Raw genomic sequence first — 43194 nt, 5'->3', positions numbered from 1 at the left:
GTTTCGTTTTTTTGGTTTTTCAGCATGATTATTTTCGTATTTGTTTCTTGATGAAAAAACAGGTAAACTACATATAGAATGTTTTCTGTCCTTAGGAGAACGGTCCTAAGGATTTTTTATACTATTAGAACTTATAGTAAACAGACGATAGTGCATAGGAAGGGACATCGATTTTTACCATGATTGACGGTAAGTCGTGTTTTTCTAATCTTATTTAAATAATTAGTTACATAAAGGTGATTAAGATATGGAGCAATTTGAATGGGTTTCACGAGGTGAAGAAGAGACTGCTCGTTTTGCAGGTCGGTTAGCAGAACATCTTAAAGGTGGAGATGTATTAGCTTTAGAGGGTGATTTAGGAGCAGGCAAGACCGCTTTTACAAAAGGGTTAGCGAAGGGGCTAGGGGTCACGCGAACTGTAAATAGCCCTACTTTTACGATTATTAAAGAATATCATGGGCGTTTACCGCTATATCATATGGATGTGTATCGTGTAAGTGAGGCGGAAGAAGATTTAGGATTTGATGAGTATTTTGAAGGTGAAGGTGTTACGGTTGTTGAATGGGCTCATTTAATTAAAAATCAACTTCCAGAGAATCTTTTAGTTATTTATATTTATCGTGTAGACGAATATAGTCGCCGATTTGTCATAGAAGCTCATGGAGATCGTTACGTCCAGTTGTGTAAGGAGATTATAGAATGAAAGTGTTAGCTATTGATACGTCTAATTTTACGCTAGGTATTGCTTTAATCGATGGCAATCAAGTCATTGGCGAGTACATTACTAATTTAAAGAAAAATCATTCTGTTCGGGTTATGCCGGCTATTGAGACGTTGTTAAAAGATTGTGACACTCTGCCAAAAGAGTTAGATAAAATCGTTGTAGCGAAAGGACCTGGATCTTATACAGGTGTTCGAATTGGTGTAACCATTGCGAAGACATTAGCTTGGACATTAAATATTCCATTATCAGCGATTTCAAGCTTAGAAGCTTTAGCTGCTAACGGTCGCTACTTTAACGGATTGATTTCACCATTATTTGATGCAAGGCGGGGACAAGTGTATACCGGTTTATATGAGTATGATGAGAATGAGCAATTGAAAGAAATTGTAGCAGATTGCAATATCTTATCGTCAGAATGGGCTGCCCGTCTTAAAGAGTGGAATCGTCCTATTTTATTTATAGGACAAGATATAGAAATTCATCGTGAAGCGCTTAGTGAGGTGCTTGGGGAGCTAGCAGTGTTTGTTCCGCATTCTTTGTATAATCCAAGACCAAGTGAGCTAGCTCTTCTTGGAAAAGATAAAGAGGAAGAAGACATTCACTTGTTTGTTCCAAATTATGTACGTATGGCTGAAGCTGAAGCAAAGTGGCTTGAACAGCAGGAGAACCAAAAAATGATGAAAGCGAACGATAACAATGAGTAAAACGATGACGTTTCGGCTGATGAATCGAGAAGATATTGATCAAGTATTAGAAGTAGAACGACAGTCTTTTACTTTGCCGTGGAGTAGAGAAGCTTTTTATAATGAGCTAGATCATAATCAGTATGCAGTGTATTTAGTTATTGAGGATAACGGTAAAGTTGTAGGGTACTGCGGTGCTTGGATTGTATTAGATGAGTCACATATCACGAATATTGCGATTTTACCTGAATATCGAGGGCAAAAATTAGGTGAAGCTCTACTCCTGAAGATGATTGAAATATCGATTAGTAAAGGTGTGGTTCGGATGACATTAGAAGTTCGAGTGAGTAATGAAGTTGCAATTTCTTTATATGAAAAATTAGGTTTTCAAAAAGGTGGTATCCGTAAAGGATATTATACTGATAATCGTGAAGATGCATATGTAATGTGGGTGAATTTCTCGTGAAACAAGAGCAAATTATATTAGGTATTGAGACAAGTTGTGATGAAACGGCTGCAGCCGTGATAAAAAACGGAACGGATATATTAAGCAATGTTGTGGCTTCTCAAATTGAAAGTCATAAGCGATTTGGTGGGGTCGTGCCGGAAATTGCTTCTCGCCACCATGTTGAACAAATTACAATAGTAATTGAAGAAGCATTACAACAAGCGAATATTACGTATGAAGATATTGATGCCATTGCAGTGACTGAAGGGCCAGGATTAGTTGGAGCCTTATTAATTGGTGTAAATGCAGCTAAGGCGATTGCGTTTGCACATGGAATACCATTAGTTGGTGTGCATCATATTGCAGGACATATTTATGCAAACCGTTTGATTCAAGAGATTCAATATCCAGCGCTTTCACTTGTTGTCTCAGGAGGGCATACAGAATTAGTGTTATTGAAGGAGTCCGGCTCATTTCAAGTCATTGGTGAGACTCGTGATGATGCTGCGGGCGAGGCCTATGATAAAGTAGCGCGAACATTGAATTTACCTTATCCAGGCGGTCCACATATTGACAGATTAGCACATGAAGGAACACCGTCCATTAAGTTACCTCGTGCGTGGCTAGAAGGAAGTTACGATTTTAGTTTTAGCGGATTAAAATCGGCTGTTATTAACACACTTCATAACGCAGAGCAGCGCGGCGAGGAGATTAAACCCGAAGATCTTGCCGCAAGCTTTCAACAAAGTGTAATTGAAGTATTAGTGACAAAAACGATTTCTGCAGCAAAAGAATACGGTGTAAAGCAATTGTTACTAGCAGGGGGAGTAGCAGCTAATAAAGGGCTGCGTGCTACGCTCACTGAGGCTTTTAAGGAAGTGCCGGAAGTAGAATTAATTATTCCCCCGCTTAGTCTTTGTACAGATAATGCGGCAATGATTGGAGCAGCAGGAAGTATTTTATTCGAAAAAGGAAAACGCTCTAATTTAGCGTTAAATGGAAACCCAGGATTAGATATTGAGGCTTTTTAAGAATGTGCACATATATTGATAAGGGTTGATACGGCGGAGCTATGTATATAGCTCTGCTTTATTTATTCATAAAAGTGATTTTGATTGTATCTGTGGATAAAAAAGTCTGATAATTAAAAATTGAATGTGAATAACTTGCGTTTTTGTTGATAAGTAGCATAATTTTTGTGGATAATGTGGAAAAGTTCGAATAAAGCTTGAATGAAAAGGAGAAGGTTGTGTATATTTTTGTGGATAAAGTTTATTTTAGTAAGAAACGAATACTTTAGGATGCGGATATAGAAAAAGGCCGACTTAAATAAAAGGTCGACCTTCTTAACATCTATATTTATCTCATACTTAATGGGTAGTAAGAGCCCCCATTGATGGAAGTTTCACTTTATATATCCAGCTCTGCCCACTCTTCTAATAGAAGATCAAGGGCTGCTTGTGCCTGCTCTAGCTTTGTTTGAATTTCTATCACTTTTTCGTGATTTTGAAATACTTCAGAATCACAAAGAAGCTGATTACACTCTTCAATATCTGCCTCTAATTTTTCTATTTCTCCTTCAATCTCTTCAATGCGGCGCTTGCGTTGGCGCTCTGCTTTTTTCGCTTCTTTATCAATGATGTAGCTGTTTTTATCCGTTACTTGCTCTGGTTGTTTACTTTGTGTTTGTTGTTGTTCGAGTGCTTCATGTTCCGCTTGTTCTTGTTTTTTCTGAACATAGTAGTCATAATCTCCAAGGAACTCTGCATTGCCATCTTTAGAGAGTTCAATGACCTTCGTTGCAATTCGGTTAATGAAGTATCGATCATGTGAAACGAAAAGCAATGTTCCTGGATAATCGATTAAAGCATTTTCAAGGACGAGTTTACTATCGAGATCTAAGTGGTTTGTTGGCTCATCGAGTATTAAAAAATTACCTTTTTCCATCATCATTTTTGCTAAAGCAAGTCGTGCTTTTTCACCGCCGCTAAGAGTAGAGACTGTTTTTAAAACGTCATCCCCGCTAAATAGGAAGTTTCCAAGTACAGTGCGTATCTCTTTTTCCGGCTTCAAAGGGTGTTCATCCCATAATTCGTTAAGTACTCGTTTGTTGGAAACGAGGTTCGCTTGCTCTTGATCATAATAGCTGACCTGAACGTTTGTGCCAAAGTGAATGTCACCTGAAAGAGCAGGCATCTTATCAATAATTGTTTTTAATAGTGTTGATTTGCCGACCCCGTTCGGACCGACGAGTGCAATGCTTTCGCCTTTTGTGATTCGAACGTTAATGTGTTGGGCAACCTTTTCGTTTTGATAGCCAATTGCCAGCTCGTTTAGCTGCAGCACTTCATTTCCACTTTGCTTCTCAATTTGAAAAGAGAAAGAAGCGGATTTTTGATCGCCTTGGGGTCTATCTAAGATTTCCATTTTCTCAAGCTGTTTTCGTCTGCTTTGTGCTCGTTTGGTAGTAGAAGCTCGTGTAATATTTCGTTGGACAAAGTCACGCAGCTTTTCAATTTCTTCTTGCTGCTTTTCAAATTGCTTCATATCTCGTTCGAAATCTTCCGCTTTTCTGACTAAATAAGAGCTGTAATTGCCGTGATATTTTTTCATTGAGTGTCGTGAGATTTCATATACTTGATTAACAACTTTATCAAGGAAGTATCGGTCATGAGAAACAATGAGTACAGCGCCTTGATAGCCTTGTAAATATTGTTCAAGCCAAGAAAGTGTTTCAATATCTAGATGGTTTGTCGGTTCATCCAGTATTAAAATATCTGGTTTTGTTAAAAGTAATTTACCAAGGGCCAGTCTTGTTTTTTGACCCCCGCTTAAGGTAGAGATAGGTGTAGAAGTGTCAAAGCTGCCAAATTGAAGCCCATGCAAAACAGAGCGAATATCTGCTTCATATTGATAGCCGCCGGACTCCTTAAATTGAACTTGCAGGGCATCATATTCACTCAGTACTTTTTGATAAACGGCTTCATTAGAGAAAATATCTGGATTTGCCATCTTTGCTTCTAATTGGCGTAAGGTTTGCTCTTGTGAAATGAGATGGTTAAATACGGTTAACATTTCATCCCAGATGGATAGTTCTGATTCAAGGCCTGTATCTTGGGCCATATAGCCGATTGTGACCCCTTTTGGTTGAATAATTTCTCCACCATCATAAGACAACTGTCCAGCAATAATTTTTAGTAGTGTAGATTTTCCAGCACCATTACGACCTACTAGAGCAATTCGGTCTTTATGTTGAACTTCGAGCTTCATATTCGATAGAATGAGTTCCGCTCCGTAATATTTAGATACTTGATTAACTTGTAATAAAATCATGAATTTCACCTCAGGTAGCATTATCCCGAACAAATTGTTATAGAACGTCTATCAGTTTTCAGATATACTGTTTTTTGACTCTAGACGTTTAAGCTTTTCTTCTTAGTGTACCGTATCATTGAACTTATCGGCAATAGAATGGTTATTTCGTTTCAAAACAAGCTGTTACATTATGTGGAATAATGGTGTATGATTTATAATAGGGATATTATAACGTAAGATTGTACACTTTCGAACATAGTGCAGTTTATTAAGAGTAAGATGACAGAATCCCCATTGTTTTTAGAAGAACGAGCAAGTTGGGAATGGAAGCGTTATCAGTGATATTTTGAATGCACCTCATGCTTCTATGGAATATAGGCAGAAGAATAGATTGAAAAGCGCGTGTGAAAGCGAGGGAGAATAATGAATCAAGGACAATTAAAAATACCGCAGGCTACGGCCAAAAGACTACCCTTGTATTATCGATTTTTACAAAACCTACATTCCTCTGGGAAACAAAGGGTTTCTTCAGCAGAGTTGAGTGAAGCTGTTAAGGTAGATTCAGCAACGATACGTCGTGACTTTTCGTACTTTGGCGCACTTGGAAAAAAAGGATATGGATATAATGTTAATTATTTATTATCATTTTTTAGAAAAACATTGGATCAAGATGAAGTGACGAAAGTAGCGTTAATTGGTGTAGGGAATCTAGGTACTGCTTTTTTAAATTATAATTTCTTGAAAAATAATAATACAAAAATTAGTATGGCTTTTGATGTGGACGAAAGAAAAGTCGGTACGAATATAGCCGATGTTCCGATTTATCATATGGATGAAATTGAGAGCCGTCTGCAAGGAGAGCAGGTTACAGCTGCAATCTTAACCATTCCAGCACATGTGGCTCAGCCCGTCACAGATCGTTTAATTGCTGCTCAAGTAAAAGGAATTTTAAACTTTACCCCAGCACGATTAAATGTACCTTCTTCTATTAGAATTCATCATATTGACTTGGCTGTTGAATTACAGTCATTGATTTACTTCCTGAAACATTATCCAGTATTAGAAGAAATCGTTGATATAGAGGATGGAATACCATTAAATAAATAAATTAAATAAATATATTGTTAAGGCTAATGAAACGATTTGATTCATGCGTATGAAACCGTATACATGAGTGAAAGATGAACAATGTCTAACATAGCCAAAGAAATAAAGCAGCTGATGACAGCTGCTTATTTCTTCTTTTGAATCGATTTTATTTTTACATGTAGTAAAAGCATTCGGATACCAGAGCCGAAGTCTAATGTAGCAATAAAGATAAGGAAATAAGCAAAGAATCCCCAACCTGATGATGTGACAGTTTGGACAGCGAAAGCAGTGAATACGATACCTAAACATATATAAATAATGCTTAATTTTAAAGGTGATTGATGTCTCATAAAAATCCTCCGATGAAAGCTTGCATATTTTGCATGAAATTTTGGATGTCTTCATAATACATTTGCACAATGACAACGAATGTATTCATAGATACATGAGCAATAATTGGGACTAGGATTCGTTTCGTCTGTATATAAAGGAAAGCGAAGGTAAAGCCCATTGCCGAATATAATAACAAATGCTCTAGTTCCATATGTGCTAAACCAAAAATGATGGAGCTAATCAAAGCTGCAATAAAGAAATTAAATCGCTTATATAAGGAACCGAAAATAATTTTTCGGAAAATAATTTCTTCTAATATGGGACCAATAATAGAACTCACTACTATCATTAATGGAATCTTATCAATGACAGATAAAATTTCTTGCGTATTGGCTGATTGAGTTTGAATGCCAATCCACTGTTCAATTGTAATCGCGATACTTTGTGCAAATAAAGCCAGAAAGACTCCACATATTGCCCAAAAGGTAGAAAGGGAGATGGACGCGGACGCTTTATCGCGAGTGAGTGCTGATTCTTTCATATCATGTCGCATGAAAAAGAGAGTAAGCAGAAGAGCTAATAAAAAACTAAAAATGGACCAGTAAGCAAAAGCTGTTAATTTCAATTCTCCACTAGGTATTCCTAACGTTTTTCCAATGAACATAAAGAGCGGCAGTCCAATAAATCCAGAGAACTGCATGGCAAGATACGTAATAATGACATACCAGTATTCTTTTCTCAAAAATAATTCTCCTTTAAGTGAAATCATTCATGCATAGGTACAGTGAAAATGGTATCAAAAAATATTGAATAACTCCACTTTTATAGGTGCTATTCAATCATATTTGTTGTAGCGATTTAATAGAATGGGTAGGGCTGCTTTTGATAAGAATCTATTATTAAAAATTAATATGAAAATTTTTGATGAAGATACTTGCAAAACAGGAATGATTTATTTAATATAATAATTGTGTTAGCACTCATAGGTGTTGAGTGCTAATAATTCAAAACAATTAATCATAAGAATTTGAGGAGGTTGTTTCACTTGTTAAAACCATTAGGTGATCGCGTTATTATTGAACTAGTTGAGTCAGAAGAAAAAACAGCTAGCGGTATCGTACTTCCAGATACAGCAAAAGAAAAGCCACAAGAAGGTAAGGTCGTAGCAGTTGGTACGGGCCGTGTTCTTGAAAATGGCGAACGTGTTACTTTAGAGGTTGCCCAAGGCGATCGTATTATCTTCTCAAAATACGCTGGTACGGAAGTCAAGTACGAGGGTACTGAATACTTAATTTTACGCGAAAGCGATATTTTAGCAATTATTGGATAATTATACAACAATACTTAACTGAACGAAAATTTTAATGAAAAATGATTAGGGAGGTACTTATACATGGCTAAAGAAATTAAATTTAGTGAAGAAGCTCGCCGCGCAATGCTTCGTGGTGTAGATGCGCTTGCAGATGCAGTAAAAGTAACATTAGGACCAAAAGGACGCAACGTCGTTCTTGAGAAAAAATTCGGTTCACCGCTTATTACAAATGACGGTGTAACAATCGCAAAAGAAATCGAGCTTGAAGATGCATTCGAAAATATGGGTGCAAAATTGGTTGCTGAAGTAGCAAGCAAAACAAATGACGTAGCTGGTGACGGTACAACAACAGCAACAGTTCTTGCTCAAGCAATGATTCGTGAAGGATTGAAAAACGTAACAGCTGGTGCGAACCCAATGGGTATCCGTAAAGGAATCGAAAAAGCGGTTAACGCTGCAATCGAAGAGTTAAAAGCGATTTCTAAACCAGTTGAAAACAAAGAATCTATCGCACAAGTTGCGGCGATTTCTGCTGCTGACGAAGAAGTTGGTAAACTAATCGCTGAAGCAATGGAACGCGTTGGTAACGACGGTGTTATCACAATTGAAGAATCTAAAGGTTTCACAACTGAGTTAGACGTTGTAGAAGGTATGCAATTCGACCGTGGATATGCATCTCCATACATGGTAACTGATTCAGATAAAATGGAAGCAGTTCTTGATAACCCGTACATCTTAATTACTGATAAGAAAATCGGTAACATTCAAGAAATCCTTCCTGTACTTGAGCAAGTTGTACAACAAGGTAAACCACTATTAATCATTGCAGAAGACGTTGAAGGTGAAGCACTTGCAACACTTGTTGTGAACAAACTTCGCGGAACATTCAATGCAGTAGCAGTTAAAGCTCCTGGATTCGGTGATCGTCGTAAAGCAATGCTTGAAGATATCGCAGCTCTTACTGGTGGAGAAGTAATTACAGAAGAAGTAGGTCTTGACCTGAAATCTGCTACAATCCAATCACTAGGACGCGCTTCTAAAATTGTTGTAACAAAAGAAAATACAACAATCGTTGAAGGTGCTGGAAATGCAGAAGCAATTCAAGCTCGCGTAAACCAAATCCGCGTTCAATTAGAAGAAACAACTTCTGAATTTGATCGTGAGAAATTACAAGAACGCCTTGCTAAATTAGCTGGTGGTGTAGCGGTTATCAAAGTTGGTGCGGCTACTGAAACAGAATTAAAAGAACGCAAACTTCGTATTGAAGATGCATTGAACTCTACTCGTGCTGCGGTTGAAGAAGGTATCGTAGCTGGTGGTGGTACAGCGCTTCTTAACGTATACAATAAAGTGGCTGAGCTTCAAGCTGAAGGCGACGAAGCAACAGGTGTGAAAATCGTTCTTCGCGCGATTGAAGAGCCTGTACGTCAAATCGCTCACAACGCTGGTCTTGAAGGATCTGTTATCGTTGAGCGTCTTAAAGGTGAAGCGGTTGGAACTGGATTCAACGCAGCTACTGGTGCATGGGTAAACATGATCGAAGCTGGTATCGTTGACCCAACGAAAGTAACTCGTTCAGCTCTACAAAACGCTGGAAGCGTTGCAGCTATGTTCTTAACAACAGAAGCAGTTGTTGCTGACAAACCAGAACCTGCTGGTGCTGCTGGAATGCCTGACATGAGCGGTATGGGCGGCATGGGCGGCATGATGTAATATCCGCTTATGACACGAAAAGATCTACTCTATTTGGAGTAGATCTTTTTTGTATGATTTCTTTAGTAATGATTCAGCATTGGTAAAACGGATGTACAGAATTCCAGTTTGTAAATTTCCTTTGAAGAAAACATTAAAAAAAACAGGAAAAAAAGACCACCAATAATCGGGGAAAATTCCCGTTGAACAGCAAGGTGATTAACCATTTTTGTGAAAAATATCCTCCTATAAGCTGAAAGCCCAATCTACTATTTTATTATCCTTTACTATCAGGCTAATCCCTTTATTTACAAATATTCACAATCGATTAATAAATATTCACTATAATCAACGTCGTGGTTAAGAAATTCAATCCGAGAGGGGAAGAGAATCATGACGAATGAGAGATCTTTGGACGAATTAGTGAGAAAGTTTACCCAAGAAAATTTGAACAAGAATGTTGACCGCCGCAGCTTCCTGCAAGGTGCAGGAAAGGTTGCAGGATTGTCTCTGGGACTGGCTATCGCTAATTCAATGGGTGGATTTAAGGTAGAGGCTGCTCCGGTATTCAAGGAATATCCTTTTACGCTTGGTGTCGCCTCTGGTGATCCGTTATCTGACAGTGTTGTATTGTGGACAAGACTGGCTCCGGATCCGTTAAATGGCGGGGGAATGTCGTCTCATATCGTTCCGGTCCAATGGGAACTCGCGACCGATGAAAACTTTCGCAACATCATTCAACGGGGAACAGAACATGCCTCACCAAACCTTGCACACTCTGTCCACGTTGAAGTAAGCGGTCTGAAGGCGAATACCGTATATTATTACCGTTTCAAGAGCGGAAATGAACTTAGCCCTGTTGGAAGAACAAAAACCCTTCCGGCGCCTGGCGCCAGCGTAGCTAGCATGACGTTTGCTTTTGCTTCCTGCCAGCAGTTTGAGCACGGCTATTATACGGCGTACAAGCATATGGCAAAAGAGGATCTTGATCTAGTGTTCCATCTCGGAGATTACATATATGAATACGGTACAAACGAATATCTATCGCCAACAGGCAATGTGCGTGCACATCATGGCGATGAAATCATTACGATTGAAGATTATCGCAACCGCTATGCCCAGTATCGTTCAGATGAATATCTTAGGGCTGCACACGCTTCTTTCCCGTGGATTGTGACTTGGGATGACCATGAAGTAGAGAACAACTACGCCAATGTTATTCCTGAAAAAAACCAATCTGTTGAAGAATTTATCAAGCGCCGTGCCGCTGCTTACCAGGCCTATTACGAGCATATGCCGCTGCGCAAGTCTTCATTGCCTCACGATGGCGGCATGCAATTATACCGCGATTTTAGGTATGGTGATTTGGCAAATTTCTATGTTCTTGACACTCGTCAGTACCGTGATGATCAAGCAAATGGCGATGGATCGAAAGCACATACAGCGGAATCCCTGGATCCAAACCGGACTCTTCTTGGACCAGAGCAGGAAAAATGGCTGCTCGATAATCTGGGAAACTCGAAATCTCAATGGAATGTCCTTGCCCAGCAGATTTTCTTTGCAGAGCGTAAATCAGGATCCAGCACAGCACCAAAATTCAGCATGGATTCCTGGGACGGTTATCCGGCCGCACGTCAGCATATTACCAACTTTGTTGCCAGCAGAGACATCAACAACATAATTGTTCTAACTGGAGATGTCCATGCAAGTTGGGCTTCGAACCTGACGACTGATTACAACAATCCGGAGGCCCCCATTTTGGGAGCGGAGTTTGTCGGAACCTCAATCACATCAGGAGGGGACGGCTCAGATGTGCGTGCAGATACAGCGAAAACTTTATTGAACAACCCGCACATCAAATTCTTTAATAATTACCGCGGTTACGTTCGCTGCCAGGTCACTCCGGAACAATGGCGTGCCGATTATCGTGTTGTTCCATTCGTGACCAATCCTGGAGCTGATATCTCCACAAGAGCATCATTTGTTTTTCAAAAAGATCAGCAAGGTCTGAAGGAAGTAGCTACTACTACGGTGCCTATGGGTGTCCAAATGTCTAGTGAAGTGGAAGAAGACCGCCATCGTGCCCATGACCGCGCGCATCAGAAGCAAATGGAGAAAAAACGCAAACGCGAAGCAGTTTCTAATTAAACTTAAGCAGAACATGAAGGAACAGGGGAAATGGCAGAAAGAACGCTGCAATACCAACTGACTGCCATTTTCTTAAAAAAGGGAGATGAACCTAAATGCTTTCCAATATTGGTATTCCAGGGTTAATTTTAGTACTCGTTATCGCTCTTATTATTTTCGGACCTTCCAAGCTGCCGGAAATCGGCCGTGCGTTTGGCCGTACATTAACCGAATTTAAAAGTGCTGCAAAGGAATTAGTATCTGATGATAATAAAGAGGAAGCGAAAAGACCTGAGCTAACCGCTGTGAAAAAGGAAAATTAATAGAAAGAGAGCTGGCGGCGCCGCCCGTCCGCTCTCTTTCTTTGGCTAATATGAAAGTATAAATTTTGACTTTGAGAATTGTCCAGTTCCAACGCCCTAGCGGCTAGTGTCCTTCGCTCTCCACCCTACGATAAGTCAACATCGAACGCTTGAGCTCTTCGTATTTCCTTTATCCCGGTTGGAGAGCTCCAGGCGATACGCCGCTGACCAGGGCGCTTGCGCTTTTCTTATAAAAAAGGAGGCTTCTGGAATGAAAAATAAAGAGCAGAATCTGGCTGATCATTTAGAGGAGCTTCGCCAGCGAATCATTTTGACGTTACTGGCATTTATTGCTTTTCTAATCATCAGTTTTATTTTTGTCCAAGATATTTATCAGTGGCTCATAAGGGGTCTTAATGGAAAACTGGCCATCCTTGGTCCAAGTGATATCCTTTGGGTTTACATGATGATTGCTGCAGTATTTGCAATCACGGCAACTATTCCGGTCGCTGCTTACCAGACTTGGCGCTTTGTAGCACCGGCGCTGAATCCTGAAGAAAGTAAGGTTACTTTAAGGTTTATTCCAGGACTATTCCTGTTGTTTATTTTAGGGATTTCATTTGGATATTTCGTACTGTTTCCAATTGTGCTGGGGTTTTTAACCACTCTGTCAGCAGGGCAATTTGAAACGATGTTTACGGCTGAAAAATATTTTAGGTTCATGATTAACCTTACACTGCCGTTTGGGTTTCTGTTTGAAATGCCGCTCATTGTCATGTTTTTAACGAGACTGGGGATTCTTAATCCAATTAGGCTGGCCAAGGCGAGGAGGATTTCCTATTTTTTTCTGATTGTTATATCCGTTCTAATCACTCCCCCGGATTTAATTTCCGATGTTCTGGTGATCGTGCCATTGCTTGTGCTTTATGAAGTAAGTGTATCTCTCTCCAGGATTGTTTACAGAAAAAAATTGCTGCAGGAAGCAGCTTTGGAGAACCACGGCGTGACAGAGAGTGGCCACTCCTACTCATGATGATGGCTTCAACTGGAGCAATTTGAAGAGCTTGTCCGTGACCTAAATTCTGCTGCCATTTCATCTTTAGGACGAGCTTCCAAGATTGTTGTTACAAAAGTAAATACAACAATCATTGATGGTAATGGCGCAACAGAGGACATTCAAGTACGTATTAACCAAATCTGTATTTAAATAGAAGAAACCACTTCCTGTAAAAATTTAGGGAATGTTTTTTGTGTTGTTAAAATTCGCATATCAAGACTTTGGGAATGACAGACGTTTTAAGAACACGATTAAAACGGATATCAAGAATAATAAAATTTGATTGGTGGAAATCCTGCTAAGTTAGTGGTTAATAAGCTCTACCTAGTTAGTAAGGCAGTGCTTTATATATCATGTCCTTCTATCTAGTTTAATTTACCTAATTTTCCTTATTTACGGAAAATTAATACAATATTAATTTTCCGCACATAATCACTGCTTATAATTCAAATTGTTAAATAGTTTACTAGGAGGCATAAAAGATGGGATCTAAAATGAAAAGGAAGGCAATTCCGCTACTTGCCACAACGTTTCTTGCCACAACTGCTTTTACAACTCAAACTTTTATCAATGATGGTAATAATCAAAAAGCAGCAGCAAATGAATCTTCAAAGGAAGAATCAAAACAAAAGAATGCAAGCTGGCTTGCAGGTGACCACCACGTACATAGTGAGTGGAGTGTTGGCTGGGACAACTCTACAAATCCTCCAACACCAATCCGAGGTGGAGATGCCATTTATCCAATTGTGAAAAATGCGGAAAAAGCAAAAGAGTACGGACTTGATTGGATGATGACAACAGATCATGGGGGGCCTAATCATTCCAGGGTTAACTTAGAACAAGCTTATCCTGAATTATTAAAATCCCGTGAAGCTGTTCCTGAAGTTCTTCAATTCTACGGGATGGAGTTTGACACACCTGCTGCTGACCATAGTACATTAATGATTCCGAAAGTCGATAATGAATCACAAATTCTTTACGATATTGAAAGCAAATTTAATAAGCGCGAACCTTATCCAAATGACGGCAGCAGAGATACTGAGTCTACAATGATCGAAGCACTTAACTATATGAAACAATTGGACGATGACGAGCAGCCGATTCATATTGCCCATCACCCTTCACGTTCAGCAACAGGTGATGGTGTGTGGGGACAAGATACACCACAGGAGTTCCGTAATTGGAATGATATCGCACCTAATATCTCGATTGGGATGGAAGGAGCTCCTGGTCACCAGGCTAATGCTATAAATAAAGATGGTTCTCAAGACCCTAATGGCGCTCGTGGATCATATGGTAACTACCCAACAATGGGTGGATTTGACCAAATGGCGGCAAAGGTTGGTGGACTATGGGATTCTATGCTTGGTGAAGGAAGACATTGGTGGATTACAGCTACCTCTGACTCACATGTTAACTGGCGTGATGGCGGCGGCGACTTCTGGCCCGGTGAATATTCTAAAACCTATGTAAATGCAGAGAAAGACTACGATGATATTATGGAGAGCATTCGTAAAGGGAATGTTTTCGTTACAACCGGTGATTTAATTTCTGAGCTGGATGTGAAAGTTCAAGCTGGAGGCAAATCACCTTGGTTTGCGAAATCGAAAGGAAACTCAGCTACAAGTGGTGAAACTCTTACATTGCCAGGAAAATCTAAGGATGTAACGGTAACGATTCGTATGAAAGATCCAAACGCTGCAAATTCCAATGGAGATACACCAAAGGTTGACCATGTAGACTTAATTATGGGAGAAGTTACTGGAAAAGTTGAAGATCGTTCAACAGCAACAAACTCGACAACGAAAGTCGTTAAAACGTTTACCAAAAAAGATTGGAAACAAGATGGTGAATACATTGAGATTACTCATACGTTAAAAAATGTGGATGAAGACAGTTATATCCGCTTACGTGGGACAAATACTCAACAAACAGAACCGAAAATTGACCCGCGTGGCGAAGATCCATGGACTGACCTTTGGTTCTACTCTAACCCAGTATTTATCAAGACTGCAAAGTAAGTCTTTCAAATTAATAGGGCGGGGAGATTTAAGTCTCCTCGTTTTTCATTATTTTTTCAACAACAAGAAAGTAACAAATGAAAAATGGAGTGAATTCTATGAAAAAGCTTTTTTTATTAATGATGCTTATCATTTCGATAACCTCTATACAATCTCCCTCTGCATATGCCCATACCAATAACAGTGAAGGGTATTCCCTTATTGAAGTAAATGGGAATAATCTCGATTATGAACTAAAGCTTGATCTTACAGAATTAGGCCATTTAATGAATAAAGAAATGACTGAAAAGCAATATTTTGACACGAAAGCGGTTCAAGATTATATCAATTCTCATATTGAGCTTTATGTAGATAGTGTAAAGGTGGAGGGCACTATAGAGAAATCGGACGTTGAAATGATAAATGACCGTCAGTTTGCAGTGATTAACCTGAATTACGAGCTAGAACAAAAACCTCAAAAATTAATTTTAGATTATAATATGTTCTTAGATGATTCTGATCCAAGTCATGCCAATTATGCAACAATTAAATTAGATGGAAAACAACAAGAGGCGATTCTTACGTACGAATCAAGAGAGCTTGAAATTGGAGAAACTTCTTTTTTTCAAGCCACTACACAGTTTCTAATGCTTGGTTTAGAGCATATTTTCACAGGTTATGATCATATTCTGTTTGTCATTAGCTTATTATTTGGAGCAAAGACTATTAAAAATATTCTGGCCCTGGTCACTGCCTTTACAATAGCGCATAGTATTACGTTAGTCCTGGCCACTTTAGAGATTGTGCAGTTACCTGGCAGGTTTGTAGAATCAGCTATTGCCTTGAGCATTATTTACGTAGCACTTATAAATATTTTTAATCCTGAGTCGAAACATCAATCCTGGCTTGCCTTCGGTTTTGGGCTTATCCACGGATTCGGCTTTGCAGGAATTCTATCGGAAATGCGATTGGAAGGAAGTCACTTAGCCATCTCACTATTATCTTTCAATATCGGTATTGAAATCGGACAACTGATCATTGTTTCATTAGTATTTCCTATCCTACTTTGGTTAAGGAGATTAACATTCAAACCTGTAAAATGGATAATTCCTGGAACTTCAGTAGCTATTTTGGCATTTGGTCTAGTGTGGTTTATTGAAAGAGCTTTTTAACGAAGCTACCACTCGTTAACATAAACAATCCCCAAAGCCACTTTAGATTTTCTAGTGGTTTTGGGGAGTTTCTTTTTCACCGAGAATCTCAATGCTAAAAATAAGAACAGTTAAGTAAAGCCTTGATACACTGAGCCTTTTGCATACAGCGTTAAAGGTATTACACACTCTTACCTTACGGGCGGCATGATGTAATTTAACTACTAGTTAAGTTCATAATCGGATGAAGCTAATCACATAAATGACTTTTTCAAAAAAAGACTACTTCTTGAAAATAGGAGGTAGTCTTTCTTGTCTTTTCTCAGCACTTCACAGAGCCAGAGCGGAAGTAAGTTAAAAAACAACAGCATGATAACGGAGCCTTATGAAAAGATAAAAAGATTAAATTTTCAATAAATTGTTTGACTTACAATATTTTCCCATTATATAATACACATATAGAATAACAATTACCGATTAACGGTAAAAGGAGGATATTCATGTTTAGTCTACCGACAGTTCAATTTACTGATGAGCAAGAACAGTTTCGTTTAGAAGTACGAGCGTTTTTACAAGAGCATTTAGCTAAAGGGACATTTAAAACAAAATGTGATTCATGGTTAAGTGGTAGTGATCCTGCCTTTTCAAAGTTGATTGGAGAACAGGGATGGATCGGGTTAACATGGCCTAAAAAATACGGTGGTCAGGAACGCAGTACAATTGACCGTTACATTTTAACAGAGGAGTTTTTAGCTGTTGGTGCTCCTGTAGCGGCACACTGGTTTGCCGATCGACAAACAGGACCGCTTTTAATGCGCTTTGGTACAGAGGAGCAGCGTGAGTTTTTCTTACCGAAAATTGTTAAAGGGGAATGCTATTTTGGTATTGGTTTAAGTGAGCCGAACAGCGGATCGGATTTAGCATCTGTTAAAACACGTGCTGAAAAGGTAGAGGGCGGCTGGATTATAAATGGTTCGAAAACGTGGACGAGCAACGCGCATGATGCACACTATGCGGTGACGCTTATACGCACTGAGCCACTTGGTGAGAAAAAGCATGAGGGGTTAAGTCAGTTAATTATCGATTTACATGCAGAGGGAGTTACGATTGTACCGATTAAGTATTTAACGGGCGAGCATCATTTTAACGAAGTATTTTTTGATAACGTTTTTGTTCCCGATAATATGGTTGTAGGTACTCTTGGAAATGGATGGAAACAAGGGTTGGCTGAACTAGCATTTGAACGAAGTGGCCCAGAGCGTATTTTAAGTACGTTCCCATTACTTGATGAGTTAATCGCCGAGCTGAAAAGACAAGGTGATGCAGTCGGTATGAAGGAGGCGGCAAAAGTACTTTCTCGCCTATGGGGACTGCGTAATTTATCTATCGGGGTTGCGAAGGTCCTTGAAGAGGGTGGAGAAGTCGCCATTCCTGCAGCGCTTGTTAAAAGTATAGGTACGAAGTTTGAGCAAAGCATTCCTGAGATTACACGCTTACTCGTGCGTACATATCCACGTCTTGAAGCTGAACGCAGAATTGACCGTTTTATGGCTGAGTCAACATTACACGCACCAGGCTTTACAATTCGCGGTGGTACATCAGAAGTGCTATATGGCATGGTAGCGAAAGGGGTTGTTGGACAATGAGCGAAATGAAAGAAATGATTGTAAACGTTGTCGAGAAGATTTTTAAAGATAAAGTGGACAAGGAAAAAGTGGATGTAGTAGAAGAGGGAAAATGGGCTGAGGATGTCTGGCAAGTTCTTCAGGATAATGAAATGCTGGCGGTAGCTGTATCTGAAGAAAACGGAGGTGCAGGTGGTGATTTAGACGATTTGCTAAATTTATATCGTTTAATTGGGAAATATGCTGTACCAATTCCGTTTGTAGAAACGACATTTGCCAACGTTCTATTAGAAAAAACTGGGCTTAACGTTACTCAGGAAAAAGCCACTTATGCGGTTGAAGAACAACTGAACGTATCCATTGACAATGGAACAGTATCAGGAACGATCGTTAATGTTCCATGGGCAAGGTATGTCGATGAATTAGTCGTTGTTGCTACTGGTACATCGGGACTTGAACTTGTTCAAGTATCACTGAAAGATGCAGCTATTTCTCCGAATATGAATCTAGCATGCGAACCGCGTGATACCGTGACATTAGTCCATGCACCTGTCCAGCAACAAACAAAGATTACAAATGAGCAGTTAGAGTACTTTATTGCCCTTGAATCTGCTGCAAAATCGGCTGCGATGTCTGGTGCGATTGACAAGGCCTATGAGTTAACCGTGCGTTATACAAAAGAGCGTGAACAGTTTGGTCGTCCTATTCATCGCTTCCAATTAGTACAGCAACATTTAGCAAACTTAGCAGGAGAGGCTGTTATTACAAGCTCAGCAATAGATAATATGATTGCTTCTATTACTCGAAAATGTTTACAAAATGAAGTGGCTTATACGCGAATTCGTATAGAGGAAGCAGCAAAAATCGTTGCAACATCTGCACACCAAGTACATGCTGCCATCGGTGTAACACATGAACATAGCTTACATCAATATACTCGCAGACTTTGGTCTTGGCGTGAAGAAGGTGCAGGCGAGGCTTATTGGACGAAGCAGCTGGCGAATCGTTTAATGGAAGTAAAAGACGATAATTTATGGGGATATTTAACAAGAACAGAAAAAGTCTTTCAATTATAAGGAGGGAAATAGAATGGCTGATTTATTATTTGAAGTAAAGGACCACATTGCAACGATTACGTTAAATCGACCTAATCAGATGAATGCATTTAGTGAAGAAATGATCTTAAACTGGATTCGTGCCCTTGAAACAGTCCGAGATTCCGATGATATTCGCGCTGTCATTGTCAAAGGGAATGGTAAAGCATTTTGTGCAGGCGGCGACGTAAAGGCGATGACTTCTGGTAAAGGATTTTTTGAAAGCGAAACAGATATTACTTCTACAGGTTTAGCACGTAAAAACTCCTTATGGAAACGCGTACAACGCATCCCGCTTTTACTAGAGGAAATTGATAAGCCGGTGATTGCCCAAGTGAACGGTTTTGCATTTGGAGCAGGGCTTGATATGGCCTTAATGTGTGATATTCGAATTGTCGCTGAATCAGCTAAGTTTTCTGAAAGTTACATTAATGTAGGGATTGTACCAGGAGATGGCGGGGCCTATTATTTACCGAAGCTTGTTGGGATTGATCAAGCGCTTGATATGCTTTGGACAGCACGTGTCTTAACGGCAGCAGAAGCGAAGGAAAAAGGCCTTGTTACGTTTGTTGTTCCAGATCACGAATTAGAGCAATTCACATTAGACTATGTAACGAAGCTAGCAAATGGACCGACAACAACGCTTCAGTTTATTAAGCGTGCCGTGTATCAAAGTCAAAAGATGGATTTACGATCATCCCTTGATTATATTTCATCTGCAATGGCGATTGTAACTGAGTTAGATGATTATAAAGAAGGCGTGGCTGCAGTTGTAGAGAAACGCAAAGCTGTTTTTAAGTAGGACTCTCTATTACAGAACGTTGTTGATGTTTGGCTCCTGCTTGTATGAGACCGCGGTTTCATACAAGCAGGAGCCCCCAATCGTATAATCCATAATATTGTTTAATAAAGTCTTAAGTAAAGGCAAGGACAGCGTTCGTATAAATTTACCCTAGCTGTAGTTGGCGTTGTCTATGCTGGGCAGTTCTTATGGAAAGTGAAAGATATTCCAATTGGAATAAAAGGTGAGAAAGTGAATACCTCAGGACAATTAACAGTACAGGAAAATAATCGATAAGGGTGAAAGTGATGATACAACCACTGGAAAATATTCGAGTACTAGATTTATCCCGTGTATATGCAGCTCCTGCAGGTTCCATGATACTAGGGGATTTAGGGGCCGAGGTGATTCGGATTGAACATCCGGAAGGCTCTGATAGTATGCGTGATTGGGGTCCTTTTATTGAAGGGCAAAGCACCTATTATTTATGCGCCAATCGCAATAAAAAATCAATTACGCTAGATTTAAAGACAGAGAGTGGGCGCACTGAATTTAAAGAACTTGTTAAGGACGCAGATATTGTTCTTGAAAATTTTAAAACAGGTGATATGAAGAAGATGGGGCTTGATTATGATGTGTTGAAGGAAATCAATCCGCGTCTTATTCATTGTGCGGTAACGGGCTTTGGACAAACAGGGCCGCTTGCCTATGAGCCAGGCTTCGATCCTGTCGTACAGGCGATGAGTGGTTTAATGGATGTAACAGGTCCAATTGATGGAGAGCCGACCAAAGTGGGTATTCCGATTGCAGATATTTTAACATCACATTATGTAGCTATTAGTGTACTAAGTGCATTACGCATGCGTGATTTAACGAATCAAGGGCAATTTATTGATCTTGCGCTGCTTGATGTACAGATTAGTAGTCTTGCTAATGTGGCTAGTGCTTATTTGAATGCAGGGATGGTATCGAAGCGCTTAGGTAATAGCCATAATAATGTGGCACCTTATCAAGTATTTCAATGCGCAGATGGTCCTCTGATGGTATGCGCAGGCAATGATCGTCAGTTCGAAAAGCTTTGTGTGATGCTGGGTCATGAAGAGTGGATAAATGATCCACGTTATAAATCAAATACAAGCCGTAAAGAAAATGAAGAAGAACTCGTTAGACAAATTAGCGACATTATGGTAACACGAACACGTGAAGATTGGGTTGAGAAGCTGCGACACTATAAGATTCCAGGAGGATGTGTGAATACAATTGAAGAAGCGTTGACCCAGCCACAGGTCATAGCACGTGATTTAATTGGTGAAATAGAGCACCCGCAGTATGGGAAGGTGAAGTTTGTCAAAAATCCAATGCAGCGCTCGGGACTAAATATAGCTTATCAGGGTGCACCGCCAATTTTAGGAGAGCACACAGATCAGCTCCTTTTGTCCAAAAGGGCATAAAGAGAAAACCTCCATCAATAGGCCCCTCTCCTAGGTGAGAGGAGGCCTCAACGCTCATTAACAGTGGGATAAATTATATTCCCCCATTCTCCGCTGTTTTTGGTACGATAAAGGGAGAATTGCTTTATTAAATGAGGTGATGAGATGGATCAGGAGACTTTCAATAAAAACTATACAATGCAGTCACTTCACAAGGCCATTAAGGTATTAAAGGCATTTACACGGGAGGAACCTCGTCTTTCGCTAACAGAGTTAAATAAAAAGACAGGCATTAGCATTTCAAGTTTGCAACGATTTGTTTCCACGCTAGTATACGAAGGGTTTTTACATAAGGATGAGCGTACAAAACAATATCAGTTAGGCCTATCGCTTATGTATTTAGGTCGACTTGTTGAAGAAGAGTCAAGTATAGTGACAGCCGCTGAGTCAATTTTAAAGGCATTAAATGAAGAAATTGGTGAAAGTGTGTCATTGAGTGTTGTGGACGGTGATGAACGACGTTGTATTTACAATTTGGCGAGCAAGTATCCGTTGGCAGCCAAAGCCTATGTTGGGGATACAGCACCTTTATATGCAGGTGCTTCAGCCAAAGTTTTACTTGCATTTTTACCAAAGGAGCAGTTCGAGCAATATATGGCTAGTGTCGTCTTTAACCCGATTACGGAAAATACGCTTCTGTCGAAGGAGGCGTTAGAAGATAGTCTGGAGGTTATCAAACAGCAGGGTTTTGCAATTAGTTACAGTGAGCGGGTTAAGGGTGCACATTCAGTTGCTGCGCCAATTTTAACACCTACAGGTCATGCTATTGCATCGGTGACCATCGTTATTCCGGATGTACGTTATAAAGATTTTGAAGAGCAACATTTAATTTCGCTTGTAACGAGTGCTGCGCGTACAATCGAGGAACAATTGTACTAAAGTGTGTCAAGTGATGTCGAATTTCAAATTTGCAGAGTGTTCGATTGAAGAAGTGATTCAGGAATGAGGAGGAAAAGTTGTCCCCACTTTCTCTTCCATTAACTCGACAAAAGAAATTATTTTGTTCATTAAAAAAGCCCTTTCAAAGTCTCAACTTAATGAAAGGGCTTTTTCGTCATACTTAAGCTGCTTTTGTTAATAATTCTCGATCTTTTTTTCGTGCATCCAGTAATAAAGTGGAATACTACATACAATTAATTTGTGCGGTACCTTGTGTAAATAGTACGATAAATCCCAGCAAGTATGGGTCTGCTCCTAAATCTATACCATATAAAAGTCAACAATATTGTTTAGCATAGCTTATTTTTAAAGTACTGTTTCTTCTCGTTTATTCCATCTCGCATAGTTAAGTTTCTTTACTTTGTAGAAATCTTCAATTTTAAAATATCGGTCTAAACTTAAAATCAAAGCATCTTTCTTAAAGAATAACAATCCAAACGCAGATGTATAGAGCGTTAAGCTAATCCAATTCATATTGCCAGAAAGGATGAAATTAATTTGCATGAATAGGCAAATAAAAATAGCAGGTAATGTCATAAATCCAACTATTAGGCATATGCCCATAATTATTTGGATAATGGGTATTGTGTAATTGAAAAATGGAACATGATGTAATGCTATCCCATCAATGAAGAGTTTATAAAATTCTGGAACGTTCGGTTTATCCAATGCTTTTGTCAAATATTCTGTGAGGAACACAGTAGGTTGGTCGTACCATGATGCTTCCCCTGTTTTACCTGTCATTTTGGTTAATCCGGCTGAAAACCATCCCACCCCAAATAATATCCTCATGAGCACAACTAGAGATTTAAATAAAATAGTATTGATTGATCTCTTCATACCGTTACCTCTTAATAAATTAATTTTTTAATGTCCACATTGAATTTCTGCTTTAAAGCTATATATTAAATATCCATTAATAATTAGACGCTTCTTTAGATTCTCCATACTTGAATTTCCATTTAAATGTCATAGGTTCGTAGAAACCTTTAACATCTTCAGCGTGTCGAGCTAAATCAGGTGCACTGATTTTATAAGTTAATTCGTAATTGCCTGATTGCGGAATATGAACATTTGAGGCATAATGCGGATCGCCTGCCACCATTGGATAAAGCTGTCCTTTTTCTATCACTTTATTTGTATCTAGATTGCGAATTTCATAATTAATTGTTAGATATGGAATCCATTCACCTTCATGAAATCCAAAACTATTATCCTTCGTTGCATGAATGTCTGCTTCTAAATGAATGTTTCCTTCTTTTCCTCCATGTTCAACTGGTGCTACTTCAACTGAATGGGGCATATAAACAGCATGAATCTCCATTCCGTTTTTATCAATCTCGCCAATTGTTACATCTTCTCCAGCTTCTTCATGTTTTTCATCGTTTTCAGAAACCTTATCTTTCTGATTGGTACACGCAGCCGATAATACTAGAATTGCTAATGATACTAAAAGCAATAATAATTTTTTCATAAAATTACCTCCATATATGGATTCAAGGGTGTTTTAATCATTGCATTCCTGATGGTCCATGCCTTTTAAGTATTTTTTCATCAAGACCATCCTGTTGTATCTATAGATGTTCTTTCAGTTACTAACTATTTCTATTCACATCGTATATTCCTCCTAAATAGTATTGGAAACCAAAAAACATTAATGATAATCATTATCGATTGTTGTTGTTATGCTACAAAAAAAAAATTAAAAACCTTTTAAAAAAAAATTAAAAAAAATTAATTTTTCATCCTGCTGTTTCGGAATGTCTTCAAGATGGTAACTATTATCGGATTGACCATTCATATTAATCTAGGATATATTTGTAGAAAATTCAGATAATGATTATCATTATTAGATTGTAAAAACAGTTTTGCTGGAGGAAATAGTATGCGATTGCTATTGGTTGAAGATGAGATAAAAGTAGCTCGCTTTATATCACAAGGGTTAAAAGAGCACTATTATGTAATAGATGTAGCGAACGATGGTGAAACGGCCTATGAGCTGGCTTATGCTGAAGATTATGATTTATTAATTGTCGATCTGATGATTCCAAAGAAAAACGGGGCTCAGTTAATCGAGGAATTGAGAGTGAATGGAATAAATGTTCCTATTCTTATTCTCAGTGCCAAAGATTCGGTGACTGATAAGGTAGAGGGGCTCGATTTAGGAGCGGACGATTATATGACAAAGCCTTTTGCCTTTACGGAATTATTGGCACGCGTACGTAGTCTGTTAAGGAGAAAACAAGAAAAGGCATCACCTCTTTTACAAATAGCAGATTTGAAGTTGAATCCCTCCACGAGAGAAGTGACTCGAGGAGAGCTACCTATCTTTCTTTCCAATAAGGAATATGCGATTTTGGAATTTATGATGAGAAATGCTGGTAAAATTTTACCTCGAACTTTGATTTTAGAACATGTATGGATGGATGCTTACACTATAGGAACGAACGTAGTTGATGTTTATATTAATCACTTAAGGAATAAAATCGATAAAAACTTTGATTTAAAGCTCCTACATACGGTTTATAGTGTAGGCTATTTAATCAAAGAAGAAGGATAGACCTCATGAAATTTTTAAAAAGTATCGGATGGAGAATGACAATTTGGCATTCGATGATGTTTATGATTGGTTTATTCCTATTTAGTGGATTCTTGTATTTTACATTTTCAGATATGTTGATTAAAAAAGTTGATTCGATGCTGGCCAGAGAGCTTAGTTTAATTACTTATTGTTTAGAGAAAAAGGATTCGTTTTCTGAAATTGAACAACACATAAATGGATTGCCAAGTTTTGCAGGGGTTAATACAGAGGAAATATATTGGCAGGTTGAAAATGAAAAAGGTCAAATCATTGCGCAATCTCATAACTTGCATGGCAAACGAATCAAACGCTCAAATGTGTTAGAGAAGAAGGATGGGAATTTTTCAGTTTGGAATACCGAGTTCAATCATACACCGATCCGGGCAATGTCAGCGCCTATGAATTCTGAAGGGATAGTGAATTATCAAGTCACAGTGGCAACATACAGTAGAATATTGGAAGTATCCATTTTGAATTTAAAACACATTCTATTATTTCTTACCTTCGACTTTGTTGGGATTTCAATAGTCATGGGGTGGTTGATTTCGAAAAAAACGTTAAAGCCTATTCATCAAATTATTAACACTACTAATCAAATTACGGCAACAAATTTACATGAGCGGCTCCCTATTGAAGGGCCGAAAGATGAACTGCAGAGTTTATGTATAACTCTTAATCGTATGATCGATCGATTAGAATTCTCTTTCACTCAAATTCAACAGTTTACCTCCGATGTGTCTCATGAACTTCGGACTTCTTTAACAATAATACGAGGAGAATTGGATGTTGCTTTAAATAGAAGTAGATCAGAAGAGGAATACAAACGTGTCCTGCATTCCGTTTTAGAAGAGGTCATCTATTTATCTGATATGGTAGAAAAGTTTTTATATTTGTCGAGAGATAATTCAAATCAGATAAAGAGAAAACCAGTTGACGGGGTGTGCTTACTTGAATATGTAAGAAATCACTTATTATCAATGGTCAGTAAAAAACAAATTAAGTTGAGTATTCAAACACCCGAACCATTCACTCTTTACGGAGATGAAGATCTCTTGCGAAGATTGTTTATTAATTTGATGGAGAATGCAGTTAAGTACACCCCAGCAGGTGGAAGGGTGGAAATCCAGGCATGCAATAAAAAAGATTTAATTTATATTGAAGTCATTGATTATGGAATCGGTATTCCACCGGAACACGTACCTTTTATCTTTCAGCGATTTTATCGGGTGAACGATTCCCGATCAAGAAGTCAAGGAGGAACAGGATTGGGATTATCTTTATGTAAATGGATCGTAGAAGCTCACCAAGGGACGATTGAGGTTCGTAGCAAGCCTCAGAAAGGAACTAGAGTGATTGTAAAATTGCATGCTAGTTGAGGTACTTATAATTTAACCAACGATTTCGTTTTTCTAGTTGGCAAAATCAATGGTACTAAGTGCTAGCACAATGCTCGTCAAAGAAGCCAACCTCAGAGCATCTATGGCATATCGTAATATTTAATCAAACGATTGATTAAATGAAAAAATTAAGCCGAAATAAGCAATCATTAATCAAACATTAAAACAGGCATAAACGTCAATTAGTACGTGCATGCCTGTTTTTTTGTTTTTTACTGATCCTCAATGACAATATAAGTAGCTTTAATTGGCCCATGTACGCCAACTACTGGAATCATTTCAATATCCGCAGAGTTGCTTGGTCCTGTGATGAAATTGATGCATGAAGCGATTTTTTCGCCGCTTTGAATTTTTCCCCGAATCCATCTTGCTGCTTGTGTCATGCGTGGAACAATTGTACTTTTGGGAATTAAAATAATCGACTTTTTAGGTAAAAAGCTGATTGTTCTTCCTCTGTCTTTGTTGCTAAATAGTACAGCTGTTCCTGATTCAGCTAATGTGATTTCGCTAATGGTGATACCGACGTTTGCTTTTTCCGCTTGTCAGATGTTTTCTTCTGGCTGTTCATAGTTCCACACATACACATTGATGCCTGCTTGTGGATTATACCGTTCATTATTATTGGCCTCCTTTTGGATGATTTTTGAACCAGTCACGGAAATTCCCTTTGTTTGGAGCTGGGAAATCCCTTGCTTCTGTCCAAGCTTTTAATGGACCTGGGCCGTTTGAGATTTTATTATCTTTTATAAATGGTGACATTACTGGTGATGCCATTTTTTGGCCATATTATATAAGGTTGGGGAAGAGGCACCCAAACCGAACGCTTTCATTAGGTAGCTCAGTAAAGCGAGGAGATCATTTACTGATTACGGAGGCAATGAAGATGGAAACGACAGTAAAGGCGCCAAAAGATGGTATTGTGAAGGAAGTATACGCGCAAGCAGGCGACGCTATTTCGACGGGTGATTTATTGATTGACTTAGAATAATATTTTAGGTTCCATCTCAAATGTTGGGGTTCTGTGAATTCATGGAACATTAGATGAGCGGCATGCGGTGGTTGCATGAGCGATTAACTAGTCTTATACTAGCTCGACGATATAGACCAGACCTCTTATCCATTTTCAAATTGGTAAGAGGTTTTTTGTATTCTTCGATCTATGTGAGTTTTTTCTTTTATTTATTGAAAACTTCATTACATCAATTAAAGTTTATAACGCTTTCAAGAAATACCAAACCATATTTGTAAAGGTATTCACTTGTGCTTCTAGAGGAGTTTTCATAAATGTTAGTTGAAATGGTTTTAGTAATGGTTGTAGGACACTTTTACGAATACGGTCTTGCTTTAACTCCGAGATAATTACAGTAAATAAATCTTGTTGTTCTTGAGTAAAAGTCGCTTCTTTTTCGATATGTTGTGCTAATTCCATTAGTTCTTCCACTGTGATAATACGTCGATCGACATTTGCGCGTAATAGATGAATGGCAGATTGATCAATTAACTTACTATTTTGTTCAATCATTTTTGCAATAATCAGCTCCATATAAGAAAGGATAACATCCACAACTTGATGAATGGAGCGAGGCATATTTGTAACGCGCATTGTAAACATTATATGTTGCATCATTCCGTAAAATAAGATGGTACATTCAAAGGAGTATTCCTCAATATGCTGTCCAAACACTTCTGTAAACCGCTTAGCTAACCATTCCATTTCATAAATGCGGTGGTGCATCACTAACTTTTTTAGTTCCTTTTCATTTGAGCTTAAAATGGCTTCAAATAGTGCATTTAAATTATATTCTTCATTCAATTGGATTAAAATCGAGATTTGTTCAATCAAAATTTGACGATCTTCTTCATCTTTCCCAATCTGCATTTCCATTCGAATTTGACTGGCATCATATCGTAATGCTTCTAAAATTTCGGCAATACAATCGTTTTTAGATGAAAAATAATTATAAAAAGTTCCTTTGGATATATTTGCTTGCTCAATAATTTCTTGTATAGATGTTTGTTGAATACCTTTTTCAACAAATAATCGTAATGCTACATTTGCTACATGTCTTTTACGGTTATTCATAATTCCTCCATCGAGCGTTTTATATACATTTAGTATAAAGTTGTTCGAGTTGAATCTCAATAATTTTAAACCATTAGTATAATATGCTTGAAAAAATTGTACTGAGGGTTTAAAATTCTCGAGTGAACAAAAAATTAAATAAAGAAATAGAGGGAAAGAAAATATGAATTCAATGGATCAAATGAAAAAGCCGTCGTATTTGATGATTGCCGTTTTATTCGTTGGTGCCTTTGTATCATTTCTAAATAACTCGTTATTAAACGTAGCACTGCCATCCATTATGGTAGATCTAGAAATTAAGGATTATGCAACAGTTCAATGGCTTGCTACAGGCTATATGCTTGTAAGTGGGATTTTAATCCCGGCTTCAGCATTTTTAATTACACGCTTTTCAAACCGTAGCTTATATATTACATCGATGGTGATTTTCACCTTAGGTACGGCAATGGCTGCTTTTGCACCAAACTTTGCAGTGTTATTGGCTGGACGTATGGTTCAAGCCGCAGGGTCTTCTGTTATGGGGCCGTTATTAATGAACGTAATGCTTATTAGCTTCCCGCGTGAAAAACGTGGTGCAGCAATGGGGATTTTCGGTTTAGTCATGATTAGTGCACCTGCAATTGGACCTACTTTATCAGGGTATATTGTAGAGCATCATGATTGGCGCGTACTATTTGAAATGATTTTACCGCTTGCTATTATTAGTCTACTATTATCGATTTGGAAGTTAGACAATGTAATGGAAACAAATAAAAACGCTAAAATCGACTATTTCTCGGTTATTTTATCTACAATTGGTTTTGGTGGTTTATTATATGGTTTCAGTTCAGCGAGCTCAGATGGTTGGACCGATACATTGGTAGTAACAACCTTAATTGTCGGTGCGGTTGCGTTAATCGTCTTCGTTATGCGTCAATTAAAGTTAGAGAATCCGTTATTAGATTTACGCGTATATAAATATCCAATGTTTACGTTAAGCTCGATTATCTCGATGGTTAATGCAGTGGCGATGTTCTCAGGGATGATCTTAACACCTGCTTATGTACAAAGTGTTCGTGGTATTTCACCGTTAGATTCAGGGTTAATGATGCTGCCGGGGGCCATTGTTATGGCGATTATGTCACCGATTACCGGGAAATTATTTGATAAAATGGGCCCTCGTCTATTAGCGCTAATAGGTTTAGGTATTACAGCGATTTCTACTTATTTATTAGCAGAGCTACAAATTGACTCATCATACACCTATATTATTATGATTTATACACTTCGTATGTTTGGGATGTCGATGGTCATGATGCCTATTATGACAAACGGTTTAAACCAATTACCGACACGTTTAAATCCGCATGGTACAGCGATAAACAACACGGCACAGCAAGTATCAGGTTCAATTGGTACAGCTATTTTAGTAACGATTATGAACCATGTAACAACAAATGAAGCGGAAAGTTTAATGGCTGGTGTTGACCCAGCTACAGCAACGGAGCAAGCAATGACGCTGCTAGGTCAACAAGCGTTATTAGCTGGTATTCAATATTCATTCTTAGTAGCGTTAGGCATGAACATTGTTGCGTTAATTTTAGCGTTCTTCTTAAAGAGAGTGGATGTTAGTGAAGAAGCGGTTCGTAAAATCGAAGAAAGTGAAACACCAGAACCGGCTACAAATTAAAGTATAATCACAAAGCCTCCAAGGCATGGAAGTATTTAAACTTTCCAACTTGGAGGCTTTGTTTATTTTATGAGATTCTATTTTTTATAGGGCTTTGTTAAACGATTCATTAAATATAAAGAAGGAACAAATCAACTATGAAACATATGGAGAAGGGCTAAAGGAATTGATTAAAGAGAAAGAAGAAGAAGAGATGAAAAAGAAATATGCTCATTAATTAAGCGCCCTTAAATGGGGCGCTTTTTGAATATTATAACATAAGATTATACTCTTTCATTTTCCGATAAAGCGTATTACGGCCAATATCCAATTGCTTAGCGGCACGACTAATATTCCCCTCTGTTTGTTCCAATACTTGTTGAATAAGAGCTATTTCATGTTCTCGCAAACTCATAATCTGTTGGCTTTTTGTTTGTTCTTTTTCTATTGGTTCAACTGAAGAGGGACAAAGGGAAAGAAGCAAGGATTTCGTAATACGACTCTCATTGGCTAGAAAAGCGGCCTGCTGTAATACATTTTGTAATTGTCGGAAGTTCCCTGCCCATTCATATTCGGTAATAAAGGCTTTGGCATCTTCGGTTAGTTCTATGTTTTCTTTTTTGAAGGGTAACTGAGATAAAATATGTTCGGCTAACAAAAGCAAATCTGTACGATTGCGTAGAGGGGGAAGCTTTAACGTAAATCCATTGAGACGAAAATATAAATCGGCACGAAAACGTCCCGCCTCTATTTCCTTTTGTAAGTCTTTATGAGTGGCCGCAATAATTCGTACATCAATAGGACGAGGATTCGTTCCTCCGATACGTGTGATACAACGCTCTTGCAGCACTCGAAGTAAGGCGGCTTGGGCAGTCAGGGGCATGTCCCCAATTTCATCTAAGAACAGAGTCCCGCCGTTTGCTGCTTCAAACTTACCTGCTTGTCCCTGGCTTTTGGCTCCTGTGAAGGCCCCTTTTTCATATCCAAATAACTCACTTTCTAATAAACTTTCGGGGATAGCGCTACAGTTAATGGCGATAAAGGGTTGATTGCTTCTGAGGCTCGCACCATGAATAGATTGAGCAAATAGCTCTTTCCCTGTGCCTGTTTCACCAGAAATCAGAAGGTTTATATCTATAATTGCTGCTCTTTTCGCAATGGCTATCATTTCATTCATTTTAGAGTCTTGGCTAATAATATCGGTAAAGTGATAACGATTCGTTAATGCAGTATTCTGTTGTTTTGTTTCTCCTCGTAAAAGCATGTAGGACTGATCACGATAATCACTAGTAAGAATGTGGGGAGTAAATACTTGATTGTTTAATAAAAATTTTTGCTCTGGCACTAAAGGATTCACTTCTACTAGAATGTTGGAAATCGGTTTACCAATCGCAGCTTGTTCTGAATAACCAATTGTGCGGGTTGCTGCCGTATTCACTCTTGTAATTGTGCCTTCTTTATTAACGGTAATAAGAGGGGCAGGGTGATGATTATAAATAAAATCAAGGTCTTTTGTGAAGTTTTTTGTTTGCCTTTGAGTATGAGCTAGTAACAGAGCTTGTTCAATACTATGAGCCGTTCTTTTGACCAAACCTAATGTGAGTGGATGATAGTTTTGTTGATAGCTGCTTAAATTTAAAATGCCGAGAAGTTGTCCTTTAGAATCAAGAATAGGAGCTGCGGCACAAGTAAGAAAGTGATTATTCTCCCAAAAATGCTGGCTTCCGTGAACAAGTACAGAGCTTTTTTCTACAATAGCTGTACCAATTGCATTGGTTCCCTTCGATTCTTCCAGCCAATTGGCTCCTTTTCTTAAAGCGACGTTATCAGCATGCCTAATAAAAGAAGGTTCTCCAACGGTATCGATGATATATCCTTCAGGTGTAGCGATTAATAGAAGAAATTCCGTCCCGCGAATGGAATCGTGCACATCCTCTAAAATAGAAGAGGAGTAATAAAGAAGCTCCTCATATTTATCGTAGTATTGGGTTAGTTCATATTCTCCAAGTATATGGTCTTTATCGATTGTTGTAGGGTCAAGTCCATTTGAATAACAACGTTTCCATGATTCTTGAATATGGTTAGGGACTATTCCTTTAGATGTGTTGAAATCGATAGACATAGAATGACACCTCGCAGTTTGTTTAATATTCCGGAAAAATCATCAAATATAAGAACTATTATAGCAGAATGGTAGAAAACTGTAGAATTTTTGTGCGTTGTTCTAAATTTATACATCTGTTCCAGGATGGTACATGAAGTTGTTCCATTATGGAACAGGTGTATATGTTTAAAAATGATGTGATGCGAAGATCAAAGGTCTTTAATTTTGGCATAGGACTTGCATATATAAATAGTTGTAAGCGATACCAACATAGTTAATTTAAGGGGGATCTTTTAGATGGAACAAACATTATCAATCAAGCCGCGTGTACAGGAGTTTTTAAAGGGAACGAAGAAGCTTTTGATTAATGGGGAATGGGTAGAAGCCGCTTCTGGCCAAACTTTTGAAACTCTTGATCCTTCTAATGGAAAAGTGTTGGCTGTAGTGAGTGAAGCAGGACCAGAAGATGTAGATAGAGCAGTAAAAGCTGCTCGTCAGGCTTTTGAAAACGGTCCATGGAGAAAGATGAGTGCTTCTGAACGCGGTCGTCTTATTTATAAATTAGCGGATTTAATGGAAGCGCACCAAGAAGAATTAGCGCAGTTAGAGACTTTAGATAATGGGAAGCCTATTAATGAAACAAGAAATGCGGATGTACCTCTTGCTATCGATCATATTCGTTATTATGCTGGCTGGACTACGAAAATTATGGGACAAACGATTCCAGTTGCAGGTAACTATTTTAACTATACACGTCATGAACCAGTTGGTGTAGTAGGACAAATTATTCCGTGGAATTTTCCTCTGCTTATGGCAACTTGGAAGTTAGGAGCAGCTCTTGCTACAGGATGTACAATTGTGTTAAAACCAGCAGAGCAAACACCGTTATCAGCTTTATATTTAGGTCAACTAGCACTTGAAGCTGGCATCCCAGCTGGAGTTCTTAATATTGTACCAGGTTTTGGAGAAACGGCTGGGGCACCGCTTGTCGATCATCCAGACGTAGATAAGATTGCGTTCACTGGTTCAACATCTGTCGGAAAAATGATTATGCGCCAAGCGGCAGGAACAGTTAAAAAGATTTCTCTTGAGCTAGGTGGAAAATCACCTAATATTATTTTACCGGATGCGGATATGAGTAAAGCGATACCTGGAGCTCTAATGGGTATTATGTTTAACCAAGGCCAAGTTTGCTGTGCCGGTTCACGTCTTTATATTCAAAAGAAATCTTATGATAATGTAGTTGCAGATTTAGCTGCCCATGCTAAAAACATTAAGCAGGGGGCGGGGATTAATCCTTCTACCCAAATAGGGCCATTAGTTTCTCAGGAGCAATTAGAGCGAGTAGGGAAATATATTGAATTAGGAAAGCAAGAAGGAGCAGAAGTTGTAGCGGGTGGTGTTTATGGTCAAGGAGAAGGCTATTTTGTTGAACCAACGATCTTTGCTGATGTGAATGATGAGATGACAATTGCGAAAGAAGAAATCTTTGGACCGGTTGTGTCTGCTATGCCATTTGAAGATTTAGACGATGTCATCCGTCGCGCAAACAACTCTGAATATGGCCTAGCAGCTGGTTTATGGACACAGGATGTGAAGAAGGCTCACTATGTGGCGAATCAATTAAAAGCAGGTACGGTATGGGTAAACTGTTATAACGTTTTTGATGCTGCCTCTCCTTTTGGAGGATATAAACAAAGTGGAATTGGCCGAGAAATGGGAAGCTATGCGCTTGATAATTATACGGAAGTGAAGAGTGTGTGGATTAACTTAAATTAATATCACCTTTTTATGATTTGGAGGTTTTTTAAAAATTCAAATGACGAGCTGGGTACGGCAAAAAGAAAGTAGTGAAACAGTTATATACGTAGTCAATGCATTTATCAAGGCTGGAATAGAAGATAACCAAATCATTGCGGTTACTCGAATGATGAAAGATAACTTTGGACTCAGTTCAGAAGATGAAACAGAAGAAGTAGTTAAGCGGTACTTAGTCTCACAGAAGTGTGTTTAAGGGAAAAGACGAGCCCTAGGAAAAAGAGGTGAAGATTACTCTTTTTCCTGGGGTTTTTTACTAATTAGTTGATTCTTTCAGTTGAAACATTTAATCAAACGTTTAATTAAATTTTGCGAATGTACTTATACAGAGGTAAATCAAGTAAAAGTACATTCGTCATGCAAGGTATTTTCATGGGTATTCTGCCTTTTGTCAAAAATATCTATTATAGAATGGACCGCGAATAAGGAATATCGATTCTATTATTCGCGGTCTATTCTATGTTTTAAAAATTAACAACATAAATTGAATGAGATAAGCTTAATAGAAAAATAAGATTGTATAGTTATAGCCAGACTGTATGGAGGATTATGTTTGGGGCTAGTCGAACTAGTTTAAGAGGGCAGGGGGGAGAATATGATGCAAGAACAAATACATCTGAAACTAGAAAAAGTGCTGAACAATATTGATCGAGTTATGAGTGGAAAAAGGGAAGTCGCTGAATTAAGTATAGTTGCTTTACTAGCAGGGGGGCACGTACTGTTTGAGGATGTGCCGGGTGTGGGAAAAACCGTACTCGTAAAGGCTCTTGCGAAATCGATTGGAGCAACGTTTAAGCGTATCCAGTTTACACCTGATTTGCTGCCATCTGATGTAACAGGTATTTCTATTTTTAATGCAAAGGAACAGGAATTTATTTTTCGTCCTGGGCCGATTATGGGACATATTATTTTAGCTGATGAAATTAATCGAACTTCACCGAAGACGCAATCAGCACTGCTAGAAGGAATGGAAGAAGCCAGTGTTACGATTGATGGAGAAACGAGGAAATTAGAGCAGCCATTCTTCGTAATGGCGACGCAAAATCCGATTGAACATGAAGGGACGTACCCGCTTCCGGAAGCGCAGCTTGACCGCTTTTTATTAAAACTGAAAATGGGATATCCGACTGCGGAGGAAGAGATGGAAGTATTGCGACGGGCAGGCTGTTATTCACCGCTTCAGGAGCTGCAGCCAGTACTTCGTTTAGAGGAGTTATTACAGCTGCAAGCAGAGATAAAGGATGTCGTGGTTGATGATAAAGTGAAAGCCTATATTATTGACCTTGCGCATCGAACACGAAATGATCCTCGTATTTATTTAGGAGTGAGTCCGCGTGGGTCGATAGCTTTAATGAAGGCGGCTCAAGCTTATGCGCTATTACGCAGCCGGGATTATGTGCTTCCGGATGATATTCAGTATTTAGCGCCATTTGTGTTTGGTCATCGATTAATTTTACAACCGGAAGCACAATATTCTGCAGAAAATGCTGCGTTTATTCTTCAAGATATTCTTTCGACGACTTCCGTGCCAGTGAAGAGAGTGGCTACGTGATGAAGAACGTGAAAAGATATACAAAAGTGATAGGGCTGTTTAGTTTGCTTCTAGCTATGTTTATATTTACGATGTTTCAAGGTAGTTTTGTGAGTTGGTTTTTGTTTTATGCCGTGTGCCCTTTTGTTCTTTATTCACTGGCGTTGTCTTTTCATTCGTTTCATGTATATACGGTGGAGCGAAAGATTACCAAGAAAGAATATTCAGTTGGAAGTGCAGTGGATGTTTACGTTACAGTGACACGAAAAAGCCGATTTCCTCTTCTGTATTTATTAGTAGAGGAGCAGATAGAAGGGACATCGCTTAGGCCGCCGCAATCTCTTTTATTTGTTGGCTTTACAAAAACGTTGACTTGGCATTATACATTAGAGCATGTTCCGCGTGGGGAGCACGTTTTTCAAGGGATACGTCTACATACCGGTGATGTACTAGGATTGTTTCACAAGGAACAAATGTTTAAAACGGAGGATACCATTCTTGTTTTTCCGGCTTATCATGAGCTAAGTTATCGGGAATTTAATCGATTATGGAGCGGTGAGCAAGGCTTTTCGCAAAGAGCACGCTCCCGCCAATCCTTCATTTCTGGTGTGAGAGAGTATCAGGCCGGCGATCAGCTCTCTTGGATTAATTGGAAAGCGACTGCAAAAGCGAATAGGCTCATGACGAAAGAATTCGATGAGCAAAGGAAGGAAACTTTTTATATTATTTTAGATCAAAGTTATACGGACTCATTTGAAGAAATGGTGTCCTTCGTTGCTTCTTTTGTTCATGCGGCGCTAAAGCGAGGGATACAGATTGGCTGGATTGATTCCATGCAGAATGTATATCTGCCAACAAGTAAAGGGGAGAGGCACAAGAGAGAGATTTTTTATCATTTAGCTCGTGTACAGCCAAGTTTGAATCAAAGTTTACCTCGCGATATTCGAATGGGGATGCATCAAGCGAAGCTTATTGTGATGACGACTCAGTTAACCTTTGAAAAGCTTGAACACATATATGCGTATAGGAATAACCAAGCGGTTACTTGTTTTGTCGTGAAGGAACAGGTAAAAGATGAAGATTACATAGTGCAGGAAGTGGCTTTGAAACAAGGCGTACAGGTGCAGTTTCTGATATCGCAAACCGGGGGAGCGAGTAAGAATGATGCCTAAACGAGTCGAAAATATAATACAACTATTCATCTATGTATTCTCATTTTTTCTCCTTACAGAATGGATGCGTCCGGTCTCGGAACTGACGGATACAGGGAATATGAAAGTGTTTATTCTGTTTATCATTTTATCATTAGCTGTTCACTTCTTTTCTTTTCACTGGCTTGCCCGTTCTGTTGTGTTAATAGGATATATAGCTGCAGTTGTATATATGTTATATGATGATACACTGTTTTCGATAGGAGAGCTTGAAGTCAATATAGCTTATGTATGGAGTGGCGATTGGGTACTTATGACCAATTCGTTTCGGACCTTATTATTTTTTGCATTGTTATGGCTTGTGACGTACTTGATTCATTATTGGATTTATATGAAGAGCAATCTGTTTTTCTTTTTTAGTATGACGGTTATTCTTTTAGCTATTTTGGATACTTTTACTCTTTATAATGCGAACGCAGCCATCGTTAGAGTCGTCATAGCAGGGGTTATGATATTGGGAGTAATGAAACTAGTTCATCTGTTTCCAGCGTTGTCGCTCCGCCTGTTAGGGAAATGGTCTATGTCACTTATTGTTATGGTAGCCTTTTTTGTATCAATGGGTCTTCTCTTGCCAAAGCCTGGTCCACAGTGGCCAGACCCCATTCCTTTTATTCAATCCTTTTCTGAGCAGGCAAAGGGAGAGGACAGTGCAGCTTCCGTTAGTAAGGTTGGATATAGTGAGGATGATTCAAAACTTGGGGGTTCTATTGAGCCTGATTCGTCCGTTGTGTTTTATCATACAGCAACGCCAGATCATTATTGGAAGGTAGAAAGTAAGAATGTATATACCGGGAAAGGATGGGTTTCATCGGTTGGAGAAGGAACGGCCTTTCCGCTAGCTAATGGCGACGAGCTGACAGAGCTAGAGAATTACGAGGGGCCGGAGCAAGTAGCCACAAAAGCACTCGCGGTATCGATATCTATTATGGAGGATCAAGGACATATTCTTTATCCGGCAGGGAGTTATTTGAAAAATGTGAAGGCGGATGGGGTCTCATTTTTTCTATATGAACCGAATCTAAAGAAACTAACACCTCAGACGGCGGATGGAAATGTACAAGATATAAGTGAGTATATGGTGAATTATGAGCAGCCGCGTTATGATTTGGCGCAATTCCGAAAAGTAACAGAGGCTGATGAAACGATGGATGTATTGATGGACTTATATACGCAGCTGCCTGATAGTATCCCGAGTCGAGTGTATGATTTAGCGAGGGAACTGACAGAGAATCAATCAAATTGGTACGATAAGGTGAAGGCTGTAGAAGATTACTTCGATCAACCGGAATTTGTCTATTCAAAGGAGGACATTCCTTATCCAGCGAAGGATCAAGATTATGTGGATCAGTTTTTATTTGAAACAAGGATTGGTTATTGTGATAACTATTCGACTTCAATGGTTGTTTTGCTGCGAGCGGCAGGTATTCCAGCTAGATGGGCAAAGGGGTATACGGAAGGGGAGCGAACGGTTAAAGAAGGGGAGGTTATTTATCAAGTAACGAATAATAATGCACATTCTTGGGTGGAAGTGTATTTTTCTGGGATTGGATGGGTTCCTTTTGAACCAACGAAAGGATTTTCGAGTGAATCGGAATTTATTAATTCAGACAGGACAACTCATCGTGATACGGAACATTCTACTGTACGTGAAGATCAAGCCGAAACACTGCAGCGAGAAGAGAAGAATGCTGTCAGTGAACAAAGAGGAACAAATGGGGAATTTATCGCGATTATGAAGCCATTTTGGATAAGCTTAGGGACTGTAGTTATCGTTGTACTTAGCTTATTTCTTACTCGTCGAAAATGGGTGCCACGTTTACTGATTACTCGTTATAAACGAAAATCCATTTGTTTTTCTGAAGCATATGAAGTGCTTGTTAAACAACTGCATCGTGCGGGATTAAAGCGTCTTGATGGGCAAACATTTCGTGAATATGCTGCTTATATTGATTCGGTCTATGATACAAATCTAATGACCAAACTGACACATCGCTATGAAATAATTCTTTATAGAGGAGATGAAGAAGGAGAAGCATGGAGGGAGCTTCAAGAGAGCTGGGAAACCTTAATGAGAAAAACTAGCTCTTGACCTTGTTTTTATTATACTGATACAATGACCGTAAAACGTATAGAGCCCTTCATATATCCTCGATAATACGGATCGAAAGTATCTACCAAATCACCGGAAATGATTTGACTATGAAGGCGGATTTCAACGTGTAAACTAGAAATCTGCCTTTTTGTTATGATGAAGGCATATTTCTAGTTTTTTTATGATAATATTCTGGTTATGGAAATAGTAAAAGTAATTACTTGATTCGAAAGACTCAAGTGAAAATACATTAGTTGAGGTGACGATAGTGCCGGGGAAAACAGAAATAAACCAAGAAATGATCGTAGTACTTGATTTCGGAAGTCAATATAACCAATTGATTACACGTCGTATTCGTGAATTTGGTGTATATAGTGAATTACATCCACATACGATTACAGCTGAAGAAATTAAAAAATTGAATCCAGCTGGAATTATCTTTTCAGGTGGACCAAACAGCGTATATGATGAGTCAGCTTTCCGTTGCGATGAAGCGATTTTTGAATTAGGGTTACCGATTTTTGGGATTTGTTACGGGATGCAATTGATGACGCAATATTATGGCGGGAAAGTAGAACCAGCGCAGCATCGTGAATATGGAAAAGCGATTCTTAATGTTCAAAATGATTCTGCCTTATTTGCTAACTTACCGAAAGAGCAAACTGTCTGGATGAGCCATGGTGATTTAGTTGTTGAAACACCAGAAGGTTTCCAAGTAGATGCAACAAGTGCATCTTGTCCAATTTCGGCAATGAGCGATCGTCAGCGTAATTTATTTGCGGTGCAATTCCACCCAGAAGTGCGTCATTCAGAATATGGAAATGACCTTTTGAAAAACTTCGTATTTGAAGTGTGTGGATGTAAAGGTGATTGGTCTATGGAAAACTTTGTTGAAGTTGAAATAGCGAAAATCCGTCAAATCGTTGGTGATAAAAAGGTTTTATGTGCATTGAGCGGAGGCGTAGATTCGTCTGTTGTAGCTGTGTTAATCCATAAAGCGATTGGTGACCAATTAACATGTATTTTTGTTGACAACGGTCTACTGCGTAAAGGAGAAGCGGAAGGCGTAATGAAAACCTTTAGTGAAGGCTTCCATATGAATGTCATTAAAGTAGATGCAGCTAATCGTTTCTTAGACAAGCTAGCAGGCGTTTCAGACCCAGAGAAAAAACGTAAAATTATCGGTAATGAGTTTATTTATGTGTTCGATGATGAAGCAACGAAATTAGAAGGTATTGATTTCTTAGCTCAAGGTACACTATATACTGATATTATTGAGAGTGGAACAGCAACTGCTCAAACGATTAAATCACATCATAATGTTGGCGGGCTTCCTGAGGACATGCAGTTTACGTTAATTGAGCCGCTTAATACATTATTTAAAGATGAAGTACGTGCTCTTGGAACAGAGCTAGGTATTCCGGATGAGATTGTATGGCGTCAACCATTCCCAGGTCCAGGATTAGGGATTCGTGTGTTAGGTGAAATTACAGAGGACAAATTGGAGATTGTTCGCGAGTCTGATTTTATTTTACGTGATGAAATTAAAAAAGCAGGATTAGACCGTGATATTTGGCAATACTTCACAGTGCTTCCGAACATCCGCAGTGTAGGTGTTATGGGGGATGGTCGTACGTATGACTATACAATCGGTATTCGTGCAGTAACGTCTATCGATGGAATGACATCTGACTGGGCACGTATTCCGTGGGAGGTACTTGAAACGATTTCAACACGTATTGTTAACGAAGTATCTCATGTAAACCGCGTGGTGTATGACATTACGAGTAAGCCGCCAGCAACAATTGAGTGGGAGTAGGACTTGCGAATAATATAATCTAAACAGGTTATAAACGCAGTCATACTAATGTCTAAGTTGAATTGTAATTGTTAAGTACTAGTATTGTGATTAACGTACAACTATTTATATTTCAAAAATTAAACTCTCTTCTAGTTATTTATAACAAATAACTAGAAGGGGGGTTTTTATTTTGGTCAAAATTAGTGATTTGATTGATGATTTTAAAATGAACCAGCAAATTCAAGGTCGTAAAGATAAGTATAATGAATTACGATTTGGCGATGAATTATTTTACTAAGTTTTTAATGTTTTTACGGATATATGCAAGGTTAGCAGTACACTAATAAGGTTTACTTCAGTAAAATAAGGGATATTATATTTGTTGAATAGATTCTCTTTAAGGACAAGAAAAGTAGGTGAACAAAGTGGGGAAATATCAATTGGATACCAAAGGTAAGGTAGCTGTGACAAAATATCATGAAAAACACAAGCCTGCCAAATTTGATAAAAAGCAGCAACTTGAAAAAATACGTGCGGAGTATTTGAAAAAGAAGCAGGAACAAACAGATAAATAATATGAATGAAAACATACAAGGGGTTCACCTGCTACAATTGAGTACAAGAATTGAACGGATTTTTCTGTTTTGATAAAAAGCGTAAAACACTTATGTATCAATGGTTAGTGAGCGGGGTGTATGACATTACGAGTAAGCCGCCAGCAACAATTGAGTGGGAATAATAGGGTTAACTCCTTGTAAATTCCGTATATTAATTTCTTGCAAAGAGGAAAAATAATCTAATCACGAACGATAATTGATTTAATTATCAGAACATTCGTCTTGGATGTTGACGTGTGTATTAGGAATTGTTACACTATACCTATATTTATTAAATTAATAATGTTTCGTCGTATAATATCGGAAATATGGTCCGAAAGTTTCTACCAAGCTGCCGTGAACAGTTTGACTACGATGTAAAAGAATTTAGGTATAGATGTAGCATTTGTAAAGCCCTCTTTTACATGTAGTTAAGCTCCGTTCGGTAGAGAACGGAGCTTTTTTCGTATATGACGTTGCGGAGGAGACTAGGGAATGAAGAAATACTTTCAGTTTGAAGAACTAGGTACGAATTATCGCCGTGAAATTATCGGCGGAATTACGACGTTCTTAGCTATGGCGTATATTTTGGCTGTTAACCCTAATATATTAGGAATGGCTAACATGGATAAAGGAGCGGTATTTACGGCAACCGCTTTAGCAGCTGCAATCGGTTCCATACTGATGGGGTTAATTGCAAAATTCCCAATTGCACTTGCGCCAGGTATGGGGCTAAATGCGTTCTTTACATTCGGTGTTGTCTTGGGAATGAAAATTCCTTGGGAAACGGCTTTAACAGGGGTACTGATTTCTGGGGTTGTGTTCGTTCTTTTATCAGTATCAGGTATTCGTGAAAAAATCATTAACGCGATTCCAGCAGAATTAAAACATGCGGTTGGGGCTGGGATTGGTTTATTTATTGCATTTGTAGGATTTCAAGGTTCAGGAATTATTGTAGATAATCCAGATACATTGCTTGGATTTGGAGAGTTAACAGGTAATACACTACTAGCTATATTCGGGATTGTTATTACGATTATTTTATTAACAAAAGGAATTAAGAGCGGTATTTTCTTGGGGATGGTTATTACAGCAATCGTCGGCGGAATCTTTGGCCTAGTTTCTACTCCTGAAGCGGTTGTAGGTTCTGCTCCGAGTCTTACTCCAATTTTTGGAGCGGCGTTTGAAGCATTTACTGATGTAAGCAGCTTGTTTACAGTAGACATACTAGTCGTGATTTTAACATTCTTATTTGTTTCATTCTTTGATACGGCTGGTACGTTAGTAGCTGTTGCTCAACAAGCGGGACTTATGAAAAATAACGTACTTCCGGGAGCGGGTAAAGGGTTACTTGCAGATTCACTTGCCATTGTATCAGGTTCAATTCTTGGTACATCTACAACAACGTCTTATGTTGAATCAACTTCTGGTGTTGCAGCAGGTGCTCGTAGTGGCTTTGCAGCAATTGTAACAGGTATCTGTTTTATTTTAGCTTTATTCTTTGCTCCGTTATTAGCGGTTGTTACATCAGCTGTAACAGCTCCGGCGTTAATTATTGTTGGGATACTGATGGTTTCATCACTTCGCTTAATTAAATGGGATCAATTTGAAGTAGCTGTTCCAGCATTCTTCACAGTTGTTATGATGCCATTAACTTATTCGATTGCTACTGGTATTGCTTGTGGTTTCGTATTTTACCCAATCACAATGATAATGAAAGGAAAAGCGAAAGAAGTACATCCAATCATGTACGGATTGTTTGTAATCTTTGTTCTATATTTCATCTTCTTGAAATAATACGAAAAAAACATTTTTAAAAGAGAATTGGATGGAGAGACGCAAGGGAATTGCGAGTTGTCTCTATTCAATTCTCTTTTTTATTGTGGGTAACATAATGCTTTGAAAATAAAAATTTTATTAATGTAAGAATGATGAAAATATAAAATGGATAGATTTTTTGAAATTTCGATTGACGGGATGAAAATAAAATGTTATCTTATTAAAACAGCGTTTACGAGACAATGTTTAAGAAAAATACTTCTAAAAAAGTGTTGACTTAATTTCAAGTAAATGATATATTTAAAAAGTCGCTTCTGCAAGGTGGCGGAAATTGCTCTTTGAAAACTGAACAAAACAAAGCGCCAACGTTAATTTTTTAAGTGAGCACACA

General features: G+C 38.6%; 35 protein-coding genes, 3 pseudogenes and 2 riboswitches. Of the genes and pseudogenes, 29 read left to right on the top strand and 9 right to left on the bottom strand.

All coding sequences use genetic code 11. From position 1 onward, the window contains the following. The first annotated feature begins 247 nt into the window (after positions 1-247). The 4 genes from tsaE to tsaD are packed head-to-tail and all read left to right on the top strand — an operon-like array spanning position 248 to position 2886. Positions 248-703: a tRNA (adenosine(37)-N6)-threonylcarbamoyltransferase complex ATPase subunit type 1 TsaE gene (gene tsaE, locus V7068_RS10645; RefSeq protein WP_127758805.1), complete on the top strand. Its 456-nt coding sequence runs from the start codon at positions 248-250 to the stop codon at positions 701-703. Next, positions 700-1428: a tRNA (adenosine(37)-N6)-threonylcarbamoyltransferase complex dimerization subunit type 1 TsaB gene (gene tsaB / locus V7068_RS10640; RefSeq protein WP_499712706.1), complete on the top strand. Its 729-nt coding sequence runs from the start codon at positions 700-702 to the stop codon at positions 1426-1428. The genes tsaE and tsaB overlap by 4 nt, the downstream gene beginning before the upstream one ends. Beyond that, positions 1421-1873 carry a ribosomal protein S18-alanine N-acetyltransferase gene (rimI, locus tag V7068_RS10635; protein ID WP_127758807.1) on the top strand — a complete coding sequence of 151 codons (453 nt, stop codon included), beginning with the start codon at positions 1421-1423 and terminating at the stop codon, positions 1871-1873. Before tsaB ends, rimI begins: the two co-directional genes overlap by 8 nt. Continuing rightward, positions 1870-2886: a tRNA (adenosine(37)-N6)-threonylcarbamoyltransferase complex transferase subunit TsaD gene (gene tsaD / locus V7068_RS10630; RefSeq protein ID WP_403039201.1), complete on the top strand. Its 1017-nt coding sequence runs from the start codon at positions 1870-1872 to the stop codon at positions 2884-2886. Before rimI ends, tsaD begins: the two co-directional genes overlap by 4 nt. 379 nt (positions 2887-3265) lie before the next feature. Here tsaD and V7068_RS10625 read toward each other — a convergent pair whose 3' ends face one another. Beyond that, positions 3266-5188, bottom strand: coding sequence for an ABC-F family ATP-binding cassette domain-containing protein (locus V7068_RS10625; protein ID WP_499712704.1), 1923 nt, complete (start codon positions 5186-5188; stop codon positions 3266-3268). A gap of 405 nt (positions 5189-5593) precedes the next feature. Between V7068_RS10625 and V7068_RS10620 the strand changes: the two genes are divergently transcribed. Continuing rightward, positions 5594-6277: a redox-sensing transcriptional repressor Rex gene (locus tag V7068_RS10620; RefSeq protein WP_499712703.1), complete on the top strand. Its 684-nt coding sequence runs from the start codon at positions 5594-5596 to the stop codon at positions 6275-6277. Positions 6278-6402: 125 nt separating this feature from the next. Here the strand turns inward: V7068_RS10620 and V7068_RS10615 are convergent, their stop codons facing one another. Together V7068_RS10615 and V7068_RS10610 are read right to left on the bottom strand one after the other, a co-directional pair. After that, positions 6403-6609, bottom strand: a complete 207-nt coding sequence (locus V7068_RS10615; protein WP_499712702.1) for a YdiK family protein — start codon at positions 6607-6609, stop codon at positions 6403-6405. Further along, complete coding sequence (locus V7068_RS10610) at positions 6606-7334, bottom strand: CPBP family intramembrane glutamic endopeptidase (protein ID WP_499712700.1); 729 nt, start codon at positions 7332-7334, stop codon at positions 6606-6608. Before V7068_RS10610 ends, V7068_RS10615 begins: the two co-directional genes overlap by 4 nt. A 303-nt stretch (positions 7335-7637) precedes the next feature. Here V7068_RS10610 and groES point away from each other — a divergent pair, with 303 nt between their 5' ends. The 12 genes from groES (at position 7638) to V7068_RS10550 (ending at position 22102) form a co-directional block, all read left to right on the top strand. Continuing rightward, positions 7638-7922 carry a co-chaperone GroES gene (gene groES / locus V7068_RS10605; RefSeq protein WP_119118294.1) on the top strand — a complete coding sequence of 95 codons (285 nt, stop codon included), beginning with the start codon at positions 7638-7640 and terminating at the stop codon, positions 7920-7922. Between the two features lie 63 nt (positions 7923-7985). Next, the gene (gene groL, locus V7068_RS10600; RefSeq protein ID WP_375351208.1) at positions 7986-9617 is read left to right on the top strand and encodes a chaperonin GroEL; all 1632 of its coding nucleotides are present in this window, start codon (positions 7986-7988) and stop codon (positions 9615-9617) included. A gap of 372 nt (positions 9618-9989) precedes the next feature. Beyond that, positions 9990-11744, top strand: a complete 1755-nt coding sequence (phoD, locus tag V7068_RS10595) for an alkaline phosphatase PhoD (RefSeq protein ID WP_499712699.1) — start codon at positions 9990-9992, stop codon at positions 11742-11744. Positions 11745-11839: 95 nt separating this feature from the next. Further along, positions 11840-12046 carry a sec-independent protein translocase protein TatAD gene (tatAD, locus tag V7068_RS10590; RefSeq protein ID WP_127758817.1) on the top strand — a complete coding sequence of 69 codons (207 nt, stop codon included), beginning with the start codon at positions 11840-11842 and terminating at the stop codon, positions 12044-12046. Between the two features lie 250 nt (positions 12047-12296). Further along, a complete protein-coding gene (tatC, locus tag V7068_RS10585) occupies positions 12297-13058 on the top strand; it encodes a twin-arginine translocase subunit TatC (protein ID WP_499712698.1) in 762 nt (253 codons plus the stop codon). A 506-nt stretch (positions 13059-13564) separates the two neighbouring features. Beyond that, on the top strand, positions 13565-15103 hold the full coding sequence (locus V7068_RS10580) for a CehA/McbA family metallohydrolase domain-containing protein (RefSeq protein WP_499712697.1): 1539 nt from the start codon (positions 13565-13567) through the stop codon (positions 15101-15103). 98 nt (positions 15104-15201) lie between these two features. Beyond that, the gene (locus V7068_RS10575; RefSeq protein ID WP_499712695.1) at positions 15202-16254 is read left to right on the top strand and encodes a HupE/UreJ family protein; all 1053 of its coding nucleotides are present in this window, start codon (positions 15202-15204) and stop codon (positions 16252-16254) included. Positions 16255-16733: 479 nt separating this feature from the next. Beyond that, entirely contained in the window at positions 16734-17879 is a 1146-nt protein-coding gene (locus tag V7068_RS10570; protein WP_127758822.1) for an acyl-CoA dehydrogenase family protein, read from the top strand. After that, a complete protein-coding gene (locus V7068_RS10565) occupies positions 17876-18934 on the top strand; it encodes an acyl-CoA dehydrogenase family protein (protein ID WP_499712694.1) in 1059 nt (352 codons plus the stop codon). The genes V7068_RS10570 and V7068_RS10565 overlap by 4 nt, the downstream gene beginning before the upstream one ends. A gap of 13 nt (positions 18935-18947) precedes the next feature. After that, positions 18948-19754, top strand: coding sequence for an enoyl-CoA hydratase/isomerase family protein (locus V7068_RS10560; RefSeq protein ID WP_252288630.1), 807 nt, complete (start codon positions 18948-18950; stop codon positions 19752-19754). Between the two features lie 287 nt (positions 19755-20041). Then, positions 20042-21184 (top strand): CaiB/BaiF CoA transferase family protein, encoded by a 1143-nt coding sequence (locus V7068_RS10555; protein ID WP_499712693.1) that lies wholly within the window; start codon positions 20042-20044, stop codon positions 21182-21184. 144 nt (positions 21185-21328) lie between these two features. Then, a complete protein-coding gene (locus tag V7068_RS10550) occupies positions 21329-22102 on the top strand; it encodes an IclR family transcriptional regulator (RefSeq protein ID WP_499712692.1) in 774 nt (257 codons plus the stop codon). A 366-nt stretch (positions 22103-22468) separates the two neighbouring features. Here V7068_RS10550 and V7068_RS10545 read toward each other — a convergent pair whose 3' ends face one another. Further along, on the bottom strand, positions 22469-23002 hold the full coding sequence (locus V7068_RS10545; protein WP_499712690.1) for a hypothetical protein: 534 nt from the start codon (positions 23000-23002) through the stop codon (positions 22469-22471). A 76-nt stretch (positions 23003-23078) separates the two neighbouring features. Then, the gene (locus V7068_RS10540; protein WP_499712688.1) at positions 23079-23636 is read right to left on the bottom strand and encodes an iron transporter; all 558 of its coding nucleotides are present in this window, start codon (positions 23634-23636) and stop codon (positions 23079-23081) included. A gap of 411 nt (positions 23637-24047) precedes the next feature. Between V7068_RS10540 and V7068_RS10535 the strand changes: the two genes are divergently transcribed. Beyond that, complete coding sequence (locus tag V7068_RS10535) at positions 24048-24722, top strand: response regulator (RefSeq protein WP_499712687.1); 675 nt, start codon at positions 24048-24050, stop codon at positions 24720-24722. 5 nt (positions 24723-24727) lie between these two features. Beyond that, positions 24728-26119 carry a sensor histidine kinase gene (locus tag V7068_RS10530; protein ID WP_499712685.1) on the top strand — a complete coding sequence of 464 codons (1392 nt, stop codon included), beginning with the start codon at positions 24728-24730 and terminating at the stop codon, positions 26117-26119. A gap of 233 nt (positions 26120-26352) precedes the next feature. Here V7068_RS10530 and V7068_RS10525 read toward each other — a convergent pair. Together V7068_RS10525 and V7068_RS10520 are read right to left on the bottom strand one after the other, a co-directional pair. Next, positions 26353-26742, bottom strand: a pseudogene (locus tag V7068_RS10525) (LutC/YkgG family protein); the annotation flags it as partial. Positions 26743-26758: 16 nt separating this feature from the next. Further along, positions 26759-26970: pseudogene (locus V7068_RS10520) on the bottom strand (lactate utilization protein LutB domain-containing protein); the annotation flags it as partial. Here V7068_RS10520 and V7068_RS10515 point away from each other — a divergent pair. After that, a pseudogene (locus V7068_RS10515) lies at positions 26964-27128 on the top strand (biotin/lipoyl-containing protein); the annotation flags it as partial. The pseudogenes V7068_RS10520 and V7068_RS10515 overlap by 7 nt on opposite strands. Before the next feature lie 222 nt (positions 27129-27350). Here the strand turns inward: V7068_RS10515 and V7068_RS10510 are convergent. Further along, positions 27351-28223, bottom strand: coding sequence for a TetR/AcrR family transcriptional regulator (locus V7068_RS10510; RefSeq protein ID WP_499712684.1), 873 nt, complete (start codon positions 28221-28223; stop codon positions 27351-27353). 163 nt (positions 28224-28386) lie between these two features. On the opposite strand from V7068_RS10510, the gene V7068_RS10505 reads away from it, so the two are divergent. Continuing rightward, complete coding sequence (locus V7068_RS10505) at positions 28387-29892, top strand: DHA2 family efflux MFS transporter permease subunit (protein ID WP_499712683.1); 1506 nt, start codon at positions 28387-28389, stop codon at positions 29890-29892. A gap of 250 nt (positions 29893-30142) precedes the next feature. On the opposite strand, the gene V7068_RS10500 is transcribed toward V7068_RS10505, so the two are convergent. Beyond that, positions 30143-31993 carry a sigma-54-dependent Fis family transcriptional regulator gene (locus V7068_RS10500; protein WP_499712681.1) on the bottom strand — a complete coding sequence of 617 codons (1851 nt, stop codon included), beginning with the start codon at positions 31991-31993 and terminating at the stop codon, positions 30143-30145. 279 nt (positions 31994-32272) lie between these two features. Between V7068_RS10500 and V7068_RS10495 the strand changes: the two genes are divergently transcribed. The 8 genes from V7068_RS10495 (at position 32273) to V7068_RS10460 (ending at position 42821) form a co-directional block, all read left to right on the top strand. Then, positions 32273-33754, top strand: a complete 1482-nt coding sequence (locus V7068_RS10495; protein ID WP_252282905.1) for an aldehyde dehydrogenase family protein — start codon at positions 32273-32275, stop codon at positions 33752-33754. Between the two features lie 40 nt (positions 33755-33794). Continuing rightward, positions 33795-33989 carry a hypothetical protein gene (locus V7068_RS10490; RefSeq protein ID WP_499712680.1) on the top strand — a complete coding sequence of 65 codons (195 nt, stop codon included), beginning with the start codon at positions 33795-33797 and terminating at the stop codon, positions 33987-33989. A gap of 399 nt (positions 33990-34388) precedes the next feature. After that, entirely contained in the window at positions 34389-35345 is a 957-nt protein-coding gene (locus V7068_RS10485) for an AAA family ATPase (protein ID WP_499712678.1), read from the top strand. After that, complete coding sequence (locus V7068_RS10480; RefSeq protein ID WP_499712677.1) at positions 35345-36496, top strand: DUF58 domain-containing protein; 1152 nt, start codon at positions 35345-35347, stop codon at positions 36494-36496. Before V7068_RS10485 ends, V7068_RS10480 begins: the two co-directional genes overlap by 1 nt. After that, entirely contained in the window at positions 36486-38624 is a 2139-nt protein-coding gene (locus tag V7068_RS10475; protein ID WP_499712676.1) for a DUF4129 domain-containing transglutaminase family protein, read from the top strand. The genes V7068_RS10480 and V7068_RS10475 overlap by 11 nt, the downstream gene beginning before the upstream one ends. Positions 38625-38653: 29 nt before the next feature. Beyond that, positions 38654-38755: riboswitch (purine riboswitch) on the top strand. A 170-nt stretch (positions 38756-38925) separates the two neighbouring features. Beyond that, positions 38926-40446, top strand: a complete 1521-nt coding sequence (gene guaA / locus V7068_RS10470; protein WP_499712707.1) for a glutamine-hydrolyzing GMP synthase — start codon at positions 38926-38928, stop codon at positions 40444-40446. Between the two features lie 407 nt (positions 40447-40853). Beyond that, positions 40854-41003: a hypothetical protein gene (locus tag V7068_RS10465; protein ID WP_053594876.1), complete on the top strand. Its 150-nt coding sequence runs from the start codon at positions 40854-40856 to the stop codon at positions 41001-41003. Positions 41004-41315: 312 nt separating this feature from the next. Beyond that, positions 41316-41417, top strand: a riboswitch (purine riboswitch). Positions 41418-41519: 102 nt separating this feature from the next. Next, the gene (locus V7068_RS10460; RefSeq protein WP_499712675.1) at positions 41520-42821 is read left to right on the top strand and encodes an NCS2 family permease; all 1302 of its coding nucleotides are present in this window, start codon (positions 41520-41522) and stop codon (positions 42819-42821) included. Positions 42822-43194 lie beyond the last annotated feature (373 nt).

The organism is Bacillus sp. JJ634, from assembly GCF_036962285.1.
Classification (GTDB): domain Bacteria; phylum Bacillota; class Bacilli; order Bacillales; family DSM-1321; genus Peribacillus; species Peribacillus asahii_A.
Note: the sequence above shows the minus strand (reverse complement) of the source record. Positions and strands in the feature narration are given on the sequence as shown.

Bases quoted from the DNA above. Each gene is read 5' to 3' on its own strand.
- V7068_RS10615 (WP_499712702.1), bottom strand. From the start codon at position 6,609: ATGAGACATCAATCACCTTTAAAATTAAGCATTATTTATATATGTTTA.
- V7068_RS10560 (WP_252288630.1), top strand. From the start codon at position 18,948: ATGGCTGATTTATTATTTGAAGTAAAGGACCACATTGCAACGATTACG.
- tsaE (WP_127758805.1), top strand. From the start codon at position 248: ATGGAGCAATTTGAATGGGTTTCACGAGGTGAAGAAGAGACTGCTCGT.
- V7068_RS10575 (WP_499712695.1), top strand. From the start codon at position 15,202: ATGAAAAAGCTTTTTTTATTAATGATGCTTATCATTTCGATAACCTCT.
- V7068_RS10535 (WP_499712687.1), top strand. From the start codon at position 24,048: ATGCGATTGCTATTGGTTGAAGATGAGATAAAAGTAGCTCGCTTTATA.
- V7068_RS10480 (WP_499712677.1), top strand. From the start codon at position 35,345: ATGAAGAACGTGAAAAGATATACAAAAGTGATAGGGCTGTTTAGTTTG.
- groL (WP_375351208.1), top strand. From the start codon at position 7,986: ATGGCTAAAGAAATTAAATTTAGTGAAGAAGCTCGCCGCGCAATGCTT.
- V7068_RS10570 (WP_127758822.1), top strand. From the start codon at position 16,734: ATGTTTAGTCTACCGACAGTTCAATTTACTGATGAGCAAGAACAGTTT.
- V7068_RS10555 (WP_499712693.1), top strand. From the start codon at position 20,042: ATGATACAACCACTGGAAAATATTCGAGTACTAGATTTATCCCGTGTA.
- V7068_RS10495 (WP_252282905.1), top strand. From the start codon at position 32,273: ATGGAACAAACATTATCAATCAAGCCGCGTGTACAGGAGTTTTTAAAG.
- V7068_RS10620 (WP_499712703.1), top strand. From the start codon at position 5,594: ATGAATCAAGGACAATTAAAAATACCGCAGGCTACGGCCAAAAGACTA.
- V7068_RS10460 (WP_499712675.1), top strand. From the start codon at position 41,520: ATGAAGAAATACTTTCAGTTTGAAGAACTAGGTACGAATTATCGCCGT.
- V7068_RS10485 (WP_499712678.1), top strand. From the start codon at position 34,389: ATGATGCAAGAACAAATACATCTGAAACTAGAAAAAGTGCTGAACAAT.
- V7068_RS10625 (WP_499712704.1), bottom strand. From the start codon at position 5,188: ATGATTTTATTACAAGTTAATCAAGTATCTAAATATTACGGAGCGGAA.
- V7068_RS10490 (WP_499712680.1), top strand. From the start codon at position 33,795: ATGACGAGCTGGGTACGGCAAAAAGAAAGTAGTGAAACAGTTATATAC.
- V7068_RS10530 (WP_499712685.1), top strand. From the start codon at position 24,728: ATGAAATTTTTAAAAAGTATCGGATGGAGAATGACAATTTGGCATTCG.
- tatAD (WP_127758817.1), top strand. From the start codon at position 11,840: ATGCTTTCCAATATTGGTATTCCAGGGTTAATTTTAGTACTCGTTATC.
- V7068_RS10545 (WP_499712690.1), bottom strand. From the start codon at position 23,002: ATGAAGAGATCAATCAATACTATTTTATTTAAATCTCTAGTTGTGCTC.
- V7068_RS10510 (WP_499712684.1), bottom strand. From the start codon at position 28,223: ATGAATAACCGTAAAAGACATGTAGCAAATGTAGCATTACGATTATTT.
- V7068_RS10550 (WP_499712692.1), top strand. From the start codon at position 21,329: ATGGATCAGGAGACTTTCAATAAAAACTATACAATGCAGTCACTTCAC.
- V7068_RS10580 (WP_499712697.1), top strand. From the start codon at position 13,565: ATGGGATCTAAAATGAAAAGGAAGGCAATTCCGCTACTTGCCACAACG.
- V7068_RS10500 (WP_499712681.1), bottom strand. From the start codon at position 31,993: ATGTCTATCGATTTCAACACATCTAAAGGAATAGTCCCTAACCATATT.
- phoD (WP_499712699.1), top strand. From the start codon at position 9,990: ATGACGAATGAGAGATCTTTGGACGAATTAGTGAGAAAGTTTACCCAA.
- guaA (WP_499712707.1), top strand. From the start codon at position 38,926: ATGATCGTAGTACTTGATTTCGGAAGTCAATATAACCAATTGATTACA.
- V7068_RS10505 (WP_499712683.1), top strand. From the start codon at position 28,387: ATGAATTCAATGGATCAAATGAAAAAGCCGTCGTATTTGATGATTGCC.
- V7068_RS10540 (WP_499712688.1), bottom strand. From the start codon at position 23,636: ATGAAAAAATTATTATTGCTTTTAGTATCATTAGCAATTCTAGTATTA.
- rimI (WP_127758807.1), top strand. From the start codon at position 1,421: ATGAGTAAAACGATGACGTTTCGGCTGATGAATCGAGAAGATATTGAT.
- V7068_RS10475 (WP_499712676.1), top strand. From the start codon at position 36,486: ATGATGCCTAAACGAGTCGAAAATATAATACAACTATTCATCTATGTA.
- tsaB (WP_499712706.1), top strand. From the start codon at position 700: ATGAAAGTGTTAGCTATTGATACGTCTAATTTTACGCTAGGTATTGCT.
- tatC (WP_499712698.1), top strand. From the start codon at position 12,297: ATGAAAAATAAAGAGCAGAATCTGGCTGATCATTTAGAGGAGCTTCGC.
- V7068_RS10565 (WP_499712694.1), top strand. From the start codon at position 17,876: ATGAGCGAAATGAAAGAAATGATTGTAAACGTTGTCGAGAAGATTTTT.